The organism is Streptomyces sp. NRRL S-920, assembly GCF_000717945.1.
Lineage (GTDB): Bacteria > Actinomycetota > Actinomycetes > Streptomycetales > Streptomycetaceae > Streptomyces > Streptomyces alboniger.
In genome coordinates this window covers 1-49806 of the sequence record NZ_JODF01000055.1, presented here as the reverse complement: position 1 = coordinate 49806, position 49806 = coordinate 1, and the positions used below count along the sequence as shown (strand labels likewise).

Annotated in this window: 47 protein-coding genes and 6 pseudogenes; 23 read left to right on the top strand and 30 right to left on the bottom strand. The window is 66.9% G+C overall.

What is annotated here, in order from left to right; all coding sequences use genetic code 11:
• Positions 1-190: pseudogene (locus IG54_RS42645) on the bottom strand (hypothetical protein); the annotation flags it as partial.
• Between the two features lie 519 nt (positions 191-709).
• Between IG54_RS42645 and IG54_RS43890 the strand changes: the two are divergent.
• From IG54_RS43890 to IG54_RS42245, 3 genes are all read left to right on the top strand, one after another.
• Entirely contained in the window at positions 710-1492 is a 783-nt protein-coding gene (locus tag IG54_RS43890; protein WP_078594668.1) for a zinc-ribbon domain-containing protein, read from the top strand.
• A complete protein-coding gene (locus tag IG54_RS43885) occupies positions 1464-2654 on the top strand; it encodes a zinc-ribbon domain-containing protein (protein ID WP_420712296.1) in 1191 nt (396 codons plus the stop codon). The genes IG54_RS43890 and IG54_RS43885 overlap by 29 nt, the downstream gene beginning before the upstream one ends.
• 657 nt (positions 2655-3311) lie before the next feature.
• Positions 3312-4238 carry a hypothetical protein gene (locus IG54_RS42245; RefSeq protein WP_051820119.1) on the top strand — a complete coding sequence of 309 codons (927 nt, stop codon included), beginning with the start codon at positions 3312-3314 and terminating at the stop codon, positions 4236-4238.
• A gap of 425 nt (positions 4239-4663) precedes the next feature.
• Here IG54_RS42245 and IG54_RS43165 read toward each other — a convergent pair whose 3' ends face one another.
• The 4 genes and pseudogenes from IG54_RS43165 to IG54_RS0129495 form a co-directional block, all read right to left on the bottom strand.
• Positions 4664-5458, bottom strand: coding sequence for a hypothetical protein (locus IG54_RS43165; protein ID WP_234336387.1), 795 nt, complete (start codon positions 5456-5458; stop codon positions 4664-4666).
• Positions 5459-5556: 98 nt separating this feature from the next.
• Complete coding sequence (locus tag IG54_RS0129505) at positions 5557-5967, bottom strand: DUF6415 family natural product biosynthesis protein (RefSeq protein ID WP_037897964.1); 411 nt, start codon at positions 5965-5967, stop codon at positions 5557-5559.
• Between the two features lie 44 nt (positions 5968-6011).
• The gene (locus tag IG54_RS42625; RefSeq protein ID WP_199809611.1) at positions 6012-6188 is read right to left on the bottom strand and encodes a hypothetical protein; all 177 of its coding nucleotides are present in this window, start codon (positions 6186-6188) and stop codon (positions 6012-6014) included.
• A gap of 96 nt (positions 6189-6284) precedes the next feature.
• Positions 6285-6875, bottom strand: a pseudogene (locus IG54_RS0129495) (DUF5753 domain-containing protein); the annotation flags it as partial.
• Positions 6876-7162: 287 nt separating this feature from the next.
• Here IG54_RS0129495 and IG54_RS0129490 point away from each other — a divergent pair.
• The gene (locus IG54_RS0129490) at positions 7163-7924 is read left to right on the top strand and encodes a hypothetical protein (RefSeq protein WP_030791279.1); all 762 of its coding nucleotides are present in this window, start codon (positions 7163-7165) and stop codon (positions 7922-7924) included.
• A 161-nt stretch (positions 7925-8085) separates the two neighbouring features.
• On the opposite strand, the gene IG54_RS0129485 is transcribed toward IG54_RS0129490, so the two are convergent.
• The 5 genes from IG54_RS0129485 to IG54_RS42235 form a co-directional block, all read right to left on the bottom strand.
• Positions 8086-8361 (bottom strand): hypothetical protein, encoded by a 276-nt coding sequence (locus IG54_RS0129485; RefSeq protein WP_158708947.1) that lies wholly within the window; start codon positions 8359-8361, stop codon positions 8086-8088.
• Positions 8340-8774 (bottom strand): hypothetical protein, encoded by a 435-nt coding sequence (locus IG54_RS42240; RefSeq protein ID WP_158708946.1) that lies wholly within the window; start codon positions 8772-8774, stop codon positions 8340-8342. The genes IG54_RS0129485 and IG54_RS42240 overlap by 22 nt, the downstream gene beginning before the upstream one ends.
• Positions 8775-9039: 265 nt before the next feature.
• A complete protein-coding gene (locus IG54_RS0129475) occupies positions 9040-9324 on the bottom strand; it encodes a hypothetical protein (RefSeq protein WP_030791275.1) in 285 nt (94 codons plus the stop codon).
• A 225-nt stretch (positions 9325-9549) separates the two neighbouring features.
• Positions 9550-10647, bottom strand: a complete 1098-nt coding sequence (locus IG54_RS0129470; RefSeq protein WP_030791274.1) for a helix-turn-helix domain-containing protein — start codon at positions 10645-10647, stop codon at positions 9550-9552.
• 177 nt (positions 10648-10824) lie between these two features.
• Positions 10825-10977, bottom strand: coding sequence for a hypothetical protein (locus IG54_RS42235; protein WP_158708945.1), 153 nt, complete (start codon positions 10975-10977; stop codon positions 10825-10827).
• Positions 10978-11471: 494 nt separating this feature from the next.
• On the opposite strand from IG54_RS42235, the gene IG54_RS0129460 reads away from it, so the two are divergent.
• From IG54_RS0129460 to IG54_RS0129450, 4 genes are all read left to right on the top strand, one after another.
• Entirely contained in the window at positions 11472-11672 is a 201-nt protein-coding gene (locus tag IG54_RS0129460; protein ID WP_030791272.1) for a hypothetical protein, read from the top strand.
• Positions 11669-11947, top strand: coding sequence for a LexA family protein (locus IG54_RS38375; RefSeq protein WP_037897952.1), 279 nt, complete (start codon positions 11669-11671; stop codon positions 11945-11947). The genes IG54_RS0129460 and IG54_RS38375 overlap by 4 nt, the downstream gene beginning before the upstream one ends.
• 78 nt (positions 11948-12025) lie before the next feature.
• Entirely contained in the window at positions 12026-12634 is a 609-nt protein-coding gene (locus tag IG54_RS43880) for a DUF6086 family protein (protein ID WP_106977120.1), read from the top strand.
• On the top strand, positions 12631-12930 hold the full coding sequence (locus IG54_RS0129450; RefSeq protein ID WP_030791268.1) for a hypothetical protein: 300 nt from the start codon (positions 12631-12633) through the stop codon (positions 12928-12930). Before IG54_RS43880 ends, IG54_RS0129450 begins: the two co-directional genes overlap by 4 nt.
• 535 nt (positions 12931-13465) lie before the next feature.
• On the opposite strand, the gene IG54_RS0129445 is transcribed toward IG54_RS0129450, so the two are convergent.
• From IG54_RS0129445 to IG54_RS0129430, 4 genes are all read right to left on the bottom strand, one after another.
• Entirely contained in the window at positions 13466-15010 is a 1545-nt protein-coding gene (locus IG54_RS0129445) for a phytoene desaturase family protein (protein ID WP_078594659.1), read from the bottom strand.
• Complete coding sequence (locus tag IG54_RS42620) at positions 15007-15339, bottom strand: ATP-binding cassette domain-containing protein (protein WP_030791264.1); 333 nt, start codon at positions 15337-15339, stop codon at positions 15007-15009. The genes IG54_RS0129445 and IG54_RS42620 overlap by 4 nt, the downstream gene beginning before the upstream one ends.
• A 164-nt stretch (positions 15340-15503) precedes the next feature.
• Positions 15504-15728, bottom strand: a complete 225-nt coding sequence (locus IG54_RS42615) for a hypothetical protein (protein ID WP_199809610.1) — start codon at positions 15726-15728, stop codon at positions 15504-15506.
• 32 nt (positions 15729-15760) lie between these two features.
• On the bottom strand, positions 15761-16594 hold the full coding sequence (locus tag IG54_RS0129430; protein WP_037897950.1) for a serine hydrolase domain-containing protein: 834 nt from the start codon (positions 16592-16594) through the stop codon (positions 15761-15763).
• 112 nt (positions 16595-16706) lie between these two features.
• On the opposite strand from IG54_RS0129430, the gene IG54_RS0129425 reads away from it, so the two are divergent.
• A complete protein-coding gene (locus IG54_RS0129425; protein ID WP_030791256.1) occupies positions 16707-17159 on the top strand; it encodes a hypothetical protein in 453 nt (150 codons plus the stop codon).
• A gap of 139 nt (positions 17160-17298) precedes the next feature.
• Positions 17299-17871: an EF-Tu/IF-2/RF-3 family GTPase gene (locus IG54_RS0129420; RefSeq protein ID WP_030791253.1), complete on the top strand. Its 573-nt coding sequence runs from the start codon at positions 17299-17301 to the stop codon at positions 17869-17871.
• Positions 17872-17877: 6 nt separating this feature from the next.
• Here IG54_RS0129420 and IG54_RS41545 read toward each other — a convergent pair.
• The 3 genes and pseudogenes from IG54_RS41545 to IG54_RS0129410 all read right to left on the bottom strand — a co-directional run.
• A pseudogene (locus tag IG54_RS41545) lies at positions 17878-17984 on the bottom strand (IS5/IS1182 family transposase); the annotation flags it as partial.
• Between the two features lie 190 nt (positions 17985-18174).
• On the bottom strand, positions 18175-18741 hold the full coding sequence (locus IG54_RS0129415) for a peptide deformylase (protein WP_234336386.1): 567 nt from the start codon (positions 18739-18741) through the stop codon (positions 18175-18177).
• Positions 18741-19715, bottom strand: coding sequence for a helix-turn-helix domain-containing protein (locus IG54_RS0129410; RefSeq protein WP_030791248.1), 975 nt, complete (start codon positions 19713-19715; stop codon positions 18741-18743). Before IG54_RS0129410 ends, IG54_RS0129415 begins: the two co-directional genes overlap by 1 nt.
• A gap of 146 nt (positions 19716-19861) precedes the next feature.
• Here IG54_RS0129410 and IG54_RS0129405 point away from each other — a divergent pair, with 146 nt between their 5' ends.
• The 5 genes from IG54_RS0129405 (at position 19862) to IG54_RS0129385 (ending at position 24392) form a co-directional block, all read left to right on the top strand.
• Positions 19862-21016, top strand: coding sequence for a glycosyltransferase family 1 protein (locus IG54_RS0129405; protein ID WP_030791246.1), 1155 nt, complete (start codon positions 19862-19864; stop codon positions 21014-21016).
• Positions 21013-21717, top strand: coding sequence for a hypothetical protein (locus IG54_RS0129400; RefSeq protein WP_030791243.1), 705 nt, complete (start codon positions 21013-21015; stop codon positions 21715-21717). The genes IG54_RS0129405 and IG54_RS0129400 overlap by 4 nt, the downstream gene beginning before the upstream one ends.
• 204 nt (positions 21718-21921) lie before the next feature.
• A complete protein-coding gene (locus IG54_RS38370; RefSeq protein ID WP_234336385.1) occupies positions 21922-22959 on the top strand; it encodes a glycosyltransferase in 1038 nt (345 codons plus the stop codon).
• On the top strand, positions 22953-23819 hold the full coding sequence (locus IG54_RS0129390; RefSeq protein ID WP_030791240.1) for a glycosyltransferase family 2 protein: 867 nt from the start codon (positions 22953-22955) through the stop codon (positions 23817-23819). Before IG54_RS38370 ends, IG54_RS0129390 begins: the two co-directional genes overlap by 7 nt.
• Before the next feature lie 48 nt (positions 23820-23867).
• Positions 23868-24392, top strand: a complete 525-nt coding sequence (locus tag IG54_RS0129385) for an AAA family ATPase (RefSeq protein WP_030791238.1) — start codon at positions 23868-23870, stop codon at positions 24390-24392.
• 1080 nt (positions 24393-25472) lie between these two features.
• Here IG54_RS0129385 and IG54_RS0129380 read toward each other — a convergent pair.
• Complete coding sequence (locus tag IG54_RS0129380) at positions 25473-30692, bottom strand: putative adhesin (RefSeq protein ID WP_158708944.1); 5220 nt, start codon at positions 30690-30692, stop codon at positions 25473-25475.
• Positions 30693-32742: 2050 nt separating this feature from the next.
• On the opposite strand from IG54_RS0129380, the gene IG54_RS42230 reads away from it, so the two are divergent.
• The 3 genes from IG54_RS42230 to IG54_RS0129365 all read left to right on the top strand — a co-directional run bounded on the left by IG54_RS42230 (position 32743) and on the right by IG54_RS0129365 (position 36117).
• A complete protein-coding gene (locus IG54_RS42230) occupies positions 32743-33099 on the top strand; it encodes a hypothetical protein (protein WP_051820115.1) in 357 nt (118 codons plus the stop codon).
• Positions 33100-33214: 115 nt separating this feature from the next.
• Complete coding sequence (locus IG54_RS0129370) at positions 33215-33907, top strand: ABC transporter ATP-binding protein (protein ID WP_324615435.1); 693 nt, start codon at positions 33215-33217, stop codon at positions 33905-33907.
• A complete protein-coding gene (locus IG54_RS0129365) occupies positions 33904-36117 on the top strand; it encodes a hypothetical protein (RefSeq protein ID WP_030791228.1) in 2214 nt (737 codons plus the stop codon). Before IG54_RS0129370 ends, IG54_RS0129365 begins: the two co-directional genes overlap by 4 nt.
• Positions 36118-36405: 288 nt before the next feature.
• On the opposite strand, the gene IG54_RS40665 is transcribed toward IG54_RS0129365, so the two are convergent.
• A complete protein-coding gene (locus IG54_RS40665; protein WP_234336384.1) occupies positions 36406-36585 on the bottom strand; it encodes a hypothetical protein in 180 nt (59 codons plus the stop codon).
• Between the two features lie 374 nt (positions 36586-36959).
• On the opposite strand from IG54_RS40665, the gene IG54_RS43655 reads away from it, so the two are divergent.
• The 3 genes from IG54_RS43655 to IG54_RS40660 all read left to right on the top strand — a co-directional run bounded on the left by IG54_RS43655 (position 36960) and on the right by IG54_RS40660 (position 38481).
• Positions 36960-37127, top strand: coding sequence for a hypothetical protein (locus IG54_RS43655; protein WP_324615434.1), 168 nt, complete (start codon positions 36960-36962; stop codon positions 37125-37127).
• Positions 37128-37134: 7 nt separating this feature from the next.
• Positions 37135-37437 carry a hypothetical protein gene (locus tag IG54_RS43650; protein ID WP_324615433.1) on the top strand — a complete coding sequence of 101 codons (303 nt, stop codon included), beginning with the start codon at positions 37135-37137 and terminating at the stop codon, positions 37435-37437.
• Positions 37438-37672: 235 nt separating this feature from the next.
• A protein-coding gene (locus tag IG54_RS40660) for an IS5 family transposase (protein ID WP_106977119.1) occupies positions 37673-38481 on the top strand; the annotation gives its coding sequence in 2 pieces (ribosomal slippage) (positions 37673-38012 and positions 38012-38481; 810 coding nt in all).
• 222 nt (positions 38482-38703) lie between these two features.
• On the opposite strand, the gene IG54_RS42225 is transcribed toward IG54_RS40660, so the two are convergent.
• The 5 genes and pseudogenes from IG54_RS42225 to tap form a co-directional block, all read right to left on the bottom strand.
• Positions 38704-38850: a hypothetical protein gene (locus IG54_RS42225; protein WP_158708943.1), complete on the bottom strand. Its 147-nt coding sequence runs from the start codon at positions 38848-38850 to the stop codon at positions 38704-38706.
• A 305-nt stretch (positions 38851-39155) separates the two neighbouring features.
• On the bottom strand, positions 39156-39410 hold the full coding sequence (locus IG54_RS0129335; RefSeq protein ID WP_030791225.1) for a DUF7660 family protein: 255 nt from the start codon (positions 39408-39410) through the stop codon (positions 39156-39158).
• A gap of 954 nt (positions 39411-40364) precedes the next feature.
• A complete protein-coding gene (locus IG54_RS0129320) occupies positions 40365-40856 on the bottom strand; it encodes a hypothetical protein (protein ID WP_030791223.1) in 492 nt (163 codons plus the stop codon).
• Between the two features lie 1253 nt (positions 40857-42109).
• Positions 42110-42541, bottom strand: a pseudogene (gene tpg, locus IG54_RS0129315) (telomere-protecting terminal protein Tpg); the annotation flags it as partial.
• A gap of 1 nt (position 42542) precedes the next feature.
• Positions 42543-44102 (bottom strand): annotated as a pseudogene (tap, locus tag IG54_RS38350) (telomere-associated protein Tap); the annotation flags it as partial.
• A gap of 176 nt (positions 44103-44278) precedes the next feature.
• On the opposite strand from tap, the gene IG54_RS0129305 reads away from it, so the two are divergent.
• Positions 44279-44740, top strand: coding sequence for a hypothetical protein (locus IG54_RS0129305; RefSeq protein WP_030791211.1), 462 nt, complete (start codon positions 44279-44281; stop codon positions 44738-44740).
• A 294-nt stretch (positions 44741-45034) separates the two neighbouring features.
• On the opposite strand, the gene IG54_RS42220 is transcribed toward IG54_RS0129305, so the two are convergent.
• Positions 45035-45256 (bottom strand): hypothetical protein, encoded by a 222-nt coding sequence (locus tag IG54_RS42220; RefSeq protein ID WP_158708942.1) that lies wholly within the window; start codon positions 45254-45256, stop codon positions 45035-45037.
• A 238-nt stretch (positions 45257-45494) separates the two neighbouring features.
• On the opposite strand from IG54_RS42220, the gene IG54_RS0129300 reads away from it, so the two are divergent.
• Positions 45495-45875, top strand: coding sequence for a hypothetical protein (locus tag IG54_RS0129300; protein ID WP_030791209.1), 381 nt, complete (start codon positions 45495-45497; stop codon positions 45873-45875).
• Between the two features lie 58 nt (positions 45876-45933).
• Here the strand turns inward: IG54_RS0129300 and IG54_RS0129295 are convergent, their stop codons facing one another.
• The 5 genes and pseudogenes from IG54_RS0129295 to IG54_RS0129270 form a co-directional block, all read right to left on the bottom strand.
• On the bottom strand, positions 45934-46302 hold the full coding sequence (locus IG54_RS0129295; RefSeq protein ID WP_037897955.1) for a hypothetical protein: 369 nt from the start codon (positions 46300-46302) through the stop codon (positions 45934-45936).
• Positions 46303-46310: 8 nt separating this feature from the next.
• The gene (locus IG54_RS0129290) at positions 46311-46568 is read right to left on the bottom strand and encodes a hypothetical protein (protein WP_030791203.1); all 258 of its coding nucleotides are present in this window, start codon (positions 46566-46568) and stop codon (positions 46311-46313) included.
• Between the two features lie 743 nt (positions 46569-47311).
• Positions 47312-48502, bottom strand: a complete 1191-nt coding sequence (locus IG54_RS0129280; RefSeq protein ID WP_030791197.1) for an IS110 family transposase — start codon at positions 48500-48502, stop codon at positions 47312-47314.
• A gap of 266 nt (positions 48503-48768) precedes the next feature.
• Entirely contained in the window at positions 48769-48921 is a 153-nt protein-coding gene (locus tag IG54_RS43155) for a hypothetical protein (RefSeq protein ID WP_234336383.1), read from the bottom strand.
• A 562-nt stretch (positions 48922-49483) separates the two neighbouring features.
• Positions 49484-49806: pseudogene (locus IG54_RS0129270) on the bottom strand (RNA polymerase subunit sigma-24); the annotation flags it as partial.

The following is a 49806-nucleotide window of genomic DNA, read 5'->3' as shown; positions in this document are numbered from 1 at the left end:
CCTGGACGGCGGCGACCCGCTGCGCCAGGGTCAGGGCGGCGTCCCGGCCCGGGTGGTCGACGGCGTGGGGAGCGGACGCCGTCTCGCCCTCGGGGTCGCATTGATCGGCGGGTGCGGAGACGGCCGAGGCCGTCGCCTCGGTGACGGCGGTGTCGGCTCGGATGCGGGCGTCGCGGATCGCGTTCTGCACGGCAAGACTGGCGACCCGGGCACCCTCGTTAGCGGCTGGACTCCCGCGGCGGCGTGCCTTCGGCGGGAGCGATCCACCACCGGCGCGGCACCGGGAAGTCGGCGGTATAGGTCATCCGGTCCGCCGCCGGCGCTTCCCGGCCGGGCTTCGTGACCGTGTGGCGGCGGGAGCACCGCAGCAGGGCCCGGTGGGTGATGTAGTCGTCCAGGCCGCGGGTGAACTCGCGGCCGCGCAGCGTCTCCAGCAGGTGCCGGCGCGCTTCGGCCAGGATGTGGCGCCAGGCAAACTACTCGCGCACGGTGAAGACGACCGCGGCGACATCGACGGCGGCGAGCGCTACCTCCACGGGGGGATCCACCCGCGCTCGGTTCCCCCGGAGGAGTCAGTCGACGAGCTGCTGCCAGGGCATTCTCGATGCGCTGGTGGCCATCAATGCTCATCTCCTCTTTCCCCATCTCGGTTGTCAGCGCTCTGCAGTACCGTCACGGCGAGTAGCCCAGCCAAACGGGAGGCCGTCGCGTGACCGTCATTCGTCCTCGGCGGCCAGCTCCGGGGAAATCCGTAGAGGACCTAGCCCCACAACTAGTGAAGGAGTGGCACAGCGCCCTGAACGCCCCTCTCTCCCCTGCTGATGTTTCCGCCGGCTCTAGCCTTCACGCATGGTGGCGTTGCGTAGAGTGTGGACACGAGTGGTCAGCGCGAGTCTCAAGTCGCACGCGGGTAAACGGAGCTGGTTGTAAGCCCTGCGGCCACAGACGTGCCGGAGACAAGAAGGCCTCTCCTCGACACGGCATTTCACTCACAGATGCGTATCCCCATCTTGCGAGGCAGTGGGACGCCCATCGGAATGCGCCCATGACCCCTGACCGTGTCGGCCCTGGGTCGAGCCAGCCGTATTGGTGGGTCTGCGTGTGCGGGAGGTCGTGGAAGGCTCGTCCTTCTGATCGGACGCGGTCTGACAGAGGTCCTTCATCTGCACTTTGTCCCTACTGCGTACGCACTGTGACGCAGCGCCAGCGCGCACGTCCCCTCCACGAGAGATCCCTGATGGCGCTCCACCCTGAGCTGGCTGCCCAGTGGCACCCGACGAGGAACGCGCAACTGCAACCTCACGCGGTATCACCGGGGTCGAACCGCAAGGTGTGGTGGCGGGGCCTCTGCGGACATGATTGGCAAACACGGGTCAGCCGCAGGGTCGAAGGACGGGGGCTGCCCCTACTGCGCCGGCCGGCTCGTAGGATACGGAAACGATCTTGCAACATGGGAGCCAAAGATCGCTGCACGGTGGCATCCGACGCTTAACGGGTCGCTGACGCCAGACCAAGTCACATACGCGTCCGGGAAGCACGCATGGTGGCTCTGCCACATCTGCGGACACGAATGGAACGCCCGAATCGCCTCGCAGCGAGACGGCCGGAACTGCCCAAAGTGTGGGCGTGTTGTCGCGAACCGCAGTGCACGTATGCCCCGCAATGGACATCTCCTCATGGACACCCAGCCGCATCTGGCTGCTGAATGGCACCCTTCACTCAACACGACCGCGCAACTCTCGGAGACCGCCACAAACTCGGGCATGACTGTCTGGTGGCTCGGTGCCTGTGGGCATGCCTGGGACTATCCAGTCGGAGCTCGAGTCCGCACGCGAGCGGGGTGCCCCTATTGCTCAGGCCATCGCACAGGTTACGGAAACGACCTGGCAACTCTCCACCCCCAGCTGGCTTCTGAATGGCATCCGGAACGGAACGGTGACCTCACTCCCAGCGATGTGGTCCCAGGATCATCGGCCCGCGTTTGGTGGCGTGCCAGCTGTGGCCACCAATGGCGCACTTTCGTCTTCGTCCGAAGTCGTGGATCCGGCTGTCCTGCCTGCGCGCCAACGCCAGAGTCGAGGCAACAGACCGACCTTGAACTCGCTCTTCTCATTTTTGTGCCCGGTCTGGGGCTGCGGGACCGGGCGGTGGCCCTGGGCGAACGGCTCCTGCAGTGTGACATGGTCTGGCCTGGTCGCCGGCTCGTGATCGAGTACGACGGATCTTACTGGCACCGACACACGACGGAACGGGATATTCGAAAAGCCAAGACGCTCCGGGAAGCTGGCTGGGTGGTAGTCAGAGTGCGTGAGCAACCACTTAAGGCCTTGCATCCCTATGACGTTCTCGTCGCCCCCGTCGACGTAGCAACGTCGTACCACCCAGGTTGCTCGCCCGCGCGAGCGGCGCAATCAGAGACGGAACGTGCTCACCGGAACGGGGGGGACAACGGGCACCTCGACAGCTGTATCGGTCATCGGGACCACCCGAGCATGCCTGCCGATCATGCTGCCGCACCGGGAAACTCCAAGATCCCCGACAGAGTCAAACTAGTGATCCAGCAGCATTTCGCTTCCTGGGCTGGCAATTGTCATCATCCTGCCATGGAGGGGATACATGAAATTTCCGCCTGGGTGATGAGTCGGAGTCGGTAACCAGAGTCAGGGCATCGATCTGTCCGGCATCTCGCCCCGACTTTCGCTGCTGGTGCCGCTTGCTCGGCCCTCATCCCCGGCATTTTTGGGCGTAATTGCGTCTGGGATGCATGAGGAGTACGCTTTCCCGTCAAGACGGGGGTCGCATATGCCGATACCTCTTTGGATTCGGCCAACTCCGTGCACGCCAGGGGCGGACGAGCCGTCGTCGTCTCACCTCGCCCTACCTGCGTCGACCTCGCGTGATGCGCCTCGACAGGTCCTGGGTGGCAGAGGTCCCAAGTGTCTTCGGCTGCCGATAACCAGAACCTGCAGTTCAGAGCCCGCAGGAGCCAGAAACTTCAAAATGGCGACTTCGCGTCAGTACCGGTCGGCCCCATCGGTGAATATCGGCTAAACGAAATTTTGAGGGGATTTTCCCTCCGGTGGATTACGTAGGGCCCTGTCGGGTGATTGTTGACGGAAATCGGACACCTTGTTCTATTACAAATATCTGGACATGCGTGTCGTATGGAAGTAGCGCGTAATCCTCGGACTGCCGCACGGCATGCGGCGCAGACAAATGTTTCGAGGGAAATTAATCTTTTTAGGTGCCTTGCCGGCCTGATTTCGCGGCCCCGGATCGACCCTTGCTTCACCTGAGCCAGAGGAAACACCGTGAACCGGAAACAGACCACCGCTCTCCTCGCCCTCCCGACCCTCTTCACCGGAGCAGCACTCTTCTTCGGCGCCCCTGCCGGGGCCTCTGCCCTGGCCTGTACCGCGGGCACTGCGGGCATTGCGGGTGCCAACGGCACCGCCGCCCACCCTGCCGGGTTCCCCGGCACCGCAGGCGGTGCTGCGACCGGAACGGGCAACTGCGCGGGCGGTGCCGGCGGCCCCGGCGGCAACGGCTTCGCCAACGGGGTCGGCGGTGCGGGCGGTAACGGCGGGATCGGCGTGGGCAGCGGATCCGGCGGTGCAGGTGCCACCGGTGGCACTGGTGGCTCCAGCGGCGCGACCGGCGGTAACGGTGGCACCGGTGCCTCCGGCGGCCTCAACGGCGCGGGTGGTGCGGGCGGTGCGGGCGGTGCGGGCACCAACGCCGCTGCGGGCGGCATCGGAGGTGCCGGTGGGAACTCCGGCGCCAGCGCCGGAGCCGGCGGCCAGGGCGGCCTGGGTGGCGTCGGTGGATCGAGCGGTGGTGCGGGCGGTAACGCGGGCAACGGCGGCATCGGCCACGGCGGCGGAAAGGGCGGCAACGGAGGCGCCGGCGGCACCAACGCCTCCGGCAACGGAGGTAAGGGCGGTAATGCCGGGAAGGGCGGCAACGGCAGCTCCGGCGGTGCTTACCCCGGTGGCGCCGCGGGCATTGGCGGAGCCGGTGGTGTGAGTTCTGGAGGGATCACCAACTCGGGTGGCAACGGAGGCACCGGCGGCAATGGCGGTGTGAAGTCGGGTGCCAGCGTTGATGGCACCTGCGGGATCGGCGGCGCCGGCGGCAACGCCACCGGGGGCATGCTCTTCCGCGGCGGGACCGGTGGAACGGGCGGAACGTTCGGCGCGGGCAGCCCCTGCGCGAGCGGCGCCAACGGAACACCGTGACCTTGCCCCACCCAGGTGCCCCGCCCCTCACGCCCTCGGACCACATGGCGCGGTCTCAGGACGTGATGGGTGCACCCTGACGTCCGCCCCTGAGAGTCTGAGGACTGACTCTCAGGGGCGGCGTGCACCCGGGGCTGCCACTCGCACGACCGCAGGCCTCACCAGCCGCCCACCGGCCCGGCAGCGCGCAGCTCTGCCCCTTCCCGCCGCGTAGTGGCGGCGCGACGCCTCTAAACAAGGGACACAACCGCCGTCTGCTCCCCCCGTGGTGCTCCGCCGTTGCCCCGCCTGCTCCCCCGGGGACGGTAGCCGTAGCCCCAGCGGGAGGCCTGCTTCTGGGTGGTGATGAGTGGCGAGCCATCGATATGGACACCGATTTCCCGGGAACACTCCTCTGGGCCGATGTGAGGGGTTAAGACGACCCCTCAGACATCACGCGCGCCCCACCGGCCGACGAACTCCTGAAGGGCGCGGGCGCTGCTGTTCCTCGCGGACGATCCGCCGGGCGAGGACGCCGCGGTCGATGTACGCGTCGACGGCGGCGAGGACCAGGCGCTGGAGTTCGAACGGCTCCAGCGCTTCCACCTCCCATTCACCGGGCGGCGGGGGTCGAAGCCGTAGCGGCGGGCGAAGGCCGGCCACCTCGGGGTGCCCTGCTTGCCTTCAGCCGCGGGCAGTTCGTAGGCGCGGACCTGGTCGTAGGTCAGCAGTACCCGTTCCGTCCGGCTCCAGCAGCCGGTGCGTGCCACCCAGTCCCGCTCGATGTCCTCGCCAGAGCAGTCGAAATCACCAACCACCAGTAGAACCCCGTCGCGAGGGTCGGCGGTGACGCGGTCGTGGACGATGTCGGCGTACGACTGCGAGCCGAAGCCGCGGACCACCAGCACCGGAATGCCCGCAGGAGCGAGCCAGCCGATCAGCTGCTGGCGCAGGGTGTCCTTCTCCGCCGCGACGTACAGGGCGTGCTCCTGACCCTCGGTGCGGTCCAGCCGGAACCAGTCAGACATCTCATGGATGAACGTGTCCGCGCTGTCCCAGGAGGGCAGGACATGGATCTCCCGGACGGTGTCGATCAGGTCCGGGAAGCGGCCCTCCCGGCGGGCCTTGGCCAACTGCGCGGACAGCCGGCGATACATCGGCGGCGTGTGCTGCAACACGCCCTCGGAGACCAGGCGGTACATGACCTGGCTCAGCGTGACACTGCCCTCATAGCTCTCCACTATCTGACGGGCCCGGTCGACGACCGCTGGCCACCGGATCCGCTCCCGCGCTATAGCGGTACTTGTACTTGTACCCCTCCGCGCGGTGTCGGCTCGGGTCAGCCGACGATCGGTGCGGCCCTCTCCGGGACGGGCTCGGACTCCAGACGGTCCAGGCGTTCGTAGAGGACGCGGACGAGGCGAGCGCGATTCTGGACGCAGCGCATGGTGCCCTCGATCGTCGTGGACAGCCAGCCTTCCGCCTCGCGCAGGACGACGTCGGCGAGCGCCCGGGGGCCGCTGTCCTTGGGCAGCTGGTCCGCGCGGCGCCGGACGTCGGAGGCGACCGCGCGGGCGTGGGCGGTGAGTTGGAGGGCGATCTGTTCGTAGTCGCGGGTCGCGAGCGTGTCCTCGCTTGTCCAGGCGAGGACGGCCTTGACGAGGCACTCGTACGGCTCGCGATCCAGCGGGAGCTCCGCCTCGATCAGCCCGTCGGGGTCGTACAGGACGGTGTGGGTGCTGGTGTGCATGGCGGGCCTCGATGCCGGGAGCGTCGTGTGCGGGTGGCCGGTGGTCACCGCTGGGTGTCCTCGCCGGCGTCGGCCCCGTGGTCCTCGGTCCGCTGGGCGAGGAAGCGGGCGAAGCCGCGGTCCGCGCGGGCCAGCAGGTCCGGGGAGGGGACTTTGTAGGCGGGCGACTGGAGGCCGCGGCCCTCCGGGGCCGGGGCGGTGGAGTCGGTGTGTACGCGCATGGGGCGCCGCCTCTCCGGCTGGTGGTCCGTGGGTGCCGTCGACGCTACGCAGCTACGGTCCGCGCTCTCAACGAAGTTGCGGAGAATTGCGGAGGTTCACTCCAGGGCGTCGATCGCGGCCCGGATGAGCGGGCGGGCGGCGTCGCCGTAGACGGCCATCGACGCGAGGCCGGCAAACGCCTTGGCGTAGTCGGCGAGCTCGCGCGGCTGCTTCACCTTGATCTCCGCCGTCAGGGTCTCCACCACGGCGGTGGTGTCGTCGTGGAGGTAGAACGCCTCCAGGGGCCACACGGTGCGCTGCGCGGTGAACGGGATGATCCCCAGGGAGACCGAGGCGAGCGGCATCACGGCCAGGAGGTGGCGCAGCTGCCCGCGCATGGCGTCGGGGTCGGCGGTGCGGTAGCGCAGGACGGATTCCTCCATGAGGACGACGTAGCGGTGGCCGCCCTCGTAGAGGAAGCGGGAGCGGGCGATGCGGGCGGCGACGGCTTCGGCGACGTCGTTGGGGGTGCCCTGGAAGGCGGTGATCTGCTCCATGAGGGCGGTGGCGAAGCCGGGGGTCTGGAAGAACCCGGGCGGCACGTTGGAGACGTAGACCCGGCAGATGCGGGTCCGCTCGTGCAGGGTGTTCCAGTCCTGCTGGACCTTGCGCATGCCGGTGCGGTGCAGGCGGCGCCACTCAAGGTGAGGTCGGTGTCTAAGACGGCCAGGTCGGGGTGCTCGTGCAGTTGCTGCTCGCGCGTCCAGTGGGCGAGGTCAGCTTTGTGGGCGGCCCGCCCGGAGGCTGGCCTGGTATGGCAGGCAGCCGTGATGAGAACCCCTCTCGGAACCCGCTTCGAGGGTTCCGAGACGAGTTCTGATGCCTGATCGTGATCCACGGGTGCACAACCGCATATGGATCCCGGCTGTCTGAAAGGCGCCGGAGGAGGCTCTCCGGCGCCTTTCGGTACAGAGATACAGAGATCGGGGATCAGGTGGGCAAGAAAGTCTGGAGAGCCGTCGTGGCCGGTGGTGCGGCGGCGGTGTTCACGGGCGTGGCCGCGGTGCCGGCCGGAGCGGCCGAGGGCGGGGTCTCCTTCACTCGCGTCCAGGTGAACGGCGGCAAGCCGATCGTGATCGGGGTGTCGGAGGCCGCGGCGCCCACCTCCTTCCGGATGGCGACCACCCGCAAGTGGAAGTGGCCGGCGGTGTTCCTGTACCGCGGCAATACGGGTGACCGACTGTGGCATGCCATCGAAACGAGCGACTGCCACGAGGTGAGCTCGGGCGTTTGCGACTTCAACGAGACGATGTACTTTGACCCCACTGAGTGGGACATGCGTAACAGCGAGGCCGGAGCGTGGAAGGTCGCGGCCGAGGTGTCCTTCAAGGGCGGCGGTGGCGACACGGATGACAAGGGCCTGACCACCTACATCAAGCGCAACTCCCGCTTGAGTGTGAACGCTGCGCCCGAGCCGGTGTCCAAGGGCAAGACGATCACCGTGACCGGCAAGGTTACGCGGGCCAACTGGGAGACGAAGAAGTACGCCTTCTACGGAAGCCGACTGGTGAGCCTGCAGTTCAAGCCCAGCGGAGCCACCTCCTACACCACGGTGAAGAAGGTTCACGCCAACGGCTCGGGTGCTCTCAGGACGACCGTGAAGGCGTCCAAGACGGGCTCGTGGCGCTGGGCGTACTACGGCAACACCACCACTGGGCCCTCAAGTTCGGCCGCGGACAACGTCGTGGTGCGGTAAAGAACTCGTCTCGGAACCGCTTTGAGGGTTCCGAGACGAGTTCTTCACAACCTCGGAAAGGGCACGCGGGGGGCCGTGTGCGCCGATCGTCGTGTACCGATCCGCCGGAACGGATTGTCGGCGTTTTCCGAGCTTGCACCGTTCAAGCCACTCCCGAGCGGCTACTTCTCGCCCGGCTCCTGAGGGTTGGCGGGCGGGATCGGGGGAGGCGGCGTCCAGCCTGGCGGTGCCGGCTCAATCAGTTCGAGTTCCTCATCCAGGTACATCTCACCGCCGGCCTCGGGGAAGTCCACGAGGAGTTCGCCGGTGGAGATACGCGCTACGACCGTGCCGACCGGGTCTTCGGGGTGGTCGTTCGTCTCGCGTGGCGCCACCCGGTCCCCCGGCGTGAAGCGCCGAGCAGTAGAGGAAGGCGTCAGCCGCTCTGTGCCAGACATGAGTCGCGTCCCTTCGGGCCCCGTTGCCCCTTGGTCCAGTAGGCGGTGACGATGCCCTTCTGGCCCATGTCCCGTCCATGGAATTTCCAGTCGGCGTAGTCGACGTACACGCACATCGTTCGCTTACTCGTGCTGCTCCTGTACGGGTAGCAGTACAGCGTGTAGTACCGGGTGAGCTGCTTGCAGATCCCGTTATTGAAAGCGCCCTGCCATCTCTTCTTGGCAGCCCGGGTGTACGGATGGCTGGGCTTGTGGTGGTGCCGCCCGCCTTGCTTGATATGGGCACGCCCGAACTTCGAGTTTCCCGCCCGCAAGATGGGGTCCTCCCCGCCAGGAGATGCCGACGTGTAGAAGCTGGCGTCTACGATTTTAGCCGCGCCAGTGCCGTCCTTGATGGGGCCGGGACTGGCCATGGCGGCAGGGGCAGCGATGACACAGGCGGCAATAGCCGCAGGGACGACCAAGAATCTTCGATGTAACACAGCGACTCCCGGGTCTAGAACCTATGTTCGTTCCGTCCTGCCCAGCCACCAACCATGCTGAACCGTCGTTTTCCGGACACTCGCCTCGCAACGAAACCCGCTGTCCGCCTGGGCGGACGGCCCCCGGCCACCAGCGGGTATACCGCGCGTCTGGCCCCCCGGCTGGTGTAGGGGACACTCGCAGCCCTCGTCCGTTTCATGGTGTGTTGGTGCTCTGTCGCGGGGTGCGGGTGCCCGTTTGCAGGAGGTAGCGCACGGTGCCGAGTTCGTATCCGAGCACCGCGGCGATCGTCTCCTCGGGGTAGGCGAGAATGCGGCCGAGCACGACGACGTCATACTGCGCCGGGGAGCGGGTGGTCACCAGGGGCCTGGTCCGGCTGTGGGTGCAGGCGGTGAGTTGGTCCCATGCGTAGGCGGCGGGGCTGAAGCGGCTGACGATGTAGGGCCAGTGCACCGCGAGCACGCCGAAGGCCTCTCGCACCGCGCTCTCGGCGGCCTCGGTGGGCAGGTGGGCTCGGGCGTAGGCGAGGTAGATGTCGTGGTGCAGGGTGTAGAAGGCCCTCGAACGCCGGCGGCAGGCGCAGGCGTTCGCTGGGCGGGCGGGCTGCGTCGAGCCGGGGCCCGGTGCTGGGTGCGGTGGGCGGGGTGCGGGGGTGTTGTTGCGGCATGGGAATCCTCCTGGAGGAGCGGAGGAACGTGGGGGCGCTCACCCGAAGGCTCCGGCCGGCAGGGAGCAGATCTCGGTGGCGGTCAGCGCCAGGGAGCGGGGGGCGGCAGTGCTGTGGCGGGCGATGTCCCACAGTGGGCGGATCGTCTCTGGCTGGCCGTTGAGGGCGCTGACCAGGTGTCTGACGGAGGACCAGTGGTCGGGGACGTGGCCGCCCTCGAGCATGCCTCGGATTTCGTCCAGGGACAGGGCGTTGTGGGCGCGGTCGCGGATGCGGCTGTAGGGCGGGGAGGCGGCTGAAAGGCGCAGGCCGCGCAGTGCGGCGTTCAGGGTGGCTGGGTTGGCGGGTTCGTGGCCGCGGGCGGCTTCCCACAGGGGCCGTAGCTCTGCGGGGTCGCCTTTGCAGGAGAGAGTGATCTGGCGGGTGACCTTCCAGGAGGGCAGGCGCTCGCCGGTCATGATGCGGGACATGTAGGAGGGGGTGACCTTGGCGTCTTTGCCGAGGGAGCGGAGTGTTTTTCCGCTGGTGCGGTGCAGGTGGGACAGGGCGCGCGCCAGGGTGGCCGCGGGGCTGGCGGCAGGGGCGGCGGGGGGGCCGTTGGAGTCGGAGGTGCTGCTGGCCTCGCGGGGTGCGGGGGCGGGCCGGGGTTCGCGCTGGCGGGGGACTTGTTGCGCCTCGGTGGGCGGGCAGGTCGGGGGGCGTTCCAGGCGTCGTTTGCGGCTGCGGGCGTTGGCCTCGGTGGACAGGTCGCGGGAGAGCTTGCCGGGGCTGATGTGCAGGGCGCTGGCGATGCTTTGCGACTTTTCCTTGCGGTCGCGCGCCTGCTGGACCAGGGCGGCGGCCAGGTCATCGAGGTCGCGGCGGGCCTCGACGAGCTGCTGGAGTGCTGCGAGGGGTTCGCCGTCGCGGGCCAGGCACATGAGGTGCTGGGCCCGCCGGGCTGCTTCCTCGGCGACCTGGACCGCGTAGTCGTCGTTGACGGCCGTCTCGGGGTGGCTGTGGCGCAGCTTGCGGTAGGCCTTGCCGCAGGCGTCGCCGCAGTACCGCCGGGGGCGCCCGGAGCGGGGCGTCTGGTCAACGGTGTTGGGGCAGCCCGGGTTGGGGCACGGGAGACTTCCCTGGCCCTTCGGGGTCATGGGATCGGATCCTTTTCGGGTGGCTACCGGAGCGTTGAGTCTGCGCGGAAATGGGAGTTTTCCGAGCTGAGGGGCGAAATCCCCGTAGCCGGTCTGCTGCCGTGGTAGGGCAGCAGACCGGGGGGTGTTCGCCATGGCCGGGCCGCGATTGACTGCGGCCCGGCGTCGTGTGGCGGGTCAGCTGATGGAAAGTCGCCGGTAGCGCAGGCGGATGCCGTGCAGTGAGGTCAGCAGGGCCGGCAGCGCGACAAGCGCCCAGGCCTCGCTGCTCGGGCCGAAGACGAGCACGATGCCCAGGAAAGGCATCGCGATGAACAGCCCTAGCTGCAAGTTGACCTGGCTGTCACGTACTTCCCAGGTTTTAGCTCCGGGCCCCGGAGGGATGCTAGCTTCGGATCTCCTCGGCTGGATGCCCTGCGGCGTCCGGCGGGGTGAACGGTCAGGAGGCAAGGTTCTCCTTGATCAATAGGTCTGGCAGTGCGAAGCAGTCCCGGTTTCGGTTGGCGCCTGGGCCGGGGCTGCTCTGTGCTCGGCGACGCTACCCCTCACCCATACGGTGCACCATCACTACAGTCCGTTAATGGGGTGGTTGCGGTTCCCGGCTGCCGCCGTGAATGCATCTGATCGGACAAGCGGTCGAGCACGGTCACAACCAATCTCAGACGTTCACGGCCGAGCCCTTAAGGAAAGCGCAGCCGCCGCTGAGGGAACGCCCGTGCGTACGACCCGCAGTCGCCCCCTCCCGCCGACCGCCCCTTCCGCTCGCCGGCCACAGGCCCGGTGGCGACTGGCCCAGAAATTCGAACACATGCTCTACTGGCGGCATGGTGCACAGCAACTACTCCCCCGACCTCGTACACATCCAGCGCGACTGGACCCGCACCTACCAGGCCCTCGCCGAGGCCCGCGCCGACCACAACACGGCGCTGCGACGACGGCTCATCGGCCTCTCCCGCCGCCTCGTCCAGGACGTGCCACGTGCTGATCAGGCCGACCTGCGCCGACGCGCTCAGGAGCTGTCATGACCCGCCGCACCTGGACCATCACCGACCGCCAGCGCTTGATCCTTGCCTGCATCCGCGACCGCATCCTGGCAAGCGGCGAGGCACCCACCGTGCGGGAGATCGGCACCGCGGTGGGCCTGTCCAGTTCCTCCTCCGTGCACTACCAGCTGCACCGCCTGGTGGAGGCCGACGCCCTTGTGCGCGACGACAGCGGTAGCTGGAGGATTACCGGCTCGCGCGATGACCGACGTCCGCCGTATCCGCTTCCTGGAACAGGTCCAGGAAGCGCAACCTGACGCGCACCCGCAGGTGGATCGCGGATGGGTGAGAGGCAGGACTGGCCACGTAGGTGAGGGGGCTCTGGTCCACTTTCTGTGGAGTCGGTCGAGACCGGGGACGACCGGCAGCAACAGGCCCGGCGCTATGCAGGTCAGCCGCTTCGGCCAGGGCCGTACAGAGGCGGTCTTGCCCCGGACCACAAGAATTGGACCAGAGCCCGAGAAGGGGAGTCGTTTGTCGATGCCCTGCTCGCGTGGCACCGGAGGACAAGTTACGCAGTCATGGTTGCCCTGTCCGAGGGCTTCGTCGCCACGGTGCTGGTCTTGGCGGAGAGGGCAGGCATCGAGGTGAACTGGCGGCCAGCAGTCGCCGCCAAGGACGGCGGCCTCAAGGATGTTCAGGTGCCGGAGGTCCCGGTTTCCTCTGAGGTGATGGCGCTCTTTGAAAACGGTCACCTGCTGCTCTGGGGTGGGGACAAACATGCTCAGTTGATCTCCCCAGGCAGCTCGCATTTCAGCCTTCAAGGCCTCCGTGCTGCCTGGCCTCGCAGGAGTGAGTTGATGGACGGCGTTCTGTCGGCTCGGGTGGGGCGAGCGCCACGTAGGATCCAAGGTTTCCACAAGGTCGGTCGTACACCTTGGTCAGGGAGTTCCTGGCGGCGAAACCTCGCTGCCACATCTTCCGACCGAGGGAGTTGCCCATGAAACGTCTGTTGGCGAGTGTGGCTGTCGTCATCGCTGCCGCTGGAGCGGGCCTTGCCACCACGGCAACGCAAGCATCCGCGGCACCCCACCCCGAAGCCGTTGCGGCCGAGACCTACGCGAGCGCCTCACAGGGCGACCGGGCCGCGCGGGATCCCTACGTTCTCTACAGCAGGTACGACAGCCTGGCCGTCTGCAGGGAAGAAGGGCTCCGGGGAGAACTCCACGGCCGGTGGCGGTCCTGGTACTGCTTCGACAACAGGCCCCTCGACGTGCAGCTCTGGGTGAAGTACCGGTGACCAACTGAGCGATGCCTGACCCGCTCGCGCTGAAGGGTTACGGGGTAGTAGCGGGATAGCAAGATCATCAAATGTAGAAGGCCGGTAGATCCTGGAGATCTATCGGCCTTCTGACCTGGCGTTACGCCGATGTGGGAAAGCTGAACGCGCCTGCCCAGTCTGTGACGGCACATTCGCATCGCCGAAAACGGTGCGAAAAATCTACTGCAGTGCTCAATGTCGGCGCACCGCAGAGAAACAACGAGACGAAGCACGTGACCAGGAACGGGCACGTCGCTTGGGCGAGGCGCCGAAACCCACCGCCGGTCAGCCTGTCTCCGTTCCCGCCGAAATGCCAGCACCGCGGCCGCCGACCATCAGGCCCATCGTCCGCAGTGTTCAGGAACGCGACCCGTTGGAACCCACAGCCACTCGCGAGTGCCCTCACTGCCATCAACCAGTGACCATCGTCGCCCTGTTGGCGACTCCAGAAGCAGCCCGCCCCTCGGTTCCTGTAGGGCCTGGAGATCCGATTCCCATCCGGCGAACACCGTGATCACGTCTGATGGTCACTGATCCACCGGGCCCGCCGACCTGACGGTCGGCGGGCCCGAGTATTGCAAGGGTGCTTGCCTTGGGCCTTCGGGGGCCCGTCTGCAAAATCGGGGGTAAGACTGGGTGGGGTGCGGATGCCGTGGTGGCGGCGGAGCGCGGACAGGGCGGCGAGGTGGCCGCACATGCCGTGTACGGAGGGCCCAGGCGGGGTGGCTGCTGAGCACAGGAAGACACCGGGCAGCGGTGTGGTGTACGGGTCCCAGCGGGCCGTCGGGCGGGCCAGGGATTGGCGAAGGGTCATGGCTCCCGAGGTGATGTCGCCGCCTACGTAGTTCGGGTTGTACGTCTCGTACTGCGCGGCGGAGAGGCCGCGGGAGGCGATGATCGTGTCGGTGAAGCCGGGTGCGTATGCCTCAATGCGGTGACGGATCAGGTCGACAGGGTCCCGGGTGTCGCCGTGGGGTACGTGCGCGTATGCCCACACGGGGCGCTTGCCCGGGACGGCTCGGGAGGGGTCAGTGATGGCCGGATCGACGACCAGGACGAACGGGTCATCGACGCAGCGTCCGGCGGCGGTGACGGTCTCCTGCCGGACGATGTCGGCGTGGGTGCCGCCGAGATGCACGGTGCCAGCCTGTCCCACCAGCGGGTTGGTCCAGGGGATGGGGCCGGTGACGAGGAAATCGGCCTTGGCCGCTCCGGGGCCGTAGCGGTAGCGACGCAGGGCCCGACTGTATCGGCCGGGTAGCCGTTTCCCGCCGATAGCAAGGAACTCGTTAGGGCCGACATCTAGCAGGACGAGTGGGAAATGCCCGACCTCGGCGAGGTCCTTCACCCGCTGCCCGGTGTGGAAGACGCCGCCGTGCGCGGTGATGTCGGCTGCCATGGCGTCGGCGATTCGGGCGCTGCCACCCTCGGGCAGGGGCCAGCCGCTGCTGTGGGCGGTGTGGGCCAGCAGCAGCGCGACCGCGGCTGCGGGTAGGGAGGGCAGTTTGCCGACGGAGTGTGCTGCGACTCCGGTCAGCAGCGCTTGAGCACGTTGTGTGGTGAAGGGTGTATGAGAGGTGGCGTGGGCCAGCACCCGGGAGGCGAACAGTGCCCCTGCTGTGATGTCCCGTGGCAGGGCACGGTGGTGGGACAGGACCAGGTCGACGACGGCGGGTGAGCGGGCGGCGAGCGGACCCATGAGGCGGGCCCAGCGAGGTCCGTCCGGGCCCAGATGGTCGGCGGTGCGGGTGAGACTGCGCCAGGCGGCTGTCGCGTGGCCGCCGGGCAGGGGGTGGGCGTAGGGAAGGTCGGGCTGCAGCAGCCGTACCCCGCGGGCAGGCAGGTCGAATTGGCGGAAGAACGCGGAGGCGGCGGCCCTGGGGTGGACGGCGGCGCAGATGTCGTGCACGACGTTACTGTCAAACAGGGGTGTGGTACGCAGTCCGCCGCCGATGGTGTCAGCGGCTTCGAACAGGGACACTTTCAGTCCGGCTCTGGACAATGTCACTGCGGCGGCTAATCCGTTCGGGCCGGTGCCGACAATCGCGGCGTCGGTCATCGGGCGGCTCCGGCGGAGGTGAGCCGGTGGCTGGCGAGCCGCCGGTAGGTGACATCCGTGTCCATGGGATCGGCGTGAGTGCCGCTGGCGCGCAATCTTCCGTCTTCTATGACCAAGATGCGGTCGGCGCCGATGGCGGTGGGGGTGTAGCGCGGTGCCGTCACAGAGGCGGAGCCGGGATTCGAGGTGGCCTCATTGAGTAGCAGCGCATCGGGGCGGGTCAAGACGGCGCGGGCGATGGTGAGGCACTGCTGCTGCCCACCGGACAGGCCGGGGCCGCCTTCAACCAGCTTGCTGGCCAGGCCCTCTAGAGGGTTGTCGATGGTCAATCCCTTGGGAACGTGGAGGCTTTGGTTATGCGGTTCAGGCCTCTTGACGGCCAGGGCACGTTTCTGGTTGAGGATTCGTTCGAAATTCGGCAGGTGTGCAGCCTGCCAGCGGCGCCGTGCCTGCGGCGTGTCCTCGTTCCCCAGGGACAGGTGGGTGTCAGGGGTCAGGGTCCGTCGGATGCCTTGCCCGACGGGCCGTTCTTGGCGTCCGAAAACAACAGCCGGGCGGCGGAACCGATCAACGCCAGAGACCCGAACGCCAGGCCGAGGCGTACCCACCTCATGCTGCCCTCCCAGTCCTGGGGGGAGCCGGAGGTCACCCAGGCCCCGGTTGCGATGCCGACCGACACGATCGCTATGCCAGCTGTACGACGTATGACAGTACTCATGCACTCATGGTCTCCTCTGGCCTTGCCAACGGTCATACCCGGATCACCTCTTCCACTGCGATGCGCGCCGTCTCGGCTGGATCACCACCGAGACGGTGCACTATGGCCCATGGGCCTGCAGGCTGTGCGACGACGCTGACCGTCGCGGTCGAGGTGGCGCCGTTGTAGCGGAACTGGTTGCCGTTCCGGTACCACGTCGGGGCCGGAAGGCCGAGTTCCTGGTCGACGATCAGCCCACGTGCCAGACTCGCGATGGTGTGGGGGGTGGCCCACAGTCCCCCTGCGGGCAGAATTGCTCCGTCCATCGTCCACACCTTGCCCGGCCGCTTGAACAGTCGAGTCCGGGGCAGCAGGCGGGCATCTGCGGGTGGGTAAGGGGTCATGGCGCCGGCTGGGAGTTGGAGCGGGGCCAGAACGTATTCATCGACGATGTCCTGGTACCGGTGCCCGGTGGCGGCCGTGAGAGCAGCGCCGAGGATGGCGTAACCGAGGTTGGAGTACTCCTCGTGTTGCCCGGGTGGGTACAGGAGGAGGTTCGGAAGCTGACCTAGCAGGTCATCAAGGGCGCTAGGAGTGAACTGCCGGTAAGGGTCGGCAACGGTATGCCCCGGCAACTTGGGGGGCAGCCGGGGGAGCCCGGAGGTGTGCTGTAGTAGGTGCCGGAGCGTGATCCCCGTGCCTGTCGCGGCCGGCAGCCAGCGTTCCAGCGGATCATCTGGCTCAAGTACACCCTCGTCGGCCAGCTGTATGAGAGCCGTCCCGGTGATGACTTTGGTCAGCGAACCCGTCTCGACGAACAGGCCAGGGTTGTGCCGTTCCTCTGTGCGGATACCCCGGTGGCTGATGACACAGCAGGGCACGCTCACCGGACTGCTTCTTCTAGCCGGGCCAGTGCCGCCACCGCGTGGGATTCATCATTCAGATAGCCCCTCTGCAGCGGGACGATGAGCCTGCCGGTCCGGGGCCCACCATGTCGGCATGACCACTGACACGTCCGCCGTCCACCTACCTCCCGTCATCCACTGCTTCGCCTCTGACAACGGCCGGGAGGTGTTCGGGCGACGGTTGGATCTGGCTCTGCGCGCGGTGTACGGGGAGCGCGGCCGGTGGCCCTGGGGGATGCTCGCGGCCGCCCGCCTGCTGACGGAGCTGCGCCTGCGGGTGGACGACCAGGTCGTGTTCGTCCCGCTGCTGGACCGGCTGCGCGACGGCGCCCCGGTCGGCTGGCCCAACACCACGGCGGCGAGCGCGGAGGACGTCACCGACCAACTGGCCAAGTCGATCCGGGTTGACCGCTCTGTCCGAGGCTGTGCACGGGTGGGCCCTTGGGGCGCAGGCAGTGGTGCGCGCGCCCCTCTTCGACCTGGCAGCCGTCGCGGACCGGGCCCGGGCATGGGGGCAGGACAGGGAGTTCAGCGCGACGACCCGTGACGCCACCGCCCTGGGCAGGTGCGTGAGTACCGGTGCAGTCGCCGCCTCCAGTCGTGCTCGTGACCGGCCACAGGGTGGCCGGTGATCGCTGTTAGCCTCGGCAGTCCGTTAATGGCTGATCGTTGGGAAGGGAGCCCAGATGGAAGCACCGGGCAAGCCGTTCCTGATGCATATCGGAGATATCTTCTGGCAGAACCAGGGCAGGGTGGTCATGCTGATCGGCCTGATCGAGCGCGGGCGGGGTCATAAGGGCGATGCGGTGGAGATTGTCGGTTTCGGTGGGACCGCGCTCGTCGGCGTCGAAGAGATCGAAGCTTTTCGTCAGTATGTCGACAAGGCGAGTGCAGGCATGAGTGTGGGCCTGTTGATACGTGGAACGGCGGTCGGCGAGGTGGAGCGGGGGCAGGTGCTGGCGGCACCTGGCTCAATCAGCGCACACACCAGTTTTGCAGCGGACGTCACGCTCTTGTCCGAGGAACGCGGTGCTGCCGAAATGCGCACTGGTGAGCGACTCCGCTTCCACTTCGGTACTGCCGCTGTAGCGGGTGACGTGACGCCTACCGGGGAATTGGATGTCTTGCATCCGCTCCCTCGGGGCGACGTGACGATCACGCTTGAACGGCCGGTTGCCTTGGAGGAAGGGCAGTCCTTTGCTTTTCGGCACCGTGGACGGGCTGCTGGCTCGGGGCATGTGATGCGCCTTCTCAACTGAGCCTCGTCAACGGAGCCAGAGCCGAATCGTTGCGGCATGACCGTGCCGTGGAAGACGTAGACGCGCTTGTCGAAGCGTGTCGCCACGGCGCGTGATCCCTTAAGGGCATTAATTGCCGAGCCGTTCGAGATCACTTGGATCGCGACGAGCGACCACCCATAGCCCACACCCGCTGGGGCAAGAGCCCCTCCTGCCACCCACAGTGCCGCCCGCCCCCGTGTCATTCTTAAATGTTGACCTACCGCGCGGAGCGGCTCTATGGATTCGCCGATAGCTAGACGAGGTGTCCCCAGCACCGGGCGGTCACACGCCGTCGTACACCCAGGATCGGCCGGTCTGGCGGTACTCCTCCACGGGGATCGGCTTGACGCCGGTGCGCATGCGGGCGGTGTACAGCAATCCGTCGAGGTGGTCGATCTCGTGGTGGATAAGGCGGGCGAGGCCGCGCTCGTACACGGTGGTCACGGTTTCGCCGGTCAGGTTCGTGGTCTCGACGGTGATCTTCAGGGGGCGGGGGACGAGGCCGCGGACGTCGAAGAAGCTCAGGCAGCCTTCGTACTGTTCGTCCGCATCGTCGGAGCGGTCAGTGATCCGCGGGTTGAGCAGGATGATCGCCGGGGCATCAGCGGGCGGCTGGACGACGGCCGCAGCACGGCTGATGCCGATCTGCGGGGCGGCGATGCCCATGCCCTTGGCGAAGGGGTGCACCTGGCCGATCCGCTCCATCGCGGCGAAGAGCTCGTCGGTGATGCGCTCGGCCTCGTCGCACTCGGCGGGCAGGGTGAAGGCGCGGGCCGGTTCGGCGAGAATGCCAGCGCCGTGCTGGACGACTCCAAGGTCCCGCATCTGCTGGCTGGGCCGCACGTCCATCACCTGAAGTCCCCTTGTTCCGTGTTGTGTTCGGGCCGTGCCCTAAACCTCCACTCAAGACGGTACCGAGCGTGGAGGGCGGGTGTGGTCGTGATCCAGGTGAATTGCCGTAGTTCACCGTCATCGCTGCGGACGGGAGGGGTCCGCAGCGGGGAGGCTTCGGCGGTCATGGAGGTCTCGGTGCCCCACACGACCGGGTCAAGGGCGGCGGGGAAGGCAAGCTGCACTTCCAGTTGTTCGGTGGGCAGGCGTACGGCCCGCTGGAACCAGTTCCCCCACTTCTCGTCCCCGACCGTGTAGGCGTACTCGATCCACACCGATTCGCCCGGGTAGAGCGGGAAGCGGCCGTGTTCGTTGTCGAACAGCAGCCAGACCTCCTTGAAGGCGTCACGGTCGTGCTTGGCCTGCCACCGCATCGTCTCGCCCCGGCAGGTGGCCGTGAGGTCGAGTTCACCCCAGGTCAGCGGATGCGCCCGGTAGTGCGCGTTGGACCGCTCGGGGTCGCCGGGGTAGCGGTCGACGGAGATGCGGATCAGGTAGCGGGTCACGGGCTCCTCGCCGGTGTTCCGCAGCAGCCGCCGCATCGTGAGCCGGTACGAGCGGCCGTCATACTGGAGCCGGGCGGCGTCATGCTCGACGACCAGGGCAGAGCCGGTGGCGTACGGCTGCTCGGGCCTGCGCGGGGCCGGCGGGGCCACGGCCGGGCGCCGGGACCTCGTGCGGGCCTGCTCGTAGTCGCACCAACGCCGCCAGATCGCCTTCCCGGCGTTCAGCGTCTCTTCGGCGAGCCGGGCGAACTCCTCGCTGGGCTTGTGGCGGCCGGACTCCATGTGGCTGACGTACGACGGGTCAAAGCCCATGGCCCGCGCTAAGCCCCGCTTGGACATGCCGCGTACTTCCCGCCACCGCGCGACCTCGGCCGCGAAGCCCTCGGCCGCCTGCTCGACGGTGATCTCCTCGCTGTGCGCGTCCATCGAAGCCCCGCCCCGCGTCACTTGTTGGTGAGCATGAATGAACCGTGAGTGATCCAAGTTCATCATCCCGTCACGGCCTGCGTCGCCGTTTTCCTTCCCTCAGCGGCCCGGATCGACCCCCGGGCAGATGAGGGAGGCAACCCATCATGCACGTGCTGTACCTGCTGAACATCTCCAACCCCGACCGGCTGTCCGCGGATTCGGGGTGGATCTTCGCGGACCTGCTCGCCCCGGCCCTGGCCGACGCCGGGGCCGAGGTGACCGTCGCGGCCCCGGCTCCGGCCGGGGACGATCGCTGCGGCTACCACCAGACGAAGGTGCCGGGGACGAAGTACCGGGCCCGATTCTCGGCGGATGTCGACGAGCTGGTGGCGCTGATCCGGACGGAGAAGCCGGATGTGGTGGTGGCCAACCAGGTCGAGGAGGCCCCGGCGATCCGCACGGCCCTGCTGGAGGCCGGGTCGAACGCGCTGCTGGCCGGGTACGGGCACTACCTGCCGTTCTCCTTCACCGGCGGCGGCCAGCTCATGGTCGACCCCTCCCTGAACGACGCGGGGCTCGGGCGGCCGGTGCTGCTGGCGTTCGCCGCCGGCCTGGCCGCCTGTGACCGCGTGATGGTCCACTCGGCCACGGCTGCCTCCTGGGTGTCGGCCGCCGCCGCCCGGATGACCGTAGACCTCGGCGAGAGGCTGCGGGTGGTGCCCGCACCGCGCGACGAGCGCCTGGTCCGCGACCCAGCCACCACCCAGCCCGCCCCCGGCACGGCGATCGGCATCTACAACCACCGGCTGTACGCGCACTACGGCACCGGGCAGTTCGTGGACCTCGCCCGCAACCTGGTGGCCTCCGGCACGGTAGGGCTGCGGGTCATGGACCTGTTCGGCCAGCGCCGGGCGGAGCGCAAGGGCCTGGACGACAGCCCCGAGAGGATGCGGGACCAACTCGCCGCGCTGCCGCACGTGCAGGTCGTCTCCGATCGCGGTGACCGCGTCCGCTACAAGAACCTGCTGGCCGGCGCCCGCTTCGGCATCGCCCCCTTCCGGTCGGGCTGCCCCTGGTCAATGAGCGTGATCGACTGCCAGGGCATGGGCCTGCCGGTCATCTCGCCCCGCCTGGGCTGGCTGGCCGAGCACATCGACCCCGAACTGCGTTTCGCCACCCCGGCCGAGGCCGTCGTCCTGGCCGAGCGCCTGGCCACGGATGACGAGTTCCACGCCGTCCACGCCAAGCGGGCCCACGCCTCCACCGCCGACTTCACCCCCGCCCTGGTCGCCACCCGCTACTTGGAGGCCATCTCGTGACCCCCTTTGACGCCGTCTTTCTGTCGTACGACGAGCCGATGGCCAACTCCCTGCACTCCCGGCTCCAGCGGACGCTGGGCGGCACGGTCAAGCGCCTGCACGGTGTGCACGGGATGCGCCGGGCATACCGGCTGTGTGCCGAGGTCGTCGAGCGCGAGCAGTTCTTCCTCGCCGACGGCGACTTCGCCATCGACACCGACTTCGATGTGGCCGCCGTCGAGCCGCTGGACGAGGGCACCTCCATGCGGGTGTGGCGGGCGGTCAACCCGGTCAACGGCCTGACCTACGGCTACGGCGGGCTGAAGCTGATCCACCGCAGTGCCCTGCGCGAGATGGGTGAGGCCGTGGACGTGCTGGCCGCCCTGCCGGGACGCATCGAGTTCGCCCAGGAGACCGCCGGGATCACCAGGTTCAACCAGAGCCCCTTCCACGCCTGGAAGGCCGGTTTCCGCGAGTGCGCGATGCTTTCGCGCGGCAGCGAGTACGGCATGGCCGACGACAACGCGCACAAGCGGGTTGAGGCATGGACGCTTAGCCGCAGCGGAGAGTTCGCCGCCTACGCCGCAGCCGGGGCCAGGGAGGGCGTCACCTTCGCCCGCCAGACCGCACGTGACCCGGAGCAGTTCGATCATCTCAACGATCCCGCCTGGCTGCGGGAGAGGTTCACCGCCGCCCACGGGGACCAGGCGGTCTCCGGATGACTGGCCCGCTCGTGCTCATCGAGCCGTACGCGAACCGCCTGGGCGGGCACCACCAGCGCACGCTGGTGGCCCTCGCCCAGGCCCGGCCCGGCCCGGCCCGGCAGCCTGGTCATCGCCCCACACGGCGCCGCCCGCGAGGCGGTGGCGGCCCTGTGCGAGGCGGGGGCCCGGCTGGCGACCGCGCCAGTCGGGCGGGGGGCGGCCGTGCTGCTGGCCGCCGCCCGGCTCGCAGTCGGCCTGTCGGCCGCCGGGCAGCGAGTCTTCCGGTCGCGCCGCTGGCCCCGCCGTCTGCGGCGGCTGCCGCACCAGATCACCCTGATCGCCCGCTGCCTGACGGAGGCGTCCGCGTTGCGGTCCGCCCGTCGGCTGGAGTCCGGCGCGGACGCAGTGGTGATCCTGACCGCGAGCGAGGCCCTGCACGGGGCCGCCGCCCTCCTCGGCGGCCAGCCGCACCTTCGGTTCGTCCACGAGGCCGTGACCACCGAGGACGCCCTCGTGAGGCTGCTTGGCCGGCTCGCCCGCTTCGGCGAGCAACGGGTGATCGCGGTGTACCCGACCCAGGCGGTCGGCGATCAGTTCGCCGCGGCCTTCCCCCACCTGCCCGCGGTGGTGCGGGCCTTCTCGGTCGACGACGGCCGCCGCCTGACCGACGCTGAACGCGACGGCGGCCGGACGGCTTTCGGTATTCCCGCCGCCGAAGCCGCGGTGTGTCTGGTGGGCGGCTGGTGGCCGTACAAGGACATCGACACCGTCGACGCCGCCCTAGGCCGGCTGAAGGAGCCGCTGCACCTGGTGGTCGCGGGCGATCCGCTCGACGAAACCGTACTCGAGCGGTGGCGGGCCCTGCCCGCCATCCGCCTGTACACCGTGCCGGGTCCCGTCGCGGAGAGCGTGCTGCGGCTGGTCTACGGGGCCGCCGACGCTGCCCTGGTCGCCCGCCGGCCCGCGGTCGGCAAGGAATCCGGGCTCGTGATGGACGCCGCCCGCCTCGGCGTCCCCCTCATCGTCTCCGACCACGACCCCGCCCTCACCGGCCGTCTGCACGGCCAGCCCTGGGCCCTGACCTTCCCCGCCGGCGACCCGGACGCTCTCGCCGCTGCCCTGCACGCCGTCATCCGCCAGCCGCCCAAGCCGCCCGGCTCCGAGGCACCCCGCCTGGTCGGGATGTGGACGGCCGAAGAGCAGGCCGACTTCCTCACCCGAACCTTCACCCCGCTCACGGCCAAGGAGTCCCGATGCTGAGCACGCCTCCCGCCCTGATCGCCGTCATCGGCCCCATCGAGCCTGCCCTGCTGGCCACCTGGGTCCGCCACTACCGGTGGCTCGGCGTCGAGCGGTTCCTGATCGCCTTCCACTTCCCCGACCACGTCCCCGACACCCAGCGGCACCAGCTCCAAGCCGCCTGCCGCGAACTCGGCATCAGCCCCACCGGCACATCCGCCGGCCCCTGGCACGAGCACACCAACACCCAGCTCCGCGACACCCTGCGGCACCAAGCCGGTCCCGGCTGGCACCTGCTCGCCGACGCCGACGAGTTCCAGCAGTACCCCGCCCCGCTCTACGAGGTGATCGCCCAGGCCGAGAAGAGCGGACACCGGGTGGTGGGTGGGCTGATGCTCGACCGCGTCGCCGCCAGCGGACGCCTGACCGGCTGGCGGCCCGAAGGCGGCCTCGACCTCGCCTATCCCCTCGGCGGCCACCTCACCCACCGGCTCCTGCACGGCGACCCGAGAAAGGTCGTCCTCGCCCGCCACGACGTCACCGTCTCCTCCGGCAACCACCGCTCTCCCGGCCACCGGCCGAACGCGGACCGCATCTGCGCGGTTCACCACTTCAAGTGGCGCTCGGGCGTCCTGGACGACCTCCGCCGCCGGGTGCAGCACTTCACCTCCGGCACCTGGCAGGAACACACCCCAGCCGTCCGCGACGAGGCCAACCGCCTGCTGACCCACGTCGGCCAGCACGGCGGCGTGATCAACACCAGAGATCCGCGGTTCGCCTTCCGCCGGGTCAGCCTGGACCGGATGCCCTTCAGTTGGCCCTCCGAGGCCCGCAACATCTTCACCACCTGGCGTCCCCACGCCCACAGCGGCCAGGATTGACAGGCAGCACCCGCGCTCGCGGACACCATGTCGCGAAAGGATGACCACGTGCCCCTCGCCGTACTCCTGGCCGGCCTCACCGGCTCCGGGAAAACCACCGTCGCCCAGGCCCTGGCCGACCGCGGCTACACCCGGCTGTCCGTCGACGAGGAGGTCCACCGACTCCACGGCCTCTACGGCGTGGACTACCCCGAGCACACCTACTTCGAGCGTGAACGGCCCGTCGTCGAAGCGATCCGGGACCGGTTCACCAAGGAGATCGAGGCCGGGAACGACGTCGTCCTGGACCACGGCCTGTGGCGCCGCAGCGAGCGCGATGTCTGGCGGCAGGCCGCCCGCGAAGCGGGCGGCCTGCCCGTGGTGGTCTACCTCCCCGTCGACCGCGACGAACTGCTGCGGCGCCTGGCCGAACGCAACCAGCGCGAGGACGCCAACGCGCTGACCGTCTCCCCCCAAGCCCTGGACGACTTCTTCGCCCGCTTCGATGCCCCGGCCGACGACGAGGACATGATCGTCTACACCAGAGACCTGGACGTACTCGTGACAGCCCTCACCGAGGCCCGGGGGCGGTAAGGCGGGGCCTCGGGTCCCGGTGCCGTCAGCGACACGGCCCCTGCGGGGCCGTGTCGCTGCGGGCGGCGGGCAGGCGGCGGACGTTGCCGACCGCGGCGGCTTGTTCCCTCAGACGCTCGATCTCCCCATGCTGGGCCGTGAGCCGGGAGATGGCAAGGGTCTTGAACGCGGCGAGCTCGGCCAGAGCCTCGTCCCGTTTCGCGAGCCGTTCCTTGAGCTCGGGACCTCAACCTTCGGCCGTTCGATCTGCGCGGCCCGCAGGTCGCACGACTCTTCCGGCAGCGAGTTGAAGCCCATCGCCAACCTCGTCTACGAGCACAGCCCAGACGCAATTCTGCGCGCAGCGGACCGCCTCGCCCCCGTAAACAGATGTCACCGTTTTCACTGCCCACAAAGCCAAGGGCCGCGAATGGGACCGGGTCTGCATCGCACCCGACTTCACACCGCCCACCGATACCGACGAGGTGCACGCCCAGGGTCAGCCCGTCCCCAAGCCTGTCGACGAGGCGGAGGCCCCGCCTGGCATACGTTGCCGTCACCCGCCCCGCCACCTCCTGGACCCACCGGCCTAGCCTAGATCACCAGCACCCCAAAAAACCCACCTGAACCAGGCCCTGCAGGGGCGTCATGCGACCTGGAAACAGTTTCAGATTCTGGCCCACGCCGCACGCGACCTCTCCATCTGGACTTCTTGCGCGAGTTATGTAATGGAGTATTCGAGTGCCGCGCGAACAAACTCCTCCGGAGGGAGGTACTGATGCACCTCAATGTAATGAACGATCATGACTGGGGCCGCATAGTTCACGCCACGCGAGGAGTGAATTCGAATTTCTCCACTGCCAAGAAACAAGCCATCCCGGTGAACGTACTCCTGTGCAGCGTCGAAGGAAGGACAGAGCTCACAGAAGTGGATTCCACGGAAGACGTTACAAGGACTTCTAGCCAGCTCCTTGAGTGACTCAATGAGGTTATCCGACGGGTCCCCCTGCACGTATGCATGCTCCGGCGAAAGCCATCCAACGTTCAGATACTTTTCCTCAGTCTCTGAATATGAATACGGAGTCAAGTCTTCGTAATACGTCATCTCGGATTCGCATGCTCTCGGCAGATAGTTACATGGCAGGCACCCATATTAGGCTCCAGAATTTCACTCAGCCGCGTGGGCTTGCTGACGCTGATTGACTTAGAGCTGATTCTGAGGTTATACGGCGGTGCCACAGTGTAGTCCGGGAAACTTTTCCCTGGTCCATACGTGTCAGTCGCAGGTATTTTTCCTCCGGTCTCCACTTGAAGACCGAGCGAGTCCTTGAGCTTCTTGCCATCTTCGACGTAGAACTTAACCCATGTACCAGGGGGAACGATCGCATCCCCTGAACCAAGGATGTAATACCCATGTCCGGTGATCACAGTTGAGTTGTCAGACCGACCAAGCTGGGTGACGCTCTTTGCATATTCGGAACCGACACCCTTGCCAACCACCGGGCTGGCGCCCCGAGCTCCGCCCAAACCCTTGGCCCATTGAACTCCTGGTCCAACCAAACTACCGAAGGCACCACCGGCGCCTCCGAGGAGCAGATCTTCAGGGGACGTCGGCTGACACTGAGCGGTGTTGACCGCGTAGGTGTACGCGGCGCCGATTGCGGCATCGGTGACGGCGGCGGTGGCCAGGGCGCGTCCCCCGGAGAGGCCGAGGCTGCTGGCGAAGCTGGCGCCTGCGGGGGCGAGGTATCCGGCGCCGGCGCCAATAGCGGCGCCCTTGGCGGTGGCGCCTGCGAAGTCGCCCCAGTCGAAGTCGTCGCGGTGGGTCAGGGCGTAGACGCCGCCGCCGATGACGCCGCCGATGCCAGCGCCGATGCACCAGGGGCAGTTGCCGGAGGGGTCGGAGAGGTTGGCGGGGTCGTTGTCGGCGTAGTTGTAGGACGACTTGTTGGGGTTGTCCAGGGCCGCGGGCATGGGGTCGCGGCTGGTGAAGCGGCGCTGATCGGAGTCGTAGGAGCGGTCGCGCAGGAGGAGGCGGCCGGAGAGGTACTGGTCTTTGTACTGGCCGGTGTAGCCGTAGATGCTGCTCTGACCGCCGGTGATGGTGGCCTTGCCTGCCGAGGTGCCCCAGGCGTCGTAGGTGTAGCGGTAGTTGTCGGTGCCCTTGGCGTCGAAGACCGTGCTGACGGAGCTCTTGCGGTCCTGGGTGAAGTAGAAGCTGCCGTCCGGGCGGTCCATCGACCGTGCGGTGCCGTCGGGGTCGAAGTGGTAGTCGCTGAGCAGGGCGCCGGAGCCGTTGGTGTCGGTGGCGATCTGCGGGAGCGGGTTGTTGATGTCCCAGCGTGAGGTGCGGATCAGCGCGTTGTTCTTGTTCGCGGCGGTCCGGTTGCCGTCCGCGTCGTACTTGAAGGTGTAGGCGCTGGTGCCGATGGTGGCGGACTTGATCCTGCCGAGCGGGTCGTAGGCGTAGGTGTTGGCGCCGTCCTTGGTCTGGTTGCCGTCGGCGTCGTAGCCGTAGCTGGTAGTCGTGGCGCCCGTGTCCGTCGACTTGAGCTGGTCGGCGTCGTCGTAGGTGTAGGTCGTCGTGCCGTCGGCGGTCTGTGCGGTCTTGAGGTTGCCGACCGTGTCGTAGGTGTAGGTCTCGCCGGTCTTTCCGGGCAGACAGGACTCGGTGGTGGTGTCCGTGCAGGTCCGCGTCATGCGGCCGACGTCGTCGTAGCCGTACCGGGTGGGCTTTTTGCCCTTGGGTGTGTCCCTGGACAGTCGGCCGTTGGCGTCGTAACCGAAGGTGTTGCTGCCCGAGGGGGTGGTCAACGAGGCCAGTCGCCCGGCTGTGTCATAGGTGCGGGTCTCGGTGCGGGCGGTAGCGGTGGGCAGGGTGACCGAGGTGAGGTTGCCGGCCTTGTCGTAGCCGTAGCCGGTGGCCTTGCCGTCGGTGGTCTGGGAGGTGACGCGGCCAACGGTGTCGTAGCCGTAGCTGGTGGCCCGGCCGTCGGGATAAGTGCGGGACTTGAGCGTGTCGTCCGTGTTCCACGCGTAGGTGAACGGCTTGGCCTCACCCGGCGCCGTGATGCTTTCGATCTTGTCGTCGTTGTCGTAGGTCAGGGTGCGCTTGCCGGTCGCGTCACTGACCTCTCGCACACGGCCGGCGGCATCGTAGACGTAGCTCTGGCTGGGCGTGCCGTCGGAGTAGGTCACCTTGGTGGGCAGTTGCCGGGCATCGATCGTGGTGGTGATCGTCTGGCGGCGGGCGTTGGTGACCTTGGTGCGGTTGCCCTCTGCGTCGTAGTCGTAGTCGACGGTCTGTGTAAGAGGATTCTTGACCGACTCCAGCCGTCCCTCGGCGTCGGAGCCGTAGGTCGTGGTGCGCGTCTTGGCATCGATGCTGGTTTCCAGGAAGCCAGCCGTGTTGTAGGTGAGGTCGGTGGTTCCGGTGTCCGGGGCGGTGATCTTCTTGACCCGGTTGAGTTCGTCGTAGCCGTAGAGCATCTGCTTCTTACGGCCGTCGGTGACCGAGGTGACGTTGCCGATGGCGTCGTAGCCGGTCTTCGTCTCGTTCTTTAGTGGGTCGGTGACCGAGGTGGGGTGGCCCGCTTCGTCGTAGCCGAAGGTCCACGTGTACTTCAGCGGGTCCGCCCCGGTGTCGTTGCCCCGTGGGTCGACCATCGTGGTGCGTCGGCCGTCACCGTCGTAGCCGTAGGTAGTGCGCTCCTGCTCCGGGGTGACTTCCGCGGTCAGGTTGTTGTCGTCGTCGTACTCGTACTTGGTGACCTTGTCGGACCAGGTCTTGGAGGTGGCCAGCCGGTTGTTGTCGTCCCACGTCAGCGTCATGCCGCGCTTGAGGCCGTCACGGGTGGTGAGGATGCTGCCGTTGCTGTCGTAGGTGACCGACCGTGTGTGGGTCAGGGGGTCGGTGATCGACAGGGGGCGGTCGTCGGCATCCCAGGTGAAGGCACTGGTGTTGCCGAGCGGATCGGTGACCGTCGTGCGGTTTCCGACCTTGTCGTAGCCGTACTTCCAGGTGTACTTGATCGGGTCGGCGCCGGTGACATTGCCGCGTGCGGTCACCATCTGCGACTGGCGGCCTGCCTTGTCGTAGAGCCAGGTGGTCGTGCCGCCGGTGCGATCGGTGGCCGCGTTGACGCGGCCCACCTTGTCGTAGCCGGTTTTCCGGATCTTGCCTACCGGGTCGGTGACCGTGGTGAGGTGGCCCGCTTCGTCGTAGCCGTAGACGGTGTCACGCTTCTTGGCGTCGGTGACCTTGTGCAGGTTGCCGGCCGCGTCGTACTCGTAGGCGGTGGTGTTCGAACGGGCGTCGGTGACCGACTTGAGGCGGTCGGAGGGGTAGTACTCGAAGGCGGTCGTGTACTTGGCCGGATCGGCTCCTGGTGCGTTGCCGCGCGGGTCAACAGCAGTCTTGATCCTGCCGGACCCGTCGTAGGTGTAGGTGCTCTTGTTGTGCTCCGGCGTGGTGACCGATGTCAGGTTTCCCGCGGTGTCATAGCCGTAGAGGGTGGGGTTGTGGCGCGCGGTGGTCGACTTCTCCAGCAGCTTGGTCGTGGGGTTGTACTCGTACGTCGTCTTCTGGCCGAGCGGGGCGGTGACCGAGGTCAACAGGTCATCGGTGTAGCCGAAGAGTGTCTCGTTGTACTCGCCGTCCGTATGACTGGCGACGTTGCCGCTCTTGTCGTACGTCCACGACTCGTCCGAAGCTCCGGAGCTGCGCCGCTTCAAACGGCCAGAGGCGTCGAAGTCCCATTTGATCTCGCGGGTCTCGGCGTCGACGGCGCTTGTCCGGTTGAAGTGCTCGTCGTAGCGGTAGTAGCTCTTGTTATTGAGCGGGTCGAGCTGGGTGAACAGGACGTTCTTGTAATAGACGTCGGTCCACACGCCACCGTCCGGTGCGGTCACGTCGACCTGGTCGAACTGGCCGTTCTTGGAGTACTTGAAGTACGTCGTGTTCTTCAGGGCATCGGTCTGGGACTTCACCCGGCCTTGCTCGTCGTACTCATTGACGATGACGACCGTCTTCCGGGCATCAGTGACCGTCTGGAGCAGGCCGTTGTCGTAGCCGTAATGCTCAGTGGCTCCGTCCAGCGCCTTCACATCGGTCAACTGGTCGCCGCTGTAGTCGTAGTCGACGAACCGGTCATCGGCCATCGTTACCTTGTCGAGGCGGTCTCCCGCGTAGGTGAGTTTGACGCCGCGTCCGGCGGCGTCCGTGATGGTGGTGGGGTGGCCGCCGCTGTAGGACAAGGCCAGACCATGGCCTGCGCGGTCCTTCAGCGACGTCAGCTGACCGGATGCGTTGAATGTGTAGACCCGGTGATCTGCTGTGGTCAGCTTGTAGTTACTTCCGTCCGCCGCCAGTGTCGAACGCGCCTGCCCCGGGGTACTGAAGGTGCCGCCAGACTTCTTGGAATAGGCGGTACGCGCTCCGCCCTCGCCGGTCAGCACGACATCGCCGTCGTCCTCGACTTTGAGTCTGGTTTCCCAGGGCAGCTGCCAGCCCTTACCCAGCGCGCCGGTATCAGTGTTGTCCGAGGAGTACACGCGCCCGGCCGTGAACGGAACACCCGGAGCCGAGACCTGGGCATCGACGAACGACTCGGTGAACGCACCTGTCGCCGTACTCACCGGGTCTGCCCGCGTCACGGTGGTCCCGACAGAGCCGCTGGCATCCCCGCACAGCGCGCTGCAGGCCGCCCCGTCAGGCAGAGCGGGAAGGATGTCAAACGCGTTGTAGGAACCGCACCCCTCAGTGTCCGTGGGGTCATCGAGCACGGTCGTGCAGACGTGAATGAAGTACCTGGGAACCGGGTACTCACACTCCGTCGTCGGCAACGTGATCGAGGCGTTGACGACCGGAAAGGTCCTGCCGGTGTTGATCGTGGGCGCCTGAACGACCTGGCCGAAGTCGTACACCTTGTTGTCGTCCTTGTTCAGACGACAGCCGTACGCATCCAATTTCCAGGTCACCTTGACCGGGTGCACCTCATCGTCGGCGCCCCCGACCTGCCAAATCGCCGCTGAAAGCTGCAACGGCTCACCCGGAACCGCAGCCCCGATGTGATTTCCCAGCGCCATCAACCAGCCGCCCTGCTGGGCAGCGGTGTTGCCGAACGGGTCCGTTGTGTACTGGTACAGGGCACCGCTGGAATACGAAGGCGCAGTCGGCGCATCCACGTACGCAGCCGGCCGGACACCGGAACCGGATGAGCCCGGCTGCCCCTTTACCTTCGGGCCGCCGGGCTTCATCGCCTGCTGATTGGCTTTCAGCAGCTCAAGTTGCGCGGCGGTCGCGGGCTTGCTCTTCGTCATCGGCAGACCGTGTGACTTCGTCGGCCTGGCACGGTCCTTGGTCTGCTCCCGCCGTTCCTTGGGCGTGACCGGCTTCTGATGCGCTGCCGGAGCTGGCCCACCATCACGTGTACTGGCGACTTGAGTGGTGTCGTCCGCCGACACCCGGACCAACCACCCGCCGCCTGTGACCACAGATAGCACTAGGACAACGATCAAGACACGCATGCGCGCAGACACAGCGGCCAGCACAAACCCCACCCCATGGAATACGCACAACTTATAGTTGGCTGTGCACGAGATGTGAAATCTTGATGCACAGGCCACCTACAGATCAACCACAGAGATCCGCTTCGTCCGCTTTCAGTCGCAAATTCCCCCGAGGATCTTTACCCTCTCGTGACTGACTGGTCGCACCAGGTGACCTCACGGAAGTCGAACTTCCTGGGCGGTGTGCCCAATCAGCGGGCTCCCAGTGTCCGCCCCGTAGAATAGTTCGCTATCCATGACCCGACGTTGGCGTCAGAGCGCGATGACCTGGCCTGCCGGACATTGAATACTCCCTTGCCGTCTGGATCGTGAACCAGGTTGCAAGCCCCTGCCCTCACACGTCGCATGTGCTGCGTGACTACGTGCGGAATGGCTGGATCCGTGCGGTAATCCCCGTACCGGCAGGCCGCGACGTCACCGACTGCACCGAGGCGACCGGCCTCGGCCTTCAACCGTGAGCCCTGCAAGCAGCACAACGCCGCTTACAGCGCATCAACCGGTTGCAACAGTGGCGAAACGTGCGGGCCTCGCATGATCCGCCACATCTCCCTTGAGCAAAAGCGGTGACTGTGCGATCGGTCGCGGTCCAGGCGGGCACTGCACAGCTCGGTATAGGGACGCTCCGGCTGGTGAGCAGTTCGGATTCAGGCCCCGAGGGGGCTTGTCCGTGCTCAGGAGCCTCGCGCCGGTTTGGATACCCGGCGTGGTGCATCGCCGCTACGCCTACGCCGCTACGGAACTGCACACCCGTCAGACCGTCCTTGCGCGCCGACCATGGTCGACGAGGTGGCGGCCGCGGGCTTGGCGCGGAAGGAGGGCATCGTCATGGTTTCCGGGCAGATGATGTGCTGTTCGTCGACGCCTAGTAGCTTCGGTGTAACGGTGCGGAAGGAGCAATTTAATTGACGTATGGCGACGAGCCGCTTTCAAGATGACGCTGACCGTCATCGATGAGCTAGCACTCCGCTGGAACCTTGGCCGGCGTGGCCTGCCCCGCCGCGGCAGAGGCGGGCTAGGCGCGGACCGGAAGACTTGCACCACCTCCCTGTCGAGGTGTGTTCAGGTCTGACGGCTGGCCTGGGCCGGATCGACGCGCCTGAGTCGCCCTGATGGGCGTGATGAAGTGCGGGTCGTTCGTCATGGTGCCGCGGTGAGAGCAGGCTCGGCACCGACCCTGCCCCCTGAGGCAGCGTTCCGCTGCTTCGCCGGGCGTGTGCCACATGTGCCCTCGGATATGGAATCGGCCAGCTGCGACGCGCCCGTGAGTCTCTCGCAGCGGTTCTACCCACTGCGAGCGTGCGGTCACGACCAGGTAAAGATCGTGGGGGATATTACTCCGCGAAACGGGCAAAGCACATCTGAGCACTTGCTCTCTAGGTGGCGCCTACATCAAGATCCGTCACAACTCGCGCACAGCCAACTCCAAGTTGTGTGTCTTTCGTGGGGGTGGGGTTGTGCTGGCCGCTGCGCCTGCGCGCACGCAGGTGCTGATTGCTGTCCTGGTGCTGCCGGTGGCCGCGGCGACGGCTGGCTGATCCGCGTGTCGGTCGACCACAGCGGCGGGGGCGGACGCAACGGCAGTTTAGGGCGGCGGCGCTTCAGAAGCCGGTGCCCCGGCTGGAGCGGCGTGCGCAAACCATGGACCGCGCGAAGGCGTCGAAGTCGCACGGTTTGCCAGGTATTCGACCGAAGCTTCTCGCAGGGGTTAACCCTTATTTACGTCAATCGAGTTGGATTGCGCAAAGCGATACTCTACAGTTTGTCGCGGGAACAAAGATAAAGAAAAAAGGGGAGTTTCAAGGTGGGGAATTTCAAGAAGATCGGCGCTTCTGTCGTGGCGGTGGCGGCGCTGTCCGCTTCTGCTCCAGCATTCGCGTACGGCATTCAAACCGACGGGGCGTACGCCTACACGTCCAAGAGCACGACTGTCGCCAATATTAAGGACACCAAAAAGGATGGCCACCCGGTAAAGATCGAGTATTATCGACTGTACAGCTCGGGCGATCTCCGCACCATCTGGGAGAAGCGCGGGTACGGGTACAAGAATTCAAGCAAGCCCGGATCCTACATCCTGAAGATCAAGGCGTGCGAGTACATCAACTCATGGCCTGATGACTGCACGTCCTGGACGGATGGCACTATTCCCGGCTCTGACTGAAGCGACAAACCGTAATGTCGTTGTGGAGCCCCGCCCATGGGGTTCCACAACGGCGGCGGCACTGTGTGAGGACCAGGCGAACTTTGAGGGCAGGGCGTTGAGGGTGTTGGATTCGGTGGTCCTGAAGGTATCCGGCCTGCGGTACCGCGTCGGGAATCGGGAGGTTCTCAAGTCTGTCGACCTCGTGGTGCGTTCCGGGCAGTCCGTTTCGATTTCCGGCCCGAGCGGATGCGGCAAGTCGACCCTGCTGATGTGCTGCCTGGGACTGGTGAAGCCGGACGCTGGTGGGGTGGTGGTGTGTGGCCAGCGGATGGACCAGCTCTCCGGGCGCCGGCTACTGCGGCATCGGCGGGAATCGGTGGGCATGGTCTTCCAGGCGGGTGAACTCCTGCCTGAACTCGCACCGTTGGAGAACGTCGCCATCGCGGGACTGCTGGCCAGCATGTCGCGCGCTGAGGCGTTTGCCCGTGCGGAGGAGCTCCTGGCCGAACTGGCAGTGCCGACGAAAGGGGCCGACACAGGCTCCCTTTCCGGGGGCGAGCGGCAACGTGTCGCGGTGGCACGGGCGTTGGTCAACCGGCCATCGCTGATCCTGGCTGACGAGCCGACCGGAGCACTGGACTCGGCTGCCCGTGAGACCGTTGCCGATCTGCTGTACGCGCTGCCCGAGCGCTGGCAATGCGGATTGGTCGTTGTCACCCACGACCCAGACGTCGCAGCTCGCGCCCAGCGGCGCCTCCTGCTGACCGACGGCTGCCTGATACCTGCGCGCACGTTTGAGCCGGCTGGTACAGGGGCGTCATCATGAAGCACCATGGTCTGCTCTTGCAGCTCCTGCGGGCCGGACGCGGCGCCATGTTCAGCGCGGAGGCAGGCCGACTGCGGTTCTGGGGCATCTTCCTGGCCTCTGGTCTGCTGGCGCTTGCCTTCAGCGGGTTCGCCCTCGCCCAGGGCACCTACGAGGGGCGCGACATGAGGGGCGCTGCCCGTGCCCCTCAGCTACTCCAAGGCACTGAGAGCGGTGCGGCTGTGGCGCTGTGGGCCTGGGGATCCGATGACATCGACGGTCGCCAGCACACGGTGGTCTATCTCGAGCCTCTCTCCAAGGATGCTCCGCTGCCGCCTGGGCTGTCCCGATGGCCTGCCCCCGGCCAGGCCGTGCTGTCCCCTGCCCTGCTGGAAGCAGGGCAGCACGAGGGCATTCGTTCTCGGTACGGCAAACTCGCTGGAACTATCACGCGGGAGGGTCTCCAGGCACCCGCCGAACGCTTCGCCTACGTACGGCCGCGCGCCAAGCTTCTCGACCGCCAGCAGATGTACCCCATCAGAGCCTTCGGGATGCCGAGCGGTGGTATGACGGCGCTGGGCGAAAGCATGTCTCTCCCCAAACTTTCGGTGTTCGCCGCGGGGCTGGCCGGATTCGCTCTGCTGCCCGCCGCAGCGCTGGTGGTCGCCAGCGTCCGCACGGGCTCCGCGGCCCGGACACGCAGGCTGGCACTCTTCGAAGCGCTGGGCGCAAGCTCCGTCTCCCGGGCCGTGTTCACCGTGGGCGAGGTAGCAGTTCCCGCTGCCCTCGGCAGCGCAGCTGCGCTGGCGGCGCTCATCCCCACCTTCCTCACCGATGTGCCCTTCCCGCTTGTCGACTTCACGCTCAGCGCCACGGATGCCCGTCGCATGGCCCCCTGGCTTGTCGGCGCGGGACTTGCCGCACTCATTTTGGTGTTGGCGGCATCCGTCCTTTTTCACCCACGCCGTCCGCGGCAAAACGCGACCACCAGGCCCGCCTCACGATTCCAACGGCAACGAGCTTGGCTCCCTTGGATGTTCCCGTTCGCGATGCTCATCGCCGCACGCGGCTCTGAGCTGGCCAGCGATGACCTGCGCTTGCCGGTATACGCGCTGGGCGTAGTGGGCGTCCTGATTACCCTCCCTGCTGTCATCGCTGCGGTGACCGGGAGTGCAGGCGGATGGATCGCCCACCTGGGCAGTCGGCTGGGACGACCAGGGATGCTGATCGCAGGACGCAGAATGGCAGCCCAGACTAGAGTGACCGCGCGCTTCGTCGCCTCCTTGGTCATCATGATCGGTCTCGTGGCTCAATCTCAGCTCTGGACTGGGCTGCTGAGCGAGAATGCCGCGAATGCCATGACGACCCAGGACCGGATTGGCACCTCGCTGTTGAGTATCTCCCCATACGCCGAAAATCCGCGGCGGGTGAAGGAGTTCTCCGATTCTCTGCCCAAGGATGTTGCCCTGCTCCTCGTACGCCAGGCGCTCCCTGGCAAAGCTGGCCCAGGCGCCGTCACCCTGACAGGAAGCTGCGCTGGCCTGCAAACTGTCCACTTGCCTTGCGGGAAGCAGCATGACGGGCCAAATCCCCAGCCCCGTGATCCCCGGGTCACGGAATTCCTTCGCTGGACACTCGGGGGAACCGATGTCGAAGTCCACTCAGAGATCGGAGATGTCGCCGGGGCGAAGGCGAAGATTGACGAGTCACTGTCACTGATCGCTCTCTCACGCTCAGGACGCAATCTCTCCCTACCTGACCTCCGCGAGAAGGCTCGCACCCACCTGGGAATGCGTGCCACCGCTGAACCACTGGGCAACGGCTGGCTCCTGGGTGCCACAGACCTGACCACATCCGCTTCGTGGGTACGGCTGCTCGGACTCCTTGGTGCGTGCCTGACCACCCTGGCCATAGGCTTCAGCGTGCTGGCGGAGTTCTTGCGCTTTGGCCGGGAGCTCGCACCGCTGACGGTATTGACGGCAGGCAGCAGGGTCTACGGTTCGGTGCTGGGGTGGAGTCTGCTCTTCCCCGCGCTGCTGGCAGCTGTAGCGGGAAGTGTCATCTCGCTATGGCTGACTGCGCCGATCACTGTGGGGGGACGTCAACCGGTCGCGGATAGCCTGTACCTCGCACTGGCAGCCGGAGCTGGCGCCAGTTCTGTGCTGCTGTGTGTGGGGGGATGGCATGTGGCCAGCAGAGCGGCTCATAGATGGAAACCAGCTGTCGGCTGAGAGCGTGCGCTGGGCCCGCCACTGTCTCGGTCGCGCTCCAGACCTGCTCCGTACATGAGCGTGGCGGTTCAGTTCTCGTTGTGCGGGGTGGCGTGATCGAACAAGCGGTGGTTTCCGTCAGAGCCGATTTCACGCATATGTGCAACCGCAGATGGCAGAGCTAGTCGGCACGCTCTTCGTCAGACGGACCCGTCGCATGATCGGAGCGACGAAGGACGCTCGTGGCGCGTCGTCTCCCCGTCTGGGACCGAGCCTCGGTTCGTCGACGTACGCAGCCAGCTCCAGTGCTTACTCGACCGTGGGCAGGGCATCGATAGCTGCCTGCCACGGGTAGGCGTCGAAGTTGCCGTGCTTGGGGTCGTGCGGGCTGAAGCCGCCTTCGCCGAGCCGCACGGTGACACCGGCCCTTGCGTAGGAAGTACGTCGTCGTGCTGCCCCGGCACGCAGGATTCGCCGCCCTGTGGCCACCGCTTTACCAAAACCTCGGCGAAGGCGCCGGGCGGCAAGTTCACCCTGACTGCTACCTCGACGTGGGCCATCGACTGGCAGGTCACCGGTGATGGCGAACGACTGATCCACCAGGCGGGTGGCGGTAGTGCACTTCTTCCGAACTACCGGGCCTGGACCAGCTATCACCAATACGTGATCAGGACTTGGCTGGGCGGCCTCGCCGTCGCCTTCCTTGCCCTGCCCGCCCTCGCCGCCGCGCCCGCGTCGGCCGCTCCCGGGCCCTACCACCTGTCGCTGGCGGAGGCCATCGACACGCTCCCGCGTGCCGCAGAGCCCCGCGCCGGCTACGAGCGCACCAGCTTCCGGCACTGGATCGATGAGAACGGTGACCGGTGCAGCGCCTCGCCGAGGTGCTCATCTCCGAGTCCCGCACCAAGCCCAACATCGAGGGCAGGTGCAGGGTCACCGGGGGGTCTTGGTACTCGTACTACGACGGGGAGACACTCACCGCCCCGAAGGGCCTGGACATCGACCACATGGTCCCGCTCGCCGAGGCCTGAGACTCCGGTGCCTCCCAGTGGGGTCCCGACCGTCGCAGGGCCCTACGCCAACGACCTCGACGCCGAGACGTCGCTGGTCGCGGTCACCGCAAAGAGCAACCGCTCCAAGGCCGACCAAGATCCGGCCCAGCGGTTGCCACCGCTCGCCGACGCCCGCTGCACCTACGTGGCCGAGTGGACAGCGACCAAGCTGCGGTGGTCGCTAAGCGCCAACAAGGCTGAGACCGCCACGCTTCGGGACCCCGCCCAGGGGTGCGGGCACCAGGACGTCGACTACGTGAAGGCGCCTGAGAACACCGACAGCGCATGAGGTGAGCGGGAGGCGGCTGCCCGCAGGGCTCGGGGCCCGCGGACAGGCCCACGGCTTCCCGGTGTGCCGGGAGCTCATGACTCGCTGGAGCCGCGCTTGCCACCTGACTCAGTGCAGATAACTCACCAGGCGCGGCAGGCAGACTCACCAGTCTGTACTCCCCTAACTGACCGTTTCAAAATGACGTTCGTTCTAGGGCTTGGCTGTTGGGTGTTGTGTCGGCAGGCTCTGTTGGGTGGCTGCTGAACTTGTGCCTGATGACCTGTGGGAACGTGTGGCGCCGCTGTTACCTGCTCGTCCGCCTCGGCGGCGTCGGTATCCGGGGCGGTTGCCAGTTGATGACCGGGCTGCGTTGCGGGGCATTGCCTACGTGCTGTGCAAAGGCGTGAGCTGGCGCGACGTGCCGGCCGACCAGATCGGCTGCAGTGGGGTGACGGCCTGGCGACGGCTGCGGGACTGGACCGAGGCCGGTATCTGGCCGGAGTTGCACCAGGTTCTGCTGGCCGAGCTGCGGGCCGCCGGCCTGCTGGACATGGATGACACCGCGGTCGATGGCTCACATGTCCGGGCTCTCAAAGGGGGGATCACACCGGACCTTCGCCGGTCGACCGGACCCGGCCCGGCAGCAAGCACCACCTGATCGTCGACCGGCACGGCACCCCGTTGGTCATCTCACTGACCGGGGCAAACCGTCACGACGTCACTCAGTTGATGCCGCTGCTGGACGCGATACCCCGCATCCGCGGGGTGCGCGGGCGGCCGCGACACCGACCGGTGCGGCTGTTCGCAGACCGCGGCTACGACTACGACCACTACCGTCGCCTGGTGCGCGCCCGCGGCATCACCCCCAAGATCGCCCGCAAGGGCGCACTGCACGGCTCGGGCCTGGGCAAGACTCGCTGGGTTGTCGAGCGGACCTTCGCATGGCTGCACCAGTTCAAACGCCTCCGCATCCGCTACGAGAGGCGCGCCGACCTTCACCTGGGCCTTCTCCAACTCGCCTGCAGCATCATCTGTTTGCGACGACTACGAACCTCATTTTGAAACGGTCAGTTAGGCATTGTCCGATGCACGCCGCCCTGGCGTCTCTCGCCGCTTGACCTTGTCGGTGCTCGCCCCACCACCGGGCACGGGACCTCACCGGTCACCATCAGTCGTGCACGGCGACGATGCGGGAATGGGACAGGCCGCGACCGCGGCGGCGAACCGGGCGTGCCGCCGGCGTTCGTGAGGGCGCGCTGAGCGGAAATGGCGCTCGGCACACTCTTAGGCCCCTCGCTTCCGCGCCGGCGCCTTCTTGGCTGCGGTCTTCTTCGCGGCCCGTTTCTTCGGCATCTCGTGCACGGTGGCGTCCTCGCCGGGCTCACCGCGGCCGGCCTTCGCCTTTTGCACGGACTCCTCGAGCGCTGCCATCAGAGCGAGCAGTTTCCCGCTCTGCTCCTCCTCCGCCGGGGCGCGGGGCGGCTTCTCGCTTTCTTCAGCCGGGGCCGTTTGGGAGAGGCGCCATGGGTGAGTGCGCCGACGATGAGGGGCGGCCGCTGAGTGCCTCAGTGGGATCTCTTGATCGGGAATTGGCTCGACCTCACGCGTGGATCATGAGCCGGGTTCTTCGTTGCGGACCCTGCGGTGCATCAGCGTCGAGGGCGTTGAAGCTGGCCCGGCCGACCCTGTGAGCGCATCCATCGCGGCCTCCACCAGTGCCGGCCCGCGAGGCCATGTCACTCGTAGATGCGGCCCGCCATGACCATCTGGGCCACCAAGTTCCAGCTTGGGCTGTCCGGTACGGGCTCGCCCCGGTTGGTGCACCCCTGAGGCATGGCTTGCAGCCAGGCGCCCCAGGCCTCCAGGAAGTCTGCCAGTGTCACGTTCTCCCAGGCCGACTGATTGTCAGACAGGTCTGCAACAGCTTCCTGGAGAAACCTGGCCAGGGCCTCTCGACTGTCTACATCCTGCGCCATCTCGAAGAGGTCCAACTACCTTCCCCTGACCGGGGGACACACGCGATTTGTGCCTTGAGGGGACTCAAGCGCATGGCTCTGTGGAGGCACCGGCTCGCCTTTTCCCTTGCTGTCATGCCCCCACCTTCGTGGCAGGGGCTTGGGCGCTACGTCTATCCATCCGCAGCCCCTGTACGCAAACCGTTTTCGATCACCATCTCTCTGTCGGCGAGCTAAGGGGTGTCCCGTAAGTGATCTTGCTCTGCGATGATCTCGACCGTGTCAGGCGTGATCACGGCGTCCGAGCCGTCATGGATAGCTCCGTTCACACGAGATCGGCCAGCAGGTACTGGGATTGGAGTGGCTTGACGAGCAAGCCCTTCAAATCCTTATGGCACCACCAGATGACTGGCAGGACAAGCAAGCTCGGGTGGAAGGACACGTCGCAGTGGTGCACCGAGGAAGCTGGGCTGTAGTCCCCGTCCGGTCACTCACCGGGCTTGATCTTGCCGGTCCGAGGGTGCCTGCCCCGCCCCCTGATGGCCGCGAGGCTGCTCGCCGTGTGCTCGCTGAGGTCAGCGCAGCCTGGCGCATGCAGGCCACCGGTCGTGCAGACGATCTGTGATCGCCTCAAGCCGAGTGGGGAAAGCCGCCGCTGCACCAGTTCGATGCAGCTCTATCGCGAGGTGTTTGCCCTCGGCTTCACCGGTGGGTGCCACGTCGTAAACCGCTACGTGGCGGCCATGAGGAAGGTGTCGCGATCCCCGTCCGGGCAGTGACACCCAGCCCTCGCGACATCACCTCATGGATCATGCGGTCCGCGGAGACGCTCAGCCCCTTGGACGTCGCCCAGCTGGAAACCGTCCGAAACGCCTGCCCGGAGATCGCTTCAGCCAAGGCTCGTGCCCGGTGCGGTGACGTAGGCGGCGACCGGCTCAGGCGCAGCGAGCGAATGTGGCGCAGGCAGGACGAGCAGCGATACAGGTCCTGTCAGTCAGCAGGATCCATAACTACCTCCGCACCGAGAAATTCAGTGCGGAGGTGATCCCCCTCGGGGGTCAGCAGTGTCATTTTGATTCGCAAATCATTTATGCGCGAACTGGTGACCGTGCCCACGACATCTCCCGCGATAAGGGCGCGGTCGATCTCGTGCGTCCCCACGACTGACACGAAAGAACGTGTCAGTGCCGGAAACTCCATTTCACGCGAAACGGAAGCGCGGTACCGAATCTCCCTGCTTGCTGGCAGGCCAAGTGCGACAGTGTCGGCGAATTGAGCCCCGGAAGGAAAGAAGGCTTCCACCCAGACGCAGTCCGAGCCGCTACCCGTCAAATCCCACGACACCGAGTTGATCCAATCTACGCTAAAGGTAGTTATGTGCCGCGGGAGCGTTCTGGGCTCGGCGCCGAAATTTTCTACGTCCTGTGTATGGAGGGCCACCTCGGCGGAGACCGTTTCGGCGTATTGGTAGTGAAGGTACATGACCTCTCGCTCTTGGGCTCGGCAAACCGGCGGCTCGGACCTCAGGGGCCGGTGCCCGCCGGGCAGGTCTTCTTTGCTCCCACTACAATCCAGGCGGGATGTTCGATCTTCCGGATTCCAAAAGCTATCTGGCCCGGCTTGATGCAGTACTCGTCTCCCCTTTTGTCGACGTTCTTGTGGACCCAGACGCGGCGGTCGCAACCCGAGTTGTCGATCATGTTGATCGGCCACCGAGGGAATGCTTGTTCATAGTCGGCGCACGGGTACGCGTCAAGGAAATCGTAGCGTCTCAGTCCGGGATCCCACTCGTAGGTGTCGACCCAGTACTGACGGCGATCATCTGCTTGCGCCGGCGTATAAGTTATAGCTGTCGCGGCGGCCGCGAGAGCTAAAGATACCCCGAGTGCCCTGCCTAAATGCATACCGCCTCCAATGGATGTCGTGTCCAACACGCAACCTAGACGCGGCCGCACATGAACGAAAGAGGAATGGCGAAACTGACTCAAGGCATTCCATATTTAACGTGACGTGAAAATGCCTTCCCAACACCAGGTGTAGCGGTGGGCTCCAGCCCGTTCGATCTGCGCCCGGGTGCGAGCGAGTTTCTCCCGGTGAGAGCCCCTCCATGCAGCAGGCGGTGTGATGCACAGCGTGCGGAGCCCACGCCGCTGCGCCGGCAGCTCTCCCTCCAGATGCGCGCACCGGAGACACTGCCTGGGAAATCCGGCTGGCCGGTTTCAGGGAGATTCGGTCATCACGAGCGACCCATCCAACGCCACCGGGTGCACATCGGGAGCGCCCGGGTGAACAGCCGCTGTGCCGACAGCTCCGAGAGTTGACGCTTCCCTCAGATCAGGTGACGCACAGGTCGCCGGGCGCTCTGCCATGCTTTCCCGGCGCTCCGAGCTCCCTGAGAAGCTGAGCGCCGTGCGGAGTCGGCCGACAATCCCAACGAGTACCACCCCAGGCACAATCCTGACGCCACGACGTCGAGGAGTGCCCGGTGTGTGGTCACGAGACCTTTTGCGCCAGGGCATGGACACGTGGGGCCGGGTGGCCATCGGGCATTGCGTCGTCTGCTCGTACAGGCGCGGTCCCCGGGTCGCTGACGAGGAAGGCTTCGGTGAGCACGTCAAATGGCTGACGGGAACGGACTGAGAACTGAGCGCGCTCCGCTCGCCAAGTGTCGCGCTCACTCGCCATCTGAATCGCTCAGTCACACTGGGGCTCGCTGGCTGCTCGGGGTACGGCTTTTACAACTCGAACTCGAGATGCTCGATGTCCGTGAACCGGACCTCCTCCAGGGAGCCGGCGCGGCGGCCGCCGTCCTGGAAGTACACCTTCTTGAGCGCTTCGGCGGCGATCTCCTGGAGCTGGGCGTCGCTGGCGCCGGCCTCCTGGGCGTCGAAGAGGCGGGCGGCGTAGACGGGCGGCAGGGCGATGGTCAGGTGCCGGATGCGGTCCTGGTCCGTGGACCCGATCGGTGCGGTGTAGCCCATGCGGGCGCGGGTGTCGATGACGATGCCTCCCGTGCTCGCGGCCTTCGCCTTGGCCTTGGCCCGGATCTGGGGCTGCCAGCGCTTCTTCACCTCGCGGTCTATGCGCGCGGCGAGGTCCGGGCGGGGCTTTTTGATCTGGCCCTTGACGTACCGCTCGACGGTGCGCTGGGAGACTCGCAGCATCTGACCGGGCGAGGTTGAGTTCCGGCGCGTCGAACCGCTCGCGGACCTCTTCGCCCCACAGGACGGTCTGGGTGCCCTCGTGCTTGACCAGGCCGGGGTTGATGCCGAGCTTGAAGCCGCCGGGCAGCGGCTTTCCGTCCCGGTAGGGCAGGAAGTCCAGCGGCGAGGGCCCGTTGGCCGCGTAGACGACGCAGTCCGACAGGATGGCGATAGGGTACTGCCCGGTGAACGCCGCGTGCTTGACGATCTTCCGGTGCAGGTTGATCCGGGTGCGGGAGATGACCGCCGCCCGGATGTCCGGCCGCCACGTCGGGAGCTCCAGGGCCCGCCACCGCTCGCCCGGCCGCCAGCCCTCGCCGCGGGGCCGCTCGCGCAGCTTGCCCAGGCCGCCCTTGACCGTCGCCTTGATCGCCGAGATGACGATCGTCAGCTCCGGATCGCGGTCCTTGTAACCGTCCATCGCGGCAAGGAAGTCGGCCGGTGCGAGGTCGGCGTCGACGCCGAGGTCGGCCATCGTGGCCAGGTAGGCATCACGCAGCCGCTGGTACCAGCCGTCCAGGTAGCGGCCGTTCTCGTCCCGCACCCACGCCTCGATCGGCGCGACGTCGTAGCCGAACTCCTGGGCATAGGCGACGGTGGGCGTCGCTTACCAGACCGGTCCCGTCGGTCGGTCGCTTCGGCGTGAACGGGGAAGGCAGCAGCGCGCCGTCCAGCTCCACCCACTCCTTGCCGGCCTTCACCTTCGACAGGTCGACGTGGGACAGGTCGACTAGCCACGAGCCGGGCAGCTTCGCGTCGAACGGGGGGTTCTTCACGTGGGTCGGCTCGCCGAGGCCGACGTTCAGCCCGTTCGCGCCGGTGGCGAAGGCCATGTTCACGTCCAGGCCGACCAGGTAGCGCAGGGTGCACTCGGCATCGGTCATCGGCCGTGCCAGTCGTACGCCTCCTCGAACAGCTTTTCCGCCGGGCCGCGCACGTGGAAGCGCGGCAAGTCCAATGCGTTGAGCACTGGGTGCCCGTCGGGGCCCTCGCACGGCGTGCAGTCCACCGGGTCACTGCCCAGCGAGCCGGGTGTCTTGGTCTCGGCCTGCCGCAGGACGCCGGTCTCCTCATCGCGTACGGCGTGGGTCGGCGGGTGCAGCGCGGTCTTCAGCTCCAGGCCGGTGACGGCGGTGGAGCCCCGCGGCGTCATCACCCGGGACGCGTACACGCCCAGGACGCGAGCGAGCTCCGCCGGCGGGAGCTGGGCGGCGTCGCCCCAGAACCGGGGGTCCAGTGCGTTCCACGAGGGGATGCACAGCTGCACGCACTGGCGGTCCGAGCCCTTGGCGGGGCGGTAGATCCGAGCCCACGGTCCGAAGCCGCGCTTGGTCAGCTTCCAGTCGGCGCGGGTCAGCTGCCTGATGACCTTGTGGCCCTCCGGGATCCGCCCGGCGTGCTTCTCCTCCTCCGTGAGCGCGACGGGAAGGCCGTAGCGCTCGCACGCGGCCTCGGTGAGCACGAGCAGCGGGTCGGCCGGCCTTCCCGGGCCGGACAGCTTCGGCTGCCCGAGCTTGGTCTCCCGCTAAGGGCAGGGATCGCTTGATCGGCACTGGCAGCTACGAGTAGTAGGCGCTGCTCGCCGAACTCGTCTCCGGGGCAGGGAGGAGATTTGGCCCGTCGGGGGCCCGCCGAGTGCCCATTCAGCCCAGTGCCCCAGTGCTCCCGGTATGTTGCCCGTAGCCGTGCGGAGGGGATGGGATGGCCGAGATGATCAGCTGTGAAGAGGTGCCCGTCGAGGTCGACTTCTACGGTCTTTACCTACAGGACTGGGACGACAGCCAAGTCCCTGTTCCTTTTCCCGAAGGGTGGAAGGCAGGACCGTTTCTGTATGCGCGGCCAGGCCGGCTGGACATCACAAGCGGTGGGCACACCCATACTGCGGGTCTGACCATTGAGGTGTGGGACGCGGAGCCATCGGCGCCTTCAGGTGAGTGGGAGGAGACCGCGCTGACGGAGATTTTTTCGACCTCCGGGCAGCTTGAAGTCGGCGGTGTCGCCGGCGGACCGATGCCAGAGCCCATCCAACTCTCGGGTCGGGCTTGCACTTGGGCTGTCCGTGTGGCCTGCAAGGGGCGGGCGGAGGTGGCCGAGCGGGCCCGGCAAGGGGTTCCTGATGATGTGGTGGAGCGCTACGTCTTCCAGTTCTGGCCCCAGGCTTAAGGGCGGCCGGCCGAGGTGGGGCGCTCTGCCGCCCCGACCCCGGCCTGCTGGGCTTCAGGATGTGATCTTCATGAGGAAGCCGTCATCCGGCCCATCAATCATTCGGTTCAGGTCGTAGTAGTCGCGCAAAAGGGTTCCGCCGGCGCCGTTCGCCTCCCTGGGGAGTGCCTTGACGGTGAAATTGTAACGGTCAGCCTGCGAGTTGCATCTCCATTCTGCCGCTCCCTGGTAGGTCGTATCGAACGGGAACTCATCGCATTCTTTCCTTCCGCCATCTGAGTAGTTATCCCCGTACTATTTACGGCAGTTGTAGATAGCGGTGTTCCGGTTTTCCCTTCGTTGTGCCGCGTCCTTGTAGAGGCGGGTCAAAGGTTCATCCGCCTTTTTTTCCGGCAGGTGCTTTCGGCTGAACGGAGGCTTCGTTCTGCCCGGGTTGGCGTAACCCAGCTTGATGTGGTTCGCCCCATCCTTTTCCGGAGCGCTGGCTTTGGTGCTGTAAACGAGAGCGGTCGACACGCTGAAGATCGCTGCTCCCTTGCTGCGGTTCGGCAGGTAGCTGGCCTTGTCCCAGCGCGGAGGCAGTATGAACAGGTTGCCCCCCGTGGGCCTGAGTTCCCTCCACCCAGGTGGATAGGTCGTCTTGATGGTGGGCCTGTAGGCGGCGTAGATATCGTCATCCGTCCCAGCGACCGCTGAACCCCGTCACGGTGCCGGGAGTTGGCGACGGGCTCCGGATAGCCAGGTAGTCGCAGCCATGCAGATAGACGATCTGGTGAGGATGTTGGAGGACCTGCGCGGGGACCTGGTCACGGGCCGGTGGATCCCCCGGGACAGCGAGCGGCACAGCGCCGACCTTGTGCTCACGACCATCGAGACGGCCCCCGGATTCGATGGCCCCGCCCCTGTGGCCAGTGCGGTGACCCGGGCGGTACGCGAGGGTCTGCGCGTGGCCGGTCCCGACGTCGCCAGTATGGACGCCACGGACACCCGATGGGCGGCCACAGCCGTGCGCTGCGCCGCGGTCCTGGAGCCGTACCGCGTCGCCGACAGCCCCGAGGGGCAAAGGTTCGCCGTCCGGCTCCTGCGGCTGTGCGCCGAGATCAAGTCCGGGCCGCCGTACAAGCCTGCGCACTGAGCTGCATGCCTGCGGCCCAGAGCCCACCTCGGAGACGACGGGTAATCCGGCTTGGGGCTCAGGGGCTCAGGTCGAGGACGCGGACCGGCTCACCCAACCACCGGTCGGGCGCCGTGGTGACGATGACCGCCCCATCGGGGCGGTCCGGAGTCGGCTGGGCTGCGTACTGGCAGTGTGCCGCCGCCCAGGTGCCGTGCCGGGCCACGGCCAAGGCTGCCGGGAGGTCCAGCTCGAGCACGGTGACACCCGGCAGCGCGGCAAGGTGCTCCGCCGTGCCCGGCCGGGCACGGTCGGCTTCCACGAGCGCACACGCGGGGGCGTACAGGTACCAGCCGGCCTGGGCGTGCGCGCGGTGGATGAGGCGGGAGGCGAGAACGTTGCCCTGACCGGCCGCGGCCATCGCGGTGTCGTCCAGGACGATGTGCATGGCGTCGCTCACCGGGCGGTCGCCTGGGCCAGGCGGCGGTCCAGCTCACTGTCGAGGTCCTGCTCCTCAGCGCGGGTGGGCGCGTAGCCGTTCCACTCCTTCAGCGCGGCCCGTGCCTGCTCGGCCCGCGCGGCACGCTCGTCCGGGGTAAGCAGGGTCTCAGCGAGCCGGGACAGGTAGGCGCGCAGCGACATGCCCTCCGCCGCAGCCAGGGCCGCGAGCCGGTCGCGGGCCTCCTCGGGAATGCGGACATTGGCGTCAGACATCATCATGCTCCCTCCCAGGGTACGTACCCGTACCCGTACCCATGCTAGGGGATGGGCCCGAGGTTCCGCTCGTTGTGCGCGGCTGATTCGTAGGCCGAGCGACAGAAGCACAGGACAGCTGTCCCGTGCCAGTGAACCCTGACTGTTTGCCATCGATTCCTAATGCTGTTTGTCAAGCCGTTCCGGTTACGTGTCGGCGGATGCGCGGGGACTCAGTCGGCCTGTGCATCGCGTGTCTCGATGGTTGTAGCCACAGATCGGCGTAGCAGCCCAGCAGCAATGAGTTCCATCTCAACCAAAGTGCCAACCAGGCCGGTCTCCTTGAGGTCGCTCGCCATCGTGCGTGCCTGGCCCAAGGGCAGATGGAGAGTCTCGCGTAGGACTCGCAGGATGGGGACGAGGCTGGGTTCGTCGTCCGCAAGGTGAAGTCGGGCAGGCCCGTGCTCTGCCAGCAGAGCCTGCCGGATCTCCTCGGGAGTCGCTCCGCCTGTGTCCTGCTCGCACCACCCATTGGGGCAGGTCTCACATGCTCCTTCGGTGCCCCACCACAACTGTCCACCATCGAGGTACTGGCCAACGTCGTGTATCAGCACGCCACCGCAGTCTTCGCATCGCGCCGCGACTTTCACGCCTCGAGTGATCACCGAACTCCTCGCCGTCAGAGGCCGACCAGCAGATCCTCCCTCAGACATGCCAGTCAGTCGACCGTGTTCTTGGTGCAGATCAACAGCAACACAGGGACATCACGCTGCAAGCGGCGCCGGCGGTACGAGCTCGTAACACCGTCCGTCGCGTAGGAGGGCCCAGAGGACGTTGACGCGGCGGCGTGCGAGGGCGAGGACGGCTTGCGTGTGGCGCTTGCCCTCGGCACGTTTGCGGTCGTAGAACCGGCGGGACTCGTCGTTCCGTCGGATGCTGAACAGCGCGGAGGTGTAGAGGACGCGCTGGAGCCGTCGGTTGTATCGCTGAGGACGTCGGAGGGTACCGCTGATATTGCCGGAGTCGCGCGGGACCGGTGCCACTCCGCCGAAACCAGCGAGGCGGTCCGGGCTGCCGAAGACGGCCATGTCGCCGCCGGTGGCGGCCAGGAACTCGGCGCCGAGGATGATGCTGAGGCCGGGCATGCTGGTGATCACGTCGAAGTGGCGGTGGTCCCGAAACCGGGCCTCGATGAGCTTGTCCAGTTCAGCGACCTGATCATTGAGGGCCATCACCTCCTTCGCCAACGTGTGCACCATCTGCGCGGTGAGCTTCTCCCCGGGCAGGCTGGTGTGCTGGCGCTCGGCCGCCTCGACCGCGGCCTCGGCGAGCCGGCCGGCGCGCAGGACCTTGCGGTTCCGCAGCCAGGTCTCCAGACGCTTGGCGCCGAGCCGACGGATGGCCGCGGGGGCCTGATAGCCGGTCAGCAGTGTCAGCGGGCCCTTGTTGGTGAGGTCCAGGGCCCGTTCCAGGCCGGGGAAGATGCCGGTCAGCTGGGCCCTGAGCCGGTTGACGGTGCGGGTGCGGTCGGCGACCAGGTCTATGCGCCGGCCTGTGAGGATCTTGAGGTCGATGACCGTCTCGTCGCCAGGGCGTAAGGGGCGCAGATCGCGGCGGATGCGGACCTGGTCGGCGATGACAGCGGCGTCCTTGGCGTCGGTCTTGCCTTCGCCGCGGTAGCTCTCGGAGGCGCGGTGGATTGCCCGGCCGGAGAGGTAGTGGACCGGCTGGTCGTGGTTGATGAGGATCGCGATGGCCAGGGCGGCTCCGCCGTCGGCCAGGTCGATGCCCCAGGTCACCTCGTCGCTCAGGCCCAGGACGTCGGTGAGGAGTTCGAGAAGTTCGGGCTCGTCATTGGCGACGCGCCGTGACAGCAGCCGGCGGCCGCTCTCGTCGATCGCGACGCAGTGGTGGTGGGTCTTGCCTGCGTCGATGCCGGCCCAGATCGCGGCCATGGTGCCTCCGTGCGGTGGGTGTGCTGGGTGCCTCCCGACGGACGACTTCGCTGTCGATTCCCTACGGAGCGATCATTCGCAATTCCTAATCGGCAGCCGAGTCGTCGTGGGGCGTCGGACGGCCAATCGATGGAAGCCACAAGCGGCAGAAGTTTGAAAGCCACACCCGACGCCCCTGGGTGGGTGAACCATACGAAGGGCTCGCCCTGTCCCGCTGACAACGTAGGGAAGTTTGATCGGCATCGTCTGGTGTTCAGGATGCTTCGTCAGCGCCTGTGTTTCCCGTCGTCGGCGCCCAGTTCGGGGTCGTCGGCCATGGCACGCAGCAGCGCGGCGGCCTGGGCGTCGGTGAGCACGGCACCGGTGGCTTGGCGGCGTGCGTCCTCGGCGAGGCCGAGTTCGGCTTCGAGCGCGGGCATCGCAGGGGGTGTATCGGTGGCGGGCGTGCCGTCGGGCTTGTGGCCGAGGCAGAGGAGCGGCTCCGGCAGGTCACCGCAGCGAGAACAGCGCAGAATTGTCGGGGATGGGCTCGGACATCGCGTCGCGTCTCCTTGGCCTGCGGGTACTCAGCCTTCGCTGACACTAACTCGCGTCCGTCAAGGTTCGATGGCAAACGGTCAAGGTTCACTGGCGCGGGACAACAGCCGCCTCGCCACTCGCGGGCCCCGGCGATGTCCCGTCTCAGGCGACATGGTCCCCGTCCCCGTCTCACGTGATCTGGGCCGACTCGGCTGGCGTCTCGGGTGATCTGGTCCGTCAGGACTCGTGCGTCCGGTTTGACCTGGCTGGGCGGAGTCTCACGCATCTCAGGTGGTAGCCCTTTCGAGGGTCAGGTGCGCATCTGTGTCGGATCGTGGGCCCATCCCGTGTCCGTTTTGGATCCTTGGTCCTGGCCGCTGTCGGGTTCTGGCCCGGTTTGTGGTGGTGAGTGTTCCGGGCGGTTTCGCCCGGAACACTCACGACACCAGAGCAGCAGCCGGCTTACCTGGTGAGTCGAGCTGGTTCGTCCAGTCTCGTCAGCTTCTGCGGGTTTCTTACCAAGTAGACCCGGGTGATCTGCCCGTTCTCCACTACGAGGCTCACCGCTGTGGCCAGCTCGCCGTTGATCTCGATCCGGCCGGCAGGTGCGCCGTTGAGCCACACGGCCGTCGTCGCGAGCGGGGCCGCTTCCACCCGGTTCGTGCGCGCGAGCACCTTGGCCACGAGCTCGACCCCGTGGATCGGAGCCAGAGCGGCGGCCGCAAGCCCGCCACCATCGGCGATCAGGACCACGTCCGGCGCCATGACCTCCACAAGCTCCTGCA

What these genes read in the sequence shown, in the direction of transcription:
- IG54_RS0129505 (WP_037897964.1), bottom strand. Translation starts at nt 5,967, where the DNA reads ATGCACACCAGCACCCACACCGTCCTGTACGACCCCGACGGGCTGATC.
- IG54_RS42625 (WP_199809611.1), bottom strand. Translation starts at nt 6,188, where the DNA reads ATGCGCGTACACACCGACTCCACCGCCCCGGCCCCGGAGGGCCGCGGC.
- IG54_RS0129485 (WP_158708947.1), bottom strand. Translation starts at nt 8,361, where the DNA reads ATGTCTGGCACAGAGCGGCTGACGCCTTCCTCTACTGCTCGGCGCTTC.
- IG54_RS42240 (WP_158708946.1), bottom strand. Translation starts at nt 8,774, where the DNA reads ATGGCCAGTCCCGGCCCCATCAAGGACGGCACTGGCGCGGCTAAAATC.
- IG54_RS0129470 (WP_030791274.1), bottom strand. Translation starts at nt 10,647, where the DNA reads ATGACCCCGAAGGGCCAGGGAAGTCTCCCGTGCCCCAACCCGGGCTGC.
- IG54_RS0129460 (WP_030791272.1), top strand. Translation starts at nt 11,472, where the DNA reads ATGGTGCACAGCAACTACTCCCCCGACCTCGTACACATCCAGCGCGAC.
- IG54_RS38375 (WP_037897952.1), top strand. Translation starts at nt 11,669, where the DNA reads ATGACCCGCCGCACCTGGACCATCACCGACCGCCAGCGCTTGATCCTT.
- IG54_RS0129450 (WP_030791268.1), top strand. Translation starts at nt 12,631, where the DNA reads ATGAAACGTCTGTTGGCGAGTGTGGCTGTCGTCATCGCTGCCGCTGGA.
- IG54_RS0129445 (WP_078594659.1), bottom strand. Translation starts at nt 15,010, where the DNA reads ATGACCGACGCCGCGATTGTCGGCACCGGCCCGAACGGATTAGCCGCC.
- IG54_RS42615 (WP_199809610.1), bottom strand. Translation starts at nt 15,728, where the DNA reads ATGAGTACTGTCATACGTCGTACAGCTGGCATAGCGATCGTGTCGGTC.
- IG54_RS0129425 (WP_030791256.1), top strand. Translation starts at nt 16,707, where the DNA reads ATGACCACTGACACGTCCGCCGTCCACCTACCTCCCGTCATCCACTGC.
- IG54_RS0129420 (WP_030791253.1), top strand. Translation starts at nt 17,299, where the DNA reads ATGGAAGCACCGGGCAAGCCGTTCCTGATGCATATCGGAGATATCTTC.
- IG54_RS0129415 (WP_234336386.1), bottom strand. Translation starts at nt 18,741, where the DNA reads ATGGACGTGCGGCCCAGCCAGCAGATGCGGGACCTTGGAGTCGTCCAG.
- IG54_RS0129410 (WP_030791248.1), bottom strand. Translation starts at nt 19,715, where the DNA reads ATGGACGCGCACAGCGAGGAGATCACCGTCGAGCAGGCGGCCGAGGGC.
- IG54_RS0129405 (WP_030791246.1), top strand. Translation starts at nt 19,862, where the DNA reads ATGCACGTGCTGTACCTGCTGAACATCTCCAACCCCGACCGGCTGTCC.
- IG54_RS0129390 (WP_030791240.1), top strand. Translation starts at nt 22,953, where the DNA reads ATGCTGAGCACGCCTCCCGCCCTGATCGCCGTCATCGGCCCCATCGAG.
- IG54_RS0129380 (WP_158708944.1), bottom strand. Translation starts at nt 30,692, where the DNA reads ATGACGAAGAGCAAGCCCGCGACCGCCGCGCAACTTGAGCTGCTGAAA.
- IG54_RS0129365 (WP_030791228.1), top strand. Translation starts at nt 33,904, where the DNA reads ATGAAGCACCATGGTCTGCTCTTGCAGCTCCTGCGGGCCGGACGCGGC.
- IG54_RS42225 (WP_158708943.1), bottom strand. Translation starts at nt 38,850, where the DNA reads ATGGCAGCGCTCGAGGAGTCCGTGCAAAAGGCGAAGGCCGGCCGCGGT.
- IG54_RS0129320 (WP_030791223.1), bottom strand. Translation starts at nt 40,856, where the DNA reads ATGTACCTTCACTACCAATACGCCGAAACGGTCTCCGCCGAGGTGGCC.
- IG54_RS0129305 (WP_030791211.1), top strand. Translation starts at nt 44,279, where the DNA reads ATGGCCGAGATGATCAGCTGTGAAGAGGTGCCCGTCGAGGTCGACTTC.
- IG54_RS0129300 (WP_030791209.1), top strand. Translation starts at nt 45,495, where the DNA reads ATGCAGATAGACGATCTGGTGAGGATGTTGGAGGACCTGCGCGGGGAC.
- IG54_RS0129295 (WP_037897955.1), bottom strand. Translation starts at nt 46,302, where the DNA reads ATGCACATCGTCCTGGACGACACCGCGATGGCCGCGGCCGGTCAGGGC.
- IG54_RS0129290 (WP_030791203.1), bottom strand. Translation starts at nt 46,568, where the DNA reads ATGTCTGACGCCAATGTCCGCATTCCCGAGGAGGCCCGCGACCGGCTC.
- IG54_RS0129280 (WP_030791197.1), bottom strand. Translation starts at nt 48,502, where the DNA reads ATGGCCGCGATCTGGGCCGGCATCGACGCAGGCAAGACCCACCACCAC.
- IG54_RS43155 (WP_234336383.1), bottom strand. Translation starts at nt 48,921, where the DNA reads ATGCCCGCGCTCGAAGCCGAACTCGGCCTCGCCGAGGACGCACGCCGC.